We start from the raw sequence: 56714 nt of genomic DNA, 5'->3' as shown, positions 1-56714 counted from the left end.
CCGGCGGCCCCGATCCGGATTCCGGATCGGGGCCGCTGCCGTGCTGGGAGCGGACGTGTCTTGGCGGGCTCGCGGGTCGGTGGGCCTCGCACAGCGGCCCGGTAGGCTCGCGATCATGAACGCACATGATGTGCCCGATGCCCCGAACGTCCAGGTCGAGGTCGTCCGAGTGTTCACCGATCCGGCCGGAAACCTCGGCAACGCGCTCGGCATCGCCCGCGCGGGCGACGTCGTCGCCCTCGACAAGCAGGAACTGGCGGCACGGCTGGGGTTCAGCGAAACCACGGTCGTCTCCGATCCGATCGACGGCATCGCCGACGTCCGCATCTACACCCCGGCCGTCGAGTTGCCCTTCGCCGGGCATCCCACCGTCGGCACCGCGTGGTGGCTCGACGTACAACGCACGCCGGTGCACACCTTGCGGGTGCCCGCGGGGCCCGTGGCCGTCAACCGAACCGACGGTCTGACCTGGATCACCGCGCGCGCCGAGTGGGCACCGAAGTTCGCCTTCCAGCAACTGGATTCGGTGCAGGAGCTGGCAGCCTTGGCCCCCGTCGACTTCACCGACGGCCAGCATTTCTTCTGGGCCTGGACCGACGAGTCACGTGGCGCGCTGCGCGCCAGGATGTTCGCGCCCGCCATGGGCATCGCGGAGGACGAGGCGACCGGGGCGGCGGCGGTCGCGCTCACCGCCCAGTTGCGCCGCGGGCTGATCATCACCCAAGGGCAGGGCTCGCAGCTCTACACCGAGTGGGACTCCGACGGGTGGGTTCGCCTCGGCGGACGGGTCGCCGAAGACCACGTGGTGGTGCTCTAACTCTCCGGTTGACCGCCGAAGCGGCGCAACCAGGGCGGTCTGGCCACCCACTGGCCGCGTCGCTGTGGCGCGGCGCCCAGGTCGGCGAGGATGCGGGTTTCGAGCGCGCGGGGCGGGGTGTGCTGGTCGTCGGCGGCCAGCAGCGCGAGCACTTCGTGCACACCGCGCACGCGGGTGGCGAACTGCGACAGACTGTTCGGGGTGGTGGCGGTGAGCCTGTTCTCGATGTGGTGGTGTTCGAGTTCGGCGACCGCGTCGAGCGCGTAGGCGTCGGCCAGGGACAGGACCGAGCCGGGCGGGCACCACGACTGCCTGGCCGTCCACCGGGGGATCCGCTGTTCGGCGAGCCGTTCGATGCCCTCGCCCAGCAGCCTTGTCACCATCGGTACCCGCAGGCCCAGTTCACGGCCGATGGCGCGGTAGGTGCGGCCGCCGTAGTAGGCGAGGACGAAGATCTCGCAGTGGCTGTCGAGGGGGTCGTCGAACCCGAGTCTGGCCGCGGCCGCCAGCCACGGCATGTCGTCGCCGCCACGGCGGTCCAGACGCGCGCGCTGAACCGCGAGACGATGGATCTGGGCCAGCAGCCAGGATTGGTCGGGGGTGAAGGCCGGGCCGTCGTGGGCGATCCGGGAGGGCGCGCCGAAACGATCCGTCCCGAGACATTCGGTGTCGATGCCGACCGCGCCCGACCGATCGACATCGATGTGGCCGAAGGCGTGGTCGGCGTTCAGATGGTCGGTACCGGTGTTGCCCGGCTCGGTGACCTCGGATGGGTGGTCCGTGTGGGAGCCGGGCAGACCATGGACTGCGTCGTCTGTGCCCTCGTAACGTCGGTCCGGGTGGTCGGTGCCGAGGCGATCCGGGGTCTCGGAGCGAGAGCCTGCCTCGGTGCTCGCGTGGTCGGGCAGGCGGGAACCCTTATGGGAGTAGACGGCGCCGCGACCGAAGGCGACATCCATCGCACCGTAGGTGTGGGGGGCCAGGTCTGATCGTTGTTCGGTCGCGACGAACGCCGAACGCCCCCACGGTGTCCCGAGGTCCGGCCCGGGACGCGACAGCGGAGCTGGCTCGGTGTGGTCGTCCCCGGATTCCGCGGCGGGGAAATCGGGTTCCCGGCCGCCGTCGTCCTCGTCGGCGATCCACTGCGCCGATCTCGCCCGTCGATAGCCTTCGCGGACCACATCTTCGGCGGCACCGCGGCGGTGCAGCACCCGCAGGGCCAGCCCGAACGCGGCGGCGCCGGTGGCGCGGTAGAGCGCGCGCATCTCCTCGCGATCGTCGGCACCGGCCACGATCGGGGGTATCCGCGGACCGGCGCCGCGCGACCCCGGCGGCGGTTGGGGACCGCGCTGCCCACTCATCGTCGAATTCCTGCCCGCACTAAGGCAATTCGCAGCGCGAGCGGTTGTGGATCGGTATTCACCGGCCGATCGCGGCGATCAGCATGAACGCGGTCCCGATGTCCATCACCACATGGGGCACCAGCGCCGAGGTCAGCGGGTGGGAACCGGCGGGATGGACGACGCGGTGCCAGCGTGACCGGTGACCGGCCGTACCGAGGACGAGCAGCGCATCGAGGCCGAACAGCACCGCCAGCCCGACGGCGGGCCAGCGCGCCCCACCGGGGTCGTGCACGGCCCCGTGCCCGGCCATCGCGTACAGCATCGCCGCAGCCGCGAGGGTGTGATAGCCCAGCGCCAACACACCGTCGGGTGCCGAACCGGTGCGCCACTCCATGACACGTTCGGCGAGCAGGATCGCGAACGCCACGGTGAGGGCGGTGAGTATCGCGCGCATCGCGTGCGGGTCGGTCGCGGCGGGGAACACCAGCATGGCCAACATCACCAGGCACATGAGCAGGTGCGCGCTGTCGGAGGCGGTATCGATCCGGTGCGCCGACCGGGTTCGCCCGGTCAGCCGGGTCGCCACGATCAGCGATGCCAGGACGAACGCGGCGACCACCGGCCACCGCACGAACGCATACTGCTGCACGAAATCGGCCACACCCCACCACTTTCGAGTCGACACCCGCGTCACCATGCTCGCACCCGTGCTGGTGCCCCGGGGCGTTTTCCGCGGTCGGGGCGTGCCTCGTCCAGATGCCTCGCGGAAGCGGACACCACCGCGAGGCCCTCGCGCCGTGCCCTCGGCACCGCTCGCTCAGCACGGCGAGCTCACTGCCACCGTGGCCGACCCGGATCGATGGGCCGCGGCATCGATCGGCAAACTGGACCTATGACCGATAACCCGACTGCTGCGGTCGACCAGCTTCGCGTGGTGGCCGATGATCTCACCGGCGCGGAAATCCGGGGCCTGCTGGCCGCCCACCACGCGGAAATGGCGGACACCACCCCCGCCTGCAGCATGCACGCCCTCGACCTCGCCGCCCTGCGCGATCCCGCGGTCACGGTGTGGAGCGCATGGTCCGGCGACGACCTCGTCGGATGCGGCGCGCTGAAGGAACTCGACGCCGAGCACGCCGAGATCAAGTCCATGCGCACCGCCGACGGGCATACCGGCCGCGGTGTCGCCGCCGCCGTGCTCGCCCATCTGGTCGCGGTGAGCCGAGAACGCGGGTACCGGCGGCTGAGCCTGGAAACCGGCGCCGAGGACTTCTTCGCCCCGGCCCGCCGCCTGTATCTGCGCCACGGGTTCGCTGAATGCGGCCCGTTCGGCAGCTACTCCATCGACCCGCTGAGCCGCTTCTTCACCCTGCGGCTCGATCCTCGCTGATCCCGGATCGGCGTCGGCCACGCCACGCTGTCGGCTCAGCGCAGGCGGAAGACCGGGCCCCGGGGGGCGAACGGTAGGCAAGCGCCCGCGGGGACGAGGAACGCATGTTCGCGGCGGATCCGTACCGCGTCGCACTGCCCGTCGGTGATCACCAGAATCGGGCCGTCGACCGGGAAGTCCTCGGCTCGTTCGAGCAGGCGGATGCCGGGCTGCAGGATCGTGCCGCCGCGACCGCGCACCCGCACGCCCGCGGCGATCTCCTCCACCGGCAGGTAGCCCGCGTCGTAGGCGGCCGCATCGCAGTAGACGACTCTGGCTCGCGGCACGTCTCGGGCCAGCGCGTAGGACGCGATCGCGCCGAGCCCTTTGCCGAGCAGGGTTACGTCCATCGAACCCGACGTATCGAGGACTACCCCGAAGGTCGGCAACCGCACGTTCTCCTCGGGGCGCACCCACGCCGGTCGCGGGATGCCGGGTGTCGAGGCCTGTCGGCGCGAGGCGCGAGCATAACTGCGCCGCTTGTCGATGGTGGGAACGTGTTCGTCGAACCACTGGGCCAGCTGCGCATCCCACGGCAGCGGTGGCTGGTCGAGCGCGCGAATCGCCTGTTCCAGCGCGGCCGGGACATATCCGCGGCCACTGCCGGTGTGGTACGCCAACCCCGTCATCAGCGCGCTGCGGTAGTACTCGTCGAGGTCGACGTAACGGCCCGCGCTGCCGGGGTGGGCCAGCGGTTCACCGAGGACATCGCCGAGGCCACGTCCGCGCAGGGTGGCGAGTTTGCGGAGCCTGCGCAGGTCGACGGCGATCCGGTCGTAGATCTCCTCGGCGGAACAGCCTTTCAGCGCCGGGTCGTAGAGCAGACCCTCCGGCATCTGACCGACATTCATCTCGACCAGCCAGCCGTTGACCACATAGTCGCAGGCGATATTGAACAGGTAGTGGTCGCGCCAGTCGGCGCGTTCGCCGTGACGCAGTGCGGCATGCAGCATTTCGTGGGCGAGCACGAACCGCCACTGCTCCTCACCGAATCCGATCAGCGGGTTGACGTAGATCTCGGCGGCTTCGGCATTCACCGCGGCGATCGAAATATTCCAGCTGCGTGCCAGTTCCGCGTCGGCGACGACGGTCATGCCCGCGGCGAGGGCCCCGAGCAACGGAAACGACGATACGAACCAACCGAGCGCGCTGTCCCACGGGGTGCGGTGGCGCAGTACGCCGTCGGCGGTGCGCTCACCGCCCGCGGTGGCCAGCGCCGCACGGGCGGCGGCCGCGATACCCCGCGCGAACCGGGCGGGGTTGTCGACGCGTTTCGCGGTCTCGGCCGAGGTGAGCAGGAAGTCGGCGAACCCGGTGCGCGCGAAGGCATCCGGCACTGCCGTATCGCGCCACCGGGCGGCGGCAGCGTGCTCGTCGGCCAACTCGGGCGTCGGCGGGATGTCGGTGGGGCGGGTGCCGATCTTCATCGTCGTCAGGTAGGTGTCGACGGCGGCACAGCACGCCGCGCGGTAGGCCGGATGCGGTGCGCGCACGTCGCGCCTGCCCTCGGGGTCGCCCGGATCGAGGCCGGTGATGTTGGCGGGCACCGTGTTTCGCGGATCGAGGTGACCGAATCCGGCGTGGAGCAGGCAGTGCGCGAACACCCATGCCCATTCCTGTGCGGTGGCCCGGCGTTTCGGGTGATAGCCCACGTAGCTGCCGCTCAGCCGCGCCCACACCGCACGAGGAGTCCGCTCGTCGAGGCGGTACAGCTGGGTGGCCAGCGGCCGTAACGCCGGGTGGGCGCACGCCGCCTTCCAGCCGTCGTCGACCGCCTGCTGCCACGGATCCGCGACCGTGCGCCGCCTGTGTGCCATGCTCAGCGCCGCGCGGCCAGGCGCGGCAGATCCCGCGACACCTCGATGAGGAACCACGACGGCAGTACCGGCATCCCCTCGGCATCGGAGGCGATCACCAGTTGCGCGCACTCCACCGAGATCTCGGCGAGTTCCACCAGCAGCGACTTGGCGCGCATCACGAAGCGCTGCACCGTCGGCGAGGTGTGCGCGCGGTCGCCGGGGAGATCTTTGATCAACCGGACGCGCATCGTCTCGGACAGGAAATAGAGCAGGTCACGGTCGGCCGGGTCACGCGGCCACCCGGCGTCACCCTTGAGCACCGCGTCCAGGTCGTAGGCGTGGCGGATCGTTTTCACGAAGGCGCGGAAGCCGGAACCGTGGCCGAGGGTGAGCGTGCCCGCGGCGAGGACCTGCAGGGTCGTGTCGTCGATGTCGTCGCCGCAGGAGTGCAGGGCGTCGGAGAGCATGTGCCAGCCGCGCGGCGTGGAGAAAGGTGCCTCGGTTTTGGGCGGCGCCGACCACAGGTGATCGGGGCGCTGGGTGAGGTAGCGGATGATCCAGGGGTGAATGTCGTGGGTGGTGGCCCACTGCAGCCAGTCGTCGACATCGGCGCGCAGGTGCAGGTGCACCATCCGGTTGACCAGTGCCGAGGCCATCGGCCGGGCGAGCGCGTTGTCGGTGGCGCGATTGCCCGCGCCGATCACCACCGAACCGGCGGGCAATTCGTAGGTCCCGATCCGGCGGTCCAGGATCAGCGAGTAGAACGACTTCTGCACTTCCGGTGAGGCGGCGTTGAGTTCGTCGAGGAACAGGCAGTAGGGCTCCGGTCGCGCGATCAGCTCCGGCGGTGCGAAGCGGCTGCGATCATCGACGATCTGCGGGACACCGATCAGGTCTTCGGGGGCGAGCTGGGTGCCGAGGAGCGTGACGCACTCCAGGCCGAGCGAATCGGCGAAGGTCCGCACGAGCGAGCTCTTACCGATTCCCGGCGCACCCCACAGGAACACCGGCCGCACCACCGCGACATGCAGCAGCAATTCCGGTAGTTGGTCCGGTGTCACGGTCACCGATGCTTGCACGCAGGTCCTCCCCTGTTCGATCAGAACAGAGCAGGCTAGCCCGGACGACTCCGGGCCCGCCAGCGAGTTTCGCCGACGGGCCCGGTGTCGATCGACTCCCGAATCAGCCCAGGGCGCGGGCGAATCCGTCGGCGAGCTCGGCGACCTGGGCGTCGGTCATGACGAACGACGGCGAGATCTGCATGGCACCCGCACCGGCGGCCCGGCCCGAGATGCCGTGTTCGCGCAGGGTTTTCACCAGGGCGGGGCCCTCGGACGGGTCGGCGAGCTGCACGGCCGCCACCGCGCCGAGTCCGCTGCGGACCTCAGCGACGCGGGGGTGGTCGGCCAACGGCGCCAACGCGGTGTGGAGGGTGGATTCGAGGCGGGCGGCTTCCTCGAGGAGGCCCTCGCGTTCGACGATGGCGAGGTTGGCCAGGGCCGCGGCGGCCGCGCCGGCGTGGCCACCGTAGGTGTAGCCGTGGCGGAACCAGGTGCCGCCGGCGAAGAAGGGCTCCGCCAGGTGGGGAGCGATGAAGACCGCGCCCATCGGGAGGTAGCCGGAGGTGAGGCCCTTGGCGGTGGTCATCAGATCGGGCTGCAGGTCGAAGCGGGTGGAGGCGAACCAGGAACCGCCGATGCGTCCGAAACCGGTGACGACCTCGTCGGCGACGAACAGGATGTCGTGGTCACGGCAGATCTGGCGGACCTCGGCCAGGTAGCCCTGCGGCGGCGGGTACACCCCGCCCGCGCCGATGATCGGTTCGCAGAAGAACGCGGCGATCCGCTCGGCGCCGACCTCTTCGATCAGGGCGAGCAGGGATTTCGCGTCGTTCCATTCGACGGTGCGGGTGTCGTCCACCAGCACGCCGTAGCCCTCCTTGTTCGGCGCCAGACCGCCGAGCGCGGTGCTCGCGTAATGCATGCCGTGATAGGCCAGACGTCGCCCGACCAGGATTTTCTTGTCGGTGCGGCCCTGCTCGTGCCAGTAGCGGCGGGCCAGTTTCGCCGCGGTCTCCACCGAGTCGGAGCCGCCGGAGGTGAAGAAGATCTTGCTGCCGGGAACAGGGGCGATCGACGAGAGTTTCTCGGCGAGTTCCTGGGTGGGCGCTTCGGTGATGTCGCCGAAGTTGGAGTAGTGCGCGATGGTGCGCAACTGGTCGGCGACGGCGTCGGCGATCTCGCCACGGCCGTGTCCGACGTTGGCGAACCACAGCCCGGCGGTGGCGTCGAGGTACCGCTTGCCCGCGGTGTCGAAGACGTAGGCGCCCTCGCCGCGAGCGATAACGAACGCACCGTCACGATCGACGGCACCCATATCGGCGAATCCATGCCAGAGCGCATTCATGGCACCACATTTACCCCACTGCGCCGACAGGCGCGCACCTGGCCCGCCGCCGGGTCAGCCTGCTGACTTGCGTTCGCGCCACCGAGCGGGCAGATCTCCCAAGCCGGCCATCGCGACCGCGAGCACGACGAACACCACCAGCAACACCACCAACCCGATCGTCAGCGACACGTATCCCTGCGTCCGTGGGTCGATGAACGGGTAGGGGTACCAGTCGACGATCGGGCCGCGGATCAGGCTGTAGACGCCGTAGGCGACCGGGAAGATCAGCCACAGGCCGATCAGTTCGAGGCTGGGGCGCAGGCGTTGCGCCATCGCGACGAACAGCCAGTCCAGCAGCAGGACCAGCGGCACGATGCGATGCAGGACATCGTTGATCCACTTGTCGGTGAGCATCACGTCGACATTGGCCAGCAGAACCGCGTAGACGACCATCGTGATGAGCATGTACAGGGTGACCGCGCCGCGAAATATCTGCCAGCGCGGGCTCTGCGGCGCTGTCAGGCCACCGACGAGCAGCACGATCACAGCCAAGATGTTGGACTCGATGGTGAAGTAGCTCAGATAGTTCGTGAGCGAGAACGTCGCCGAGTCGAGGTTCCGCACCGGGATCCAGACCAGGGCGAGGATTCCGAGCAGCCCGAAACCGAGCCGACAGGCCCTGATCCACCACGCCGTTCGCACCGAATCGCTCATGCTGTGCCCCTTTCGCATGGTCGGGCGGCCCGCCTGGCGACCCGAGGTGCCCGCTGACCGCTCATGCCCGGATCCTCGCATGACGGACCCCCGCTGACCGGGAGTTCGTGTGCGCACGGTCATCGCGTCGCGCGGTGCCGACCGGACGCGCGGACGGTGACGGGCGGGTGCCGTGGTGTGTCGTTGGTCTCCGCGACGGCGCGAGCGGGCGACGCGCGGGAAAACCGGTGGCGGGCTTCGCTAGGCTGGTAGGCGCAATGACCAGGACAGCTAGCACCGGAACCCGCGCGCTGCGCACCCGCCTGGCGGAGGTCTCGCTGCGCGATGAACATCGGCTCCGGCGCAAGCTCGACCGTGCGCGCCCCGACGACCTGCCCGCCGTCGAGGCCGAGATCGCCACCGCCGAGACCCGCGTGGCCAATCGCCGCGCGGCGCTTCCGCAGATCACTTACCCCGAACAACTGCCGGTTTCCGCGCGCCGCGACGACATCGCCGCCGCCATCGCCGCCAACCAGGTCGTGATCGTGGCCGGTGAGACGGGCTCGGGCAAGACCACCCAGATCCCGAAGATCTGCCTCGAACTCGGTCGCGGAATCCGCGGCACCATCGGTCACACCCAGCCGCGCAGGCTCGCCGCGCGCACCGTGGCCGAACGCATCGCCGAGGAACTGGGCACCGAACTCGGCGACGTGGTCGGCTATACCGTCCGCTTCACCGATCAGGCCTCGGATCGCACGCTGGTCAAACTCATGACCGACGGCATCCTGCTCGCCGAGATCCAGCGCGACCGGATGCTGCGCCGCTACGACACGATCATCATCGACGAGGCCCACGAACGCAGCCTCAATATCGACTTCCTGCTCGGGTATCTGAAGCAGCTGCTGCCGCAGCGGCCCGATCTCAAGGTGATCATCACCTCGGCCACGATCGATCCCGAACTGTTCGCCCGCCATTTCGCCGACGCGCACGGCACACCCGCGCCGATCGTGGAAGTGTCGGGCAGGTCGTATCCGGTGGAGTTGCGGTACCGGCCGCTGTCGCTGGAACTGCCCGGCTCCGACGACGACGAGGACACCCGGGTCGTCGACCGCGACCCCACCGACGCCATCGCCGACGGGGTCGTGGAACTGTTCGCCGAGGGCGACGGTGATGTGCTGGTATTCCTGTCGGGCGAACGCGAGATCCGCGACACCGCCGACGCTTTGCGCGACCTGAAACTCCCCCGCACCGAGATCGTGCCGCTGTACGCGCGCCTGTCGGCCGCCGAGCAGCACAAGGTGTTCGCCCCGCACACCGGTCGCCGGGTGGTGCTGGCCACCAATGTCGCCGAGACCTCGCTGACCGTGCCCGGTATCCGCTACGTGATCGACCCCGGTACCGCGCGCATCTCACGCTATTCGATGCGGACGAAGGTGCAGCGCCTGCCGATCGAAGAGGTCTCGCAGGCCTCGGCGCGGCAGCGATCGGGTCGCTGTGGGCGCGTGGCGGACGGCATCTGTATCCGGCTGTATTCCGAGGACGATTTCGAGGCCCGGCCCGCGTTCACCGAGCCGGAGATCCTGCGCACCAACCTCGCCGCGGTCATCCTGCAGATGACGGCGCTGGGGCTGGGCGATATCGAGAGTTTCCCGTTCGTGGAAGCCCCCGACCGCCGGGCCATCCGCGACGGTATCGCCCTGCTCGAAGAACTGGGCGCGCTGGCGCACGGCAGCACGAAATCTGTTGACGGCGAAGCTGATTCGGGTAAGCATCTGGCACTCACGCCGATCGGGCGGGAGATGGCGCAGCTGCCGGTGGATCCGCGGATGGCGCGCATGCTCGTCGAGGCCCAGCGCAACGGGTGCCTCGACGAGGTGCTGATCATCGTCGCGGCGCTGTCGATCCAGGATGTGCGCGAACGACCCGTCGAGCACCAGCAGGCGGCCGACACCCAGCACGCGCGCTTCGTCGTCGAGGGCTCGGACTTCCTGGCCTACCTGCGGCTGTGGGACTACCTCACCGAGCAACGCAAATCGCTGTCGTCCAACCAGTTCCGGCGGATGTGCCGCGACGAGTTCCTGCACTACCTGCGCATCAGGGAGTGGCAGGACCTGCACGGCCAGTTGCGCACCATCGCCCGCGGGATGGGCTGGAACGACGCGGGCACGAGCCGAGGACCGACGGACTCCCGCACCACAGCCGGCGGTGCCGACGGCTCTGGCAATCGCGGACGCCGTGGCCGCGGACGCGGGAACAGCCAACGCGCGGTGGCAGAGCCGAGTGCCGGTGCGGCCGAAACGAACGCCACCGCCGGTCGGGCCGATACCAAGCGCACCGACTCGCGACAGACAGGTGGACGGTCTCGACGCGGCGGTGACACAGCCACGCGTGGGCAGCAATCCGGTGGTGGGTCCTCGGATTCGGCCGACGACGCGATGCCGTGGCCCAGCGCACAGATCCACCAGTCGCTGCTGGCGGGCATGCTCTCGCACATCGGCGTGCGCGAGGCGGAATCGCGCGAGTTCCTCGGGGCCCGCAATGCGAAGTTCATGATCTTCCCCGGGTCGTCGCTGGCCAAGAAGGCGCCGCGCTGGGTGATGGCGGCCGAACTGGTGGAGACCTCGCGGCTGTGGGGGCGGATCGCGGCGAAAGTGGAGCCGGAGTGGGCCGAACGGCTCGCCGGTGATCTGGTGAAACGTACCTACTCCGAACCGCATTGGTCGGCCAAGCGCGGATCGGCGCGTGCCTACGAGCGCGCGACACTGTACGGCGTGCCGTTGGTGACCGGACGTCCCGTCGACTTCGGGCGCATCGACCCGGAACTGTCGCGCGAACTGTTCCTGCGCCATGCCCTGGTGCAGGGCGAATGGCAGACACGGCACGGGTTCTTCGCCCGCAATCGCGCCCTGATCGACGATGTGGCCGACCTCGAACATCGGGCACGGCGCCGCGACCTCCTCGTCGACGACGAAGTGCTGTTCGAGTTCTACGACAAGCGCGTCCCCGCCGATGTCGTGTCGGTGCGCCATTTCGACAGCTGGTGGCGCAAGGCCGAGCGCGATGACCCCGCACTGCTGGACTTCTCGACCGACACCGTGGTCAATGCCGGTGTCGCCACCCTGGACCCGACCGATTTCCCCGACGCCTGGCGCCAGGGTGAACTCAGCTTCCCGCTCACCTACCAGTTCGAGCCGGGCCAGGACGACGACGGCGTCACCGCGCGGATCCCGGTGGAACAGCTCGCGCACGTGCGGGCGGTCGGCTTCGACTGGCTGGTGCCCGGTATGCGTGAGGAGCTGGCTGCCGCGTTCATCAAAACGCTGCCGAAAACGTTGCGGCGCGCGGTCGTTCCCGCGCCGGACTTCGCGTCGGCGGCCCTGCGCGGGCTGACACCGCGCGCCGAACCGCTGCGCACCGGGCTCGCACGGGAACTGTCCCGGCTGGGTGCGGTCACCATCACCACCGACGACCTCTCCCCCACCGCACTGCCCGATCACCTGCGGATGACCTTCGCCGCGGTCGATCTGAGCGGCAAGGTACTGGCCAAGAACAAGAGCCTGCAACAGCTCAAAGCGACACTGGCCGATCAGGTTTCGGCGTCGGTCGCGCGGGCGACCGCCGGTGCCGAGCGTGCGCCCGCGACAGTGTGGACCTCGGAGTCGCTCGGTTCGGTCGCGCCGACCGTGAGCCGCGAAGTCGCCGGCCAGACCGTGACCGGGTACCCGGCACTGGTGCCCGAGGGCGAGGGCGTCGCGGTGCGTGTCCTGAGCTCGCCCGGCGAACAGGCAGCCGCGATGCGAGCGGGCGTACGCACCCTGCTGCTCGCCGCGATCCCCACCTCGACGCGGGCGGTCACCGCCGGACTGCCCGCCCGCGACCGGCTGGCGCTGAGCCAGAACCCCGACGGTTCCCTGGACAAGCTGGTCGAGGACTGCCGGATCGCCGCCGCCGACGAACTGATCGCCAAGGCAGGCGGCCCGGTGCGCTCGCCGGAGGAGTTCGACAAACTGGTGGCCGCCGTCCGTCCGCAACTGTCCACGGCGGTCGTCGCGCTGATCCGTACTGTCGTGCCCGTCCTGGCTGCCGCCCAGCAGGCGCGTGCCGCGCTGGCCGACACCCTCGAAGCCGATATCGCCGGCGACGTGCGTCAGCAGCTCGACGACCTTCTGTTCCCCGGCTTCGTCGCCGAGTGGGGCCGGGTGCGGCTGCGCGAACTCCCGCGCTACCTCCTCGCGGCGGCCCAGCGCCTGGAGTCACTGCCGGGTTCGGCGGTGCGCGACCGGCAGGCGATGGTCGAGGTGGACCGGATGCTCGCCGCCTACGACAAGCTCGTCGCCGCGCTACCCCCGGCGCGCAAGAACGCGCGCGACGTCACCGAGATCTGGTGGATGATCGAGGAACTGCGAGTCAGCCTGTTCGCCCAGAAGCTGGGTACGCCGTATCCGGTGTCGGGCAAACGCATCGAGAAGGCGATCACCTCGATCCGGCGCTGAGACATGCGCTGCCGAGGCGTGGATCAGTCGGTCGCGGCGACCGCGCGCGCAGCACGCATCTCGGTGATCTCGCGTTCGAAATCGGCTGCGCTGGTGAAGGATCGGTACACCGAGGCGAAACGCAGGTAGGCCACCTCGTCGAGGTCGCGCAGGGGGCCGAGGATGGCGAGGCCGACCTCGTGGCTCGGCACTTCGGGAGATCCCTTGGCGCGCACCGCGTCTTCGACCTGCTGAGCGAGCAGGTTCAGGGCGTCGTCGTCGACTTCACGACCCTGGCAGGCCCGGCGCACACCGACGATCACCTTCTCGCGGCTGAACGGCTCGGTCACGCCACTGCGCTTGACCACCGACAGGATCGCGGTCTCGACGGTGGTGAATCGGCGCGCACAGCTCGGGCAGGAACGACGGCGGCGGATCGCGGTGCCCTCCTCGACTTCCCGCGAGTCGACGACGCGCGAGTCGGGGTGTCGGCAATACGGGCAATGCATCCGAGGGTTCCTTCGTCGATGCGCATTTCTATTCCATGGCTCTTGACAGGATACCGGTCAGGATGGCACAACCTGCCACTGCGTGGCCAGGTCCGCGATGATGTCGGGTAGCCGGGCGAGCATCCGGCCCCGGTCGAGCATGACGGTGAACGGTTCGCGATACACCGTCCCCGCGCGTGCCGCGTCGGTCGCGAGGTCGAGATGACGCGGCAGCAGGTCGGCGGCGATGTAGTCCCAGCGGGTCTCCCGGTCGGCCCAGTTGAACGCGGGCAGTGGCGTCCGCAGACCCAGCGGCCGCCCCGCGGCGATCGGCGACCACACCGTGACCGGGGCGTACACGCCGGGGGCGCGGGTGCCGGGGACGGCGGGCTTGCCCGCGACCGTGGTGACGTAGGTGAGCACCCGACCCATCCCGGCACGACCGCGTGCGGTCACATCCCACTGGTCGGCGATGATCTGGTTCTGTTCCCGATCGGCCATCGCGACCAGCGCGTCGCCGCGACCCGCTTCGGTGCCGCCGTCGATCCCGGCCCAGGCCGTCCGCATGCCGTCGTCGAGCAGGCCGGCCGCGGACATCTCCTCGATGCCCGCCATCCCGTCGGCGAGATAGGCCTCGTGCATCGGGACCAGGTCGATGAAGATGTGCTTCTGCATGATCATCAGCCGGGTCTGATACCAGGCCAGGTCGGCGGCGGTCAGCCGAGGGCCGAGGGCCGCCAGACCGCTGATATCGGCCGGGACGCCGGCGAGCAGTTCCGGCGGGGTGGCACGCAACAGGTCGGCGACAGCGTTGCCGAGTTCGTGGATTCCGCCCACGGACACACCGGCGGCGACGTCACCGACGTCGAAGAAGCCGGCGGCGAAGGACGCGCCCGCGATGCCCGCCATGCCCGCCCAGTAGAGATCGGAGCGGGTGGCGGCGAGGCGGAAGTAGTTCACGTACACCTGGCTGAAGGTGGCGGAATTGGCCGCGACGCCACGCTCGGGCGCCCAGGCTTCGAGGTCGATCGCGGCATTGTCGGTGGCGACGACGAGCCAGTACTGGTGCAGCAGCGTCGCGTACCGCGCGGGGTCGATGCCGTCGTCGCGCGCCTGGGTGAGTGCGTCCCGCAGGGGTTGCTGCGCCGAGGGCAGCGCCGGGTGCAGCCCGCCACCGTATTCGCCCACACCGTTGAGCGCGGGGAGATCGAGGTACTCGGTGTAGCCGGGAGCCGCGTGCGCGGCGGGTGCCAGTAGGGCGCCGAGCACCACACCGAGCAGTAGAGCGATCGAGCAGCGGCGCACCGAGACCTCGCATCCGGGTTCGACCGGGGCCCCCGCCCCGATTCAGGATGCTCGTCACCGTAGCAACGTGTTCTAGTTTCAGGGTGTGATTCGTCGATACAGATGATCTCGCACACTGCCGGAACCCGCGCTGAAAATGCTTCCGCGCAGCGATTTTCGACTCATCGCCCCGGCTCGGACCCCGCTCCGGACCCGAACCCGGCCTGCTCCGAAATTCCGGGCGTCGTCGAGTCGACGTGGTCGGCGAAACTACCCGCGCGCACGTGGGCGAGCCCGAGAAAGGCGACGACGATCAGCGCGGTCACCAGCGCCGTCACGGCGAGCGCGGCGAACCCGGCCTTGGCCTGCTCGACTCGATGCAGCGGGTGGACGCCCCGCGCGCGGCCGGTACGCACGGGACCGCGGGCATAGAGCGCGAGATCGCTGTGCGGCGCGCGGTGCCGCGGGCCGCGATCCGCCGCCGGCGGGCGAACGATCTCACGGGAACGGCGCGCCGGTGCGCTGCGGGGCACGGTGGCGAAGGCGAGATCGAGTTCGGCGTCGGTGAGGTCGATCCGCCGGGGGACGCCGACGATGTCGGCGGCTTCGGTCGCGGGCAGGCCGTTCGCGGGTGGGCTCAACTCGCCGGAGCGGACGATACTGCGTGCCACGCTCGCGGACGCGGACGCGACCGGGCGAGGCGAGGCGGGGCTTGCGATGGGCGCGGTCGACGAGGCTTCGACGGCCTGGCGTTCGATGCCCGTCGAGCGTGACATCGCCGATCGAACCACGGCGAAAGGTCGTGGGGTGCGGGCGGACCGGCGGCGGCGGAGCACGGGCTCCGGAGCGGCGGTGGGGTCTGTGGAACGCAGGGCGCTGGTTGCTGTGCTCATCGGAAGAACCTCCGGGGTGGTGTGCTCCGCTGCTGCGAGAAAGTACTGGTGAGGCGGCAATGCCTCCCGCCGTTCGAACACCTGTGCGACGAACTGATGTTCGATTTCTACCAGATCCCCGCGCCGCTGTCAGCACGAAACGCCCGACATGCTCGAACAGATGTTTGATAGTTCGGCGTGGCACGACTAGCCTCGAGATGGCGAATTCGACAACTGGAAGGGCGGGACACGGTGACCCACACAGACGACACGGGTGACGAAAGCGGCACCGGCACCGGCACCGTCACATCGGGATCCGGGACGGATCTCACCGTGCGTCAACGCACGGTCCTCGATGTCATCCGCTCCTCGGTGACCGAACGGGGCTACCCGCCCAGCATCCGTGAGATCGGCGACGCGGTCGGCCTCACCTCTACCTCCTCGGTGGCTCATCAACTGCGCGCCCTCGAACGCAAGGGCTACCTCCGTCGCGACCCGAACCGGCCGCGCGCGGTGAATGTCCGCGGACTCGACGAGGCGGTTCGCTCGGTCACCACGCTGTCCCAGCAGACCGACGAGGTCGACCCGAGCCGCCCGACTCCCACCTTCGTCCCGGTCCTCGGCCGGATCGCCGCCGGTGGCCCGATCCTGGCCGAGCAGGCCGTGGAAGATGTGTTCCCGCTGCCGCGCGAACTCGTCGGCGAGGGATCACTGTTCCTGCTCAAGGTCGTCGGCCAGTCGATGGTCGACGCGGCCATCTGCGACGGTGACTTCGTGGTGGTACGTCAGCAGAATGTCGCCGAGGGTGGCGACATCGTCGCGGCGATGATCGACGGCGAGGCCACGGTGAAGACCTTCAAACGCAGCGGTAAGGACGTGTGGCTGATGCCGCACAACCCGCACTTCGAGCCGATCCCCGGCAACGACGCGCAAATCCTGGGCAAGGTCGTCACCGTCATCCGCAAGGTCTAGCGGCGCGCGGTCGCGGTCATCTCCCAGATCAGCAACTCGGCGGCGGTCACCGCGGTGACGCGGTGGCCGCCGGTCGCTGTCAGGCGGACGGCGTCGCCCTGCTCCAGGGTGCCGTAGCCCTCGTAGTCGGCGGTGCCACGAGCGAGGAAGACGTGACCGTAGGGCGCATCGGGGACGGTGATCGCCTGGCCGGGGTCCAGCCGCGCGACGTGGAAGGCAGCGTGGCGGTTACCGATCCCGATCGCCGCCTCGCCGCGATGGCGCGCCATACCGGACGCCACCGGCACCAGCGCGTTGCGGGCGAGGTCACCCTCGATGTCGAGTTCCTGGTAGCTCGGGGCGACACCCGTCGCGTCCGGCGGGATCCACATCTGCACGACGTGCAGGCGCTCCTTCTCCCGGTAGCCCGCCCCGTTGCGCTCCGAATGCAGGATGCCAGCGCCCGCGCTCATCCGCTGCGCGAGGCCGGGACGGATCACCCCCGAGTGTCCGACCGAATCCTGATGCACCACGGTGCCTTCCAGCACCCAGGTGAGGATCTCGGTGTCGCGGTGCTGATGGGTGTCGAAGCCCTCGCCCGGGTCGACGATGTCCTCGTTGTGCACGAGCAGCAGCCCGTGCGCGGAGTCCTCGAGCACGAAGTTGCCGGTGACCGGGAACGACTGGCGCGAGTCGAGCCATTCGTTGCGCCAGCGCCTGCGGTCGGCGCCGGGCACGACCTGGACCTGTTCCGTCACGATCATCGCCACCCTCTCGTTATCCGGACCCTAGTCCGCATAACTGGGGTAACGATATCGGCGCCGCGGGCATTCCGCACCCGCACGAGCGCGTCTGCCCTGCGGCGCCGATCCAGCCGATCAGGCGGTTGCGGTCACCAGGGCAGCGCGTTGCGCAGGCGGCCGACCAGCGTGCGCCCGCTGTCGCGGTCGCGCTCGTTGAACAGGAACTGCAGTTCTTCCTCGAGGCCCTTGCGCACCACATCACGCAGATCGGCGGACGCACCGTCGATGTCGTCGGCGTCCATCCACGGTGCGGGGTCGATCGGCGCACCCGCCGAGAAGTAGAACCGTTCCGGGCGGGGCAGCGGCGTCGGGCCGACTCCCTTGACCAGCGGCGGGCTCAACTCGGGATTGATCCCGAGCAGGCGGCAGGTCCAGCGCAGCGGCGACATCACCGGGTGCTGACCGTCGACGACGATGTCGTAGGCATCGTCGATGCCGATCATCGCCAGCGGTACGATCGGCACCCCCGCCTGGATCGCCATCCGCGCGAAACCGGTGCGGCCCTCCCACTTCAGCTCGTACTTCTCGCCGCTGCGGCGGATCGCCTCCCGGCCACCGCCGGGGAACACCACCACCGCCTCCCCGCGCTCGAGCAGCGCCAGGCAGTTCGAGCGGGTACCGCGCACCGCACCGAAATGATGCAGGAAATCCCGCACGCCGGGCACCATCAGCACATGCTCGGCCAGACCGCGCACCAGCCTGCCGCGCTGGCGCAGGATCTCCGGCATGATCAGCGGTGCGTCGATCCCGCCGAGCAGATTGTGGTTGGCCACGATCAGCACCGGCCCTTCGGCCGGAATATTGTCCAGACCGTAGAACTTCGGGCTGGTCCACGCCCGCAGCGGCGCGAGCACCGCTTCGAACGCGCGGATGTCCCATTCACTCGGCGCCGGGTTCAGCGGCGCCCCATCCGAGAGAACAGGGTCGCCCACCGCAACCCTGTTCTCCGTCACTTTTTCCGTACCTTGATGGTCGTTCGACATAACACCCTCCTGCTGTCGATATTCGACCATAGCGTTCGAAAATCCCTGTGTCGCATCGACATTTGTCCGCAACCGGCGGGCAAATCAGCGAAAAAGATCAGCTGAGCACCGGTTCCGCGGGACCGGAGTGCGCGTACTCGGACAGGGCGGCGGCCAACGAGTGCGGCACGCGCGCGCGAACCCGGGTACCGCCCTCCTCGTGCTCGGCGGTGACGATCCGGCCGTCCGCGTGGATGCGGGCGAGCAGGTCGCCACGGCTGTAGGGCAGCAGCACACTGATGTCGACATCGAGTCCGCCGAGCACCTCCGAGAGCCGCTCACGCAACTCGTCCACGCCCGCGCCGGTCTGCGCGGAGACGAACGCCGCCTGCGGCAACATGCCGCGCAACCGGGTGAGCTCGTTCGGGTCGGCGGCGTCGATCTTGTTGACCACCAGCAGTTCCGGCGGCGCCGGCGTGCCCTGCTCCCTGATCACATCGGTGATCACCTCGCGGACCGCCTTGATCTGTTCGAGCGGCAGCGGGTCGGCGCCGTCGACGACGTGCAGCAGCAGATCGGCGCCGGTGACCTCTTCCAGGGTCGAGCGGAAGGCCTCGACCAGCTGGGTCGGCAGGTGGCGGACGAAGCCGACGGTGTCGGTGAACACCATCTCGCGGCCGTCGTCGAGCGCGGCCCGGCGGGTGGTCGGGTCCAGGGTGGCGAACAGCGCGTTCTGCACGAGCAGGCCGGCGCCGGTGAGCGCGTTCATCAGGCTGGACTTGCCCGCGTTGGTGTAACCGACGATCGCGATCGAGGGCACTCCGCTCTCGGTGCGGCGCGCGCGCATGGTGTCACGGGCGGTCTTCATCTCCCGGATCTCGCGGCGCAGTTTGGCCATCCGTTCACGGATCCGGCGACGATCGGTTTCGATCTTCGTCTCACCGGGACCGCGGGTGCCGACGCCACCGCCGGCGCCGCCCGCCCGGCCACCGGCCTGACGAGACATCGACTCACCCCAGCCGCGCAGGCGCGGCAGCATGTACTCCATCTGCGCCAGCGCGACCTGCGCCTTACCCTCGCGAGAGGTGGCGTGCTGGGCGAAGATGTCGAGGATCAGCGCGGTCCGGTCGATGACCTTCACCTTGACGACCTTCTCCAGCGCGGTGAGCTGCGCGGGCGTGAGTTCACCGTCGCAGATCACCGTGTCGGCACCGGTGTCGAGAACGACCGTGCGCAGCTCTTCGGCCTTGCCGGAGCCGATGTAGGTGGCCGGGTCGGGCTTGTCGCGGCGCTGGATCAGCGCCTCGAGGACCTCCGAGCCCGCGGTCTCGGCGAGCGCGGCCAGTTCGACCATGCTCCCCTCGGCCTGGGCCGAACTGCCGCTGGTCCAGACACCGACCAGCACCACGCGCTCGAGGCGCAGCTGGCGGTACTCGACCTCGGTGATGTCGGTGAGCTCGGTGGACAACCCGGCGACGCGTCGCAGCGACGAGCGCTCGTCGAGCTGCATCTCGCCGACGGTCGGATCGGCCGCCCAACCGGGCTGTTTCATGCGGGCCGCGTGGCGGGCCAGCGCATCATCGACGTCACCGCGATCGGCGGCGACGTCGGGATCGGCCGCGGTGGTGTGCTCGGCCGATGTGGATTCTGTGGGTTCTACTGGTTTCGTCATACGTTCTCTATGCTGCCACGTCCGGGTGACAGCGTGCACGCGGTTATCGGTGCTACTGCGCGTCCCACCAGGACTGCGACAGCGTTCCCGAGGCCAGCAGGACCGAGGGACCGCGCAACCAGGCACGTCCGTCGGCGATCCCGACACGCACCTGCCCGCCCGGCACACGCACGGTGACCTCGCCGGACTCGGTGCCGATCGACACACCGGCGGCGGTCAGCGCGGCAGCGGCGGCGGCCACGGTGCCGGTGCCACAGGAACGGGTTTCGCCGACGCCGCGTTCGTACACGCGCATGTCGACGCTGTTGTCCGCGTCGAGCGCGGTGAGGATCTCGACGTTCACCCCGTGCGGGAACAGGTCGGGGTCGAAGCCGGGGGAAACGCTCAGGTCGAGTTTGGCGAGCGCGTCGACGGTCAGACTGTCGTCGACGCAGGCCAGATGCGGATTGCCGACATCGATACCGATTCCGGCCAGGGCCCAGCCCGCCAGGGTCGCGGTGGACGGGCCGAGTTCGCGGACGACGCCCATGTCCACCGTCACCTCACCGTCGGTCCGACCGGCGGCGTGCACCACGACCGGACGGGCGCCCGCACGGCTGCCGACGACGTATTCGGTGCGTTGTTCGAGCCCGGTGGCACCGAGGTAGTGCGCGAAGACCCGCACGCCGTTGCCGCACATCTCGGCGATCGACCCGTCACCGTTGCGGTAGTCCATGAACCAGTCCTCGGCGCCGACGCCCTCCGGCAGCGCTTCCAGCACACCGGCGGCGAGCAACGCACCGGCCTTCGCCACGCGCAACACGCCGTCGGCGCCGAGGCCACGCTGCCGGTCGCACAGTGCGGCGACGCGGTCGGCCGTCAGGTCGAGGCGCACCTCGAGGTCGGGCAGCACCACGAAGTCGTTCTGGGTGCCGTGGCCCTTGCTGAATTCGATGTCGGACACGTCGGCCATTCTCCTCTGCGCCGTCGACGGTTTCACTACCGGGCGAAGGTACGCCGCTGCCGGGCGATCTCGTAGAGGCTGATCGCCCCCGCCGACGGCGCGCCGAGCGAACTGGCGGTGCCGCCCATCGGGATGGTGACCAGGTCGTCGCACGCGTCGGCCCAGGCCGAGCTCATGCCGGTGGTCTCGTTGCCGACGACCAGGATCGTCGCCTCGGTGAAGTCGTGGCCGTAGATGGTGCCCGGCGCGTGTTCATCGGTGCCGACGATGCGGGTGGGGATGCCGCGCGCCGCCTGGCGGTCGCGGAATTCGAGCACCTGACCGGGGCCCGCCGCGCGCAGCACCGGCACGGCGAACAGCGAGCCGGTCGAGGCGCGCACGGCCTGCGGGTCGAACTGGTCGGCGCCGTGGCCGGTGACGATCACCCCGGAAGCGCCGAAGGCATCGGCCGAGCGGATCAAGGTGCCGAGGTTGCCGGGCGAGTTCGGGCGATCGAACACGACGACCACCGGGGCGTCCTCCCCTGGCTCACCGGGTGCGTAGTCGGCCAGATCGCGGTGTCGCGACACCGCGACCGCCACGATCTCCGGTGCGCTCGCCGCCTTCTCTCCCAGATCGGCCATGAGCTCGGGCACGAGGCCCACCTGCGGCACGTCGGCGGTGTCGAGGATCTCGCGCGCCCAGCTCGACAGTTCGGGGCCACCGAGCCGGTAGAGCAGGGTTTCCAGCGGCCAGTCATTGGCCAGGGCCTGCGTGATCGGGCGCACGCCTTGCACGAGGAACCGGCCGTCACGATGACGTTTTGTCCGGTTGTTGAGGTATGCCTGCCACACCTGCACCGAGGCGTTGCGGGTACTCACTCGTCGCGTCACTGCGCTGTCCGTCCTATCGGGTCGGTATTCGCTTCGGAGAGCAGGGCCAGCGCGGTCGCGGCGAGCTCGGGATCGGCCCCGTCGACCCAGGAGACCCTGGGGTCACGGCGGAACCACGACCGCTGCCGTCGCACATAGCGGCGGGTGCCGATCAGGGTGCGTTCGCGGGCGTGGCCGAGGTCGTATTCGTCGTCGAGGTAGGCCAGCACCTGGGCGTAGCCGATCGCGCGGCGGGCGGTCTGGCCTTCGCGCAGGCCCCGGTCGATCAGACCGCGGACCTCGTCGACCAGACCGTGTTCGAACATCAGGGCGGTGCGGGTCTCGATGCGGGCATCGAGGGCGACGGTCTCCCGGTCGACGCCGAGAATCGCGGTGTTCCAGCGCGGGGCGCCGATGGTCGGGGCCGAGGCGGCGAACGGGCGACCGGTCAGCTCGACCACCTCGAGCGCGCGCACCATGCGCCGCCCGTCGGTGGGCAGAATGGTCGCCGCGGCGACCGGGTCGGCCTCGCGCAGCGCCGCGTGCAGCGCCTGCACCCCGCCCTCCTCCAGGAGCGCTTCCCAGCGGGCGCGGACCTCGGGATCGGTGGCCGGGAAATCCCACTCGTCGAGCAGCGCCTGCACGTACATCATCGAACCGCCGACGATGACCGGGGTCTTCGCGCGCGCCATGATGTCCTCGACGACGGCGCGGGCCGCGCTCTGGTAGGCGGCGACGGTCGCGGTCTCGGTGACATCGAGCACGTCGAGCAGGTGGTGCGGGATACCGCGTCGCTGGTCGGGCGGCAGTTTCGCGGTGCCGACATCCATCCCGCGATAGAGCTGCATCGCGTCGATGTTGACGATCTCGCCGCCGAGTTCGGTGGCGAGATCGAGGGCGAGGTCGGATTTCCCGGTGGCGGTGGGACCGACGACCGCGATCGGTCTGCTCGTCACTCGTCGATCCCTTCCCGTCCACCCGGTTGCCACACGCTCACGTCGTAGCCGACGCCATAGGGTGCGCCCTGGTACAGGGTACGGACCCGCGGATCGGCCGAATCGGCGGCGAACAGACCGCCGAGTACCTGGTAGGCGGCGCGTCCGTCGACGAGCAGCGCCGCGCACAGGTCCGGCTCGAGCGCGGCCAAGCCTGCCCGCGAACCCGTGCGCAGCGCCGCGTCGAGGTCGTGCTGAACAGCGGTGGCCCGCTCGTCGAGATAGCCGGGCGACTTGACCGTCAACGTCGCGGCACCGTCCGCGACGACGAGCACCGCGCACGGGTCCTGCTCGCTGTCCAGTTCGGCGCGCAGCGCGGCGCCCGCCGCGGCGCAATCGATGGCAGGCGTGCCCGCGGCGAACAGCCGGGCCCGCACCGAGATCCGGGGCGCGGCCTGCTCCCGCAACCATCCGGCGACCAGTACCGGAAGGGGAAGCTGAGCGTCTGCTGGACCGGGGTCCTCGCCCGCCGGGCCGAGCCCGACGACGACGTCGGCGCCGAACCCACGGAAGGTCCCCCGGGTCGCCGAACCGTAGGTCAGGTCATGGCTACCGACTCCGACGACGACCCACCGGTCGGCGGCCTCGGCGAGGGCCGCGGCGGCGTCGAGGGCGGCCGCGCGCAGCACCACGGTCGGATCGTCGGGATCGCTGCCGGACACCGGGACTCGCCCACACAGTTCGGGCACCAGCATCGGCGGCGACGGGACCAGGGCCGCTATCGAGAACACGCGGTAACCGTAGCCGCAGCGCGCACCGGGGCCCACATCCGGCGCGGCGCGGGCGCGCGGCGGTCTGCGAGTGTCCAGCGTAGGGATGCCCGCCGAGATTGCTAGTGTTTTCAGGTGCGACTACCCACGTCGTCCGGGACGAAATCCCAGGAAATCCGCTATTCGATCCTCCGGATCGATGGTTTCCGCGGCTCGAACCGGGTTCAATGGGATGTGCTAGGGCGTAACCAGGCAGCCGTGACGCGCGGCAGGGACGGAGAGCAATGACCGACAGCAACGGAACCGCGAAGCCCACCCCAGGTCCGGCCCCGCGACCGTCCGGTACCCCCAAGCCCGGCGGGAATGCTCCGCGTCCGCCGAAACCCCATGCCGTGAAACCGGCGCCGGGCCCCGATCAACCGCATCCGCACGCCGTGATCGTGCCCAGTGCCACCGACCCGGGCAAGTGGGGTCGCGTCGACGAAGACGGCACCGCCTGGGTGCGGACCGCGGATGGCGAACGGATCGTCGGCTCCTGGCAGGCGGGCGACGTCGCCGAGGGCTTGGCGCACTTCGGCCGCCGCTTCGACGATCTGGCGACCGAGGTCGCGCTGCTCGAGGCCAGGCTGGCCGCGGGGGCCGATGCCCGCAAGACCAAGGCCGCCGCGCTGGCACTGGCCGAGACGCTGCCGACGGCGGCCGTCATCGGCGATATCGACGGCCTCGCCGCTCGGCTACAGGTCATTACCGAACACTCCGAGGAAGCCGCCGCGCACGCCAAGGAGGAGAAGGACCGCGCCCGCCACGAGCACACCGAGCGCAAGGAAGCCCTCGCCGCCGAGGCCGAGCAGATCGCCGCCGAATCCACCCAGTGGAAGGCCGCGGGCGACCGGCTGCGCGAGATCCTCGACGAGTGGAAGTCGATCCGCGGGGTCGACCGCAAGGTCGACGACGCGCTGTGGAAGCGCTATTCCAAGGCCCGTGAGGCGTTCAACCGCCGGCGCGGCGCCCACTTCGCCGACCTCGACCGCGAACGCGCCACCGCCAAGACGCGCAAGGAAGAGCTGTGCGTGCGCGCCGAGGAGCTGGCCGACTCCACCGACTGGACCGGCACCGCCGCGGTGTTCCGCGACCTGCTCACCGAGTGGAAGGCCGCGGGCCGGGCACCGCGCGAGGCCGACGAGTCGCTGTGGCGACGGTTCAAGAGCGCCCAGGATGTGTTCTTCGCCGCCCGCAACGCGGCGGTCAGCGAACGCGACGCCGAGTTCGATCACAACGCCGCCGCCAAGCTGGAACTGCTGGCCGCCTACGAGCACATCGACCCGGCCAACGGCGTGGACGCCGCCCGCAACGCGCTGCGCGAGCTGCAGGACAAGTGGGACGCCATCGGCAAGGTCCCCCGCGAGCGCATGCAGGAACTCGAAGCCAAGCTGCGCGCCATCGAGAAGCGGGTTCGCGACGCGGCCGATCAGCAGTGGCGTCGTTCCGATCCCGAGGCCGTAGCGCGAGCCGCGCAGTTCCGTGAGCGGGTCGCCCAGTTCGAGGAGCAGGCCGCCAAGGCCACCGCGGCGGGCAAGAAGCGCGATGCGGAGAAGGCGCTCGAGCAGGCACAGCAGTGGCGCGAATGGGCCGAAGCCGCAGAGGGCGCAGTCAGCAATCTGTGAGCGCGACAGAAAGAAACCCCCGGCCGATTCGGTCGGGGGTTTTCTTGTCTCGCAGGACTATTCGCCGCTGAGTCGCTTGCGGTCGCGATCCTCGGCTTCGCGGGCCGCGGTGCGACGCTGTTCCTCCGCGGCCAGTTGCACGGCGGTGCGGCTCCACACCACCCGAACCCAGTGGAAGGTGAGCACCATGATCGCGAGGGTGCCCAGGATGAGGCCGATCCCCGGACCCGCGCCCTGGTAGTTGCCCAGGCCCGGGGTCTGGCGGTGCCAGATCGAGAGCACACCGAACACCGAGCCCACGGCCGACCCCGCGCACGCGATCCAGGCCAGAACCCAGCGACGGGTGGTCAGCGCCAGCAGCGAAAAGCCGACACCGAAGACGATGACCAGCCACACGAAGATCCGCGACGGCAGGCCGATGTGTTCGACCCCCGCCGCATCGGTGGCGAGCAGTACGTCGAAGCCGCGCGCCGTACCGGCGGTCGGCAGGACCAGCGAGATCAGCAGCGCGAAGACCGCGCCCGCCACCACCAGCGCTCGCGCGCCGGGGTCGATCTCACCGGCGATGCGGCGCTCGACCGCGTCGAGTTCACCGCGGAATTGTTCGAAATCCTCGTCGTTGCGCGCCGGGTTCACCGCGTGTCCGCTCCTGTCCACAGGCTGGTCGTTGGCGGGTCCCACTGTGCCATCATCGGACGCGCCGTTCGCATCCGACCCACTACGACCGGTAGTAGATTCGTCGTCGCTCACGACGAGCACCCCGTCGAACAGCCGCTCTCGACCGTCTCGATGATCGGCGCGCCGATCCGGGGCAACCCGAGACCGACACCGATCGGCGCCGTTTTGGGCGTGATGCCGCGTTCGTGCGCGTCACCGGCGGCGGTACGTCGATGCGATTTCACCGCGCTGTCGGCTATGAGATGGTGCGGCGCCGCCTCGGTGATGTCGACGGTGACGATGTCGCCCGGCCGGATGCCGGTCACGTCGCCGGGCCGGAAGTGCACCAGTCTGCCGTCGCGCGCACGACCGCTCATCCGCGCGGTCACCGCGTTCTTCTTGCCCGCGCCCTCGGCGACGAGCAGTTCCACCTCGGTGCCGATGAGCGCCTGGTTGTTCTCCCAGGAGACCTGGTCCTGCAAGGCGATCAGGCGTTCGAAGCGTTCCTGCACGACCTGCTTGGGCAGCTGATCGGGCAGGTCGGCGGCCGGAGTTCCGGGACGCTTGGAGTACTGGAAGGTGTAGGCGCTGGTGAAGCGGGCGCGCCGGACCACGTCGAGGGTCTCGAGGAAATCCTCCTCGGTCTCGCCGGGGAAGCCCACGATGATGTCGGTGGTGATCGACGCGTGCGGCATCGCGGCGCGCACCTTGTCGATGATGCCGAGGAAACGCTCCTTGCGGTAAGAACGGCGCATCGCTTTCAGCACCCGATCCGAACCCGATTGCAGCGGCATGTGCAGCTGCGGGCAGACGTTCGGGGTGGCCGCCATCGCCTCGATCACATCGTCGGTGAACTCCGCGGGATGCGGGGAGGTGAACCGCACGCGTTCGAGGCCCTCGATCTGTCCGGTCGCGCGCAGCAGCTGCGCGAACGCGCCACGGTCGCGCGGCTGCTCGGGATCGACGAAGTTCACGCCGTAGGAGTTGACGTTCTGTCCGAGCAGGGTCACTTCGAGCACGCCCTGGTCGACGAGCGCCTGCACCTCGGCGAGCACGTCTCCGGGACGACGATCCACTTCCTTGCCACGCAGTGCGGGCACGATGCAGAACGTGCAGGTGTTGTTGCAGCCCACCGAGATCGACACCCAGCCCGCGTACGCCGACTCCCGCTTGGCGGGCAGCGTCGACGGGAAAGCCTCGAGCGATTCGAGGATCTCCACCTGCGCCTGCTCGTTGTGACGGGCCCGCTCGAGCAGCACCGGCAGCGAACCGATGTTGTGGGTGCCGAACACCACGTCGACCCACGGCGCCTTGCGCACCACGGTCTCGCGATCCTTCTGCGCCAGGCAGCCGCCGACGGCGATCTGCATGCCGGGGCGCCCCTGCTTGACCGGGACCAGCTGACCGAGCGTGCCGTAGAGCTTGTTGTCGGCGTTCTCGCGCACCGCGCAGGTGTTGAACACCATCAGATCGGGCGTCTCTCCGGTGGCGGCCTTGACATAGCCCGCGTCCTCGAGCAGCCCGGACAGGCGTTCGGAGTCGTGCACGTTCATCTGGCAGCCGAATGTGCGAACCTCATAGCTGCGCTGCGCCACAGAGCTGTGCTGCGTCGCGCCCTCAGTCGCGTCCTGAACCGTCGAATCCACCTGTCCAGGGTACGGGCAGCCCTGAGTGTGATGCGCGTCACGGTTGCGTTCGCGCGATAATACGCAAAGGTAACGGGCAGCCGCCGGGTTACCAGCAGGTGTCGTTTCGGCGTGCCGTCACGGCATGTCTTCGAAAGCCGGGCAATTCTCCAGAATGGACATAAGGTTTCTGACCATGACCGACGACGCCGCACCCGCGAACGGGAACGCCGACGCCGCAGCCACCACCGCTGCTCCGCCGATGATCTCGATGCGCAACGTGGACAAACACTTCGGTGAGCTCCATGTCCTGCGCGATATCCACCTCGAAGTGCCCCGTGGGCAGGTCGTGATCGTCCTGGGCCCGTCGGGTTCGGGGAAATCCACCCTGTGCCGCACGATCAATCGCCTCGAACCGATCGACTCCGGTGACATCGCCATCGACGGCGTCGCACTGCCCGACGAGGGCAAGGCTCTCGCCGCGCTGCGCGCCGAGGTGGGCATGGTGTTCCAGTCGTTCAACCTGTTCGCGCACAAGACCATCCTCGAGAACGTGATGCTGGCGCCGACGAAGGTCCGCGGGAAGAAGAAGGACGAGGCGCGCAAGCACGCCCTCGCCCTGCTCGAGCGGGTCGGCATCGCCAACCAGGCCGACAAGTACCCGGCCCAGCTCTCGGGCGGCCAGCAGCAGCGCGTGGCGATCGCCCGCTCACTGGCCATGGATCCCAAAGTCATGCTGTTCGACGAGCCGACCTCGGCGCTCGACCCCGAGATGGTCAACGAGGTGCTCGACGTGATGGTGGCGCTGGCCAAGGAAGGCATGACCATGCTCGTGGTCACCCACGAGATGGGCTTCGCCCGCCGTGCGGGCGACCGCGTGCTGTTCATGGCCGACGGCGAGATCGTCGAAGACGCCGCGCCCGAAACGTTCTTCACCGCACCGAAATCCGAACGCGCCAGGGACTTCCTCGGCAAAATTCTCAGTCACTGACTCGCAGCACCATTGTCACAAGGAGAAGGAAACCCATGAGGATCAATCGTGCGATGCGCGTCGGAATCGGCGCAGCGGCACTGGTATTGGCAGCCACCGTCACCGCGGCCTGTGGTGGCGGTGACAACAAGTCGGCGCTGGACAACGCCAAGGACGGCAAGCTCACCATCGGCATCAAGTTCGACCAGCCGGGTCTGGGCCTGCGCAATACCGACGGCACCTACAGCGGCTTCGACGTCGACGTCGCCAAGTACGTCGCCGACAAGCTCGGCGTGAAGCCGGAGAACCTCACCTTCAAGGAATCGCCGTCGGCGCAGCGCGAGACGCTGATCGAGAACGGTCAGGTCGACCTCGTCGTGGCCACCTACTCGATCAACGACAAGCGCAAGGAGAAGGTCGATTTCGGCGGCCCCTACTACATCGCGGGCCAGGACCTGCTCGTCCCGGCCGCCAACACCGACATCACCGGCCCCGATTCCCTCTCGGGCAAGAAGGTCTGCTCGGTGAAGGGCTCCACCCCGGCCCAGAACATCGAGAAGAACTACCCGCAGGCGCAGCTGCAGACCTACGACACCTACTCGCTGTGCATCGAGGCGATGCGTAGCGGCGCGATCGACGCGGTCACCACCGACAACGTCATCCTGGCCGGTTACGCCGCGCAGTCGCCGGGCACCTTCAAGCTGGTGAACAAGCCCTTCACCACCGAGAAGTACGGCATCGGCCTGAAGAAGGGCGATTCGGAGCTGCGCGGCAAGGTCAACGACGCCATCCAGGCAATGATCGATGACGGTTCGTGGAAGGCCTCGCAGGAGAAGAACTTCGCGGGTACCGGTATCGCGGTGCCGGCACCGCCGACCGTCGACCGCTACTGATCAACCACTGACCATCGGTGGCCCGGGGTTTCCCGGGTCACCGATGCGGTGTTGTCCTGCTGGCTTTCACACCGATCGGAGGACGCGCGTCCGTGTTCGACCTGATCTCGAGGTATGACAACCAAATCCTCGATGCGTTCTGGGTAACCATCAAACTCACCTTCTTCTCGGCGATCGGTGCGCTCGTCATCGGTACCGTCGTCGCCGGCATGCGCGTATCCCCGATTCCGGTCGCGCGCTGGGTCGGCGCGGCGTATGTAGCGGTCTTCCGCAACACTCCGCTCACCCTGATCCTGGTATTCACCTCGCTTGGCCTGTACAGCACCCTCGGGTGGAAACTCGGCAGTGACGAGATCAAGGTCATCAACTATCGCTGGGCGATCATCGGCCTGAGCGTCTACACCGCCGCCTTCGTCTGCGAATCGCTGCGTTCGGGCATCAATACCGTCGCGCTCGGCCAGTCCGAAGCGGGCCGGTCGCTGGGCTTCGGATTCGCCCAGAACCTGCGATTGATCGTGCTGCCCCAAGCCTTCCGGGCCGTGATCGCGCCCCTGGGCAGTGTGCTGATCGCGCTGACCAAGAATTCGACGGTCGCCTCCGTCATCGGCGTCGCCGAAGCCGCGTACCTGATGGGCGCGATGATCGAGAACGAAGCCGCCATTCTCACCATCGGTGCGATCTTCGCGCTCGGCTTCGTCGTCCTCACCCTGCCGACCGGGCTGTTGTTCGGCTGGCTGGCCAAGCGATACGAGGTGGCACGATGAGCGGCGCTTCGGTTCTGTTCGACGCTCCGGGGCCCCGCGCGCGGCTGCGTCACAACCTGTACTCGGTTCTGGTCGTCGTCGTGCTGGTCGGCGCGGGCTGGTGGCTCTACGACGCGTTCGCCGACAAGGGCCAGTTCACCGCGGCCAAGTGGAAGCCGTTCCTCGAGTCCGAGATCTGGGAAACCTATCTCCTGCCCGGTCTGGAAGGCACCCTCACCGCCGCCGTGATCTCGATCATCGGCTCGGTGTTCTTCGGCATGATCTTCGGGATCCTGCGCCTGTCGGACCACGCGTGGGTGCGCTGGGTCGCGGGCACGATCGTCGAGTTCGCCAGGGCGATCCCGGTGCTGATCCTGATGATCTTCCTGTTCGCGGTGTTCGGCGACTACGACCTGTTCCCGTCCGATCAGCTCGCGCTGGCCGCGGTGGTCATCGCGCTGATCATCTACAACTCCGCGGTTATCGCCGAGATCGTGCGCGCGGGCATCAAGTCGCTGCCCAAGGGACAGACCGAAGCCGCCGTGGCGCTGGGGCTGCGCAAGAACCAGCTCATGCGCTTGATCCTGCTGCCGCAGGCCATCACGGCCATGCTGCCCGCACTGGTCTCGCAGATGGTCGTTGTCCTCAAGGACACCGCGCTGGGCTACCAAATCACCTACGTGGAGCTGGTGCGGTCGGGTCAGCAAGAAGGCGCGTCGTTGCAGAACACGATCCCCGCGCTGATCGTCATCGCGCTGATCATGATCTCGCTCAACATGGCGCTGAGCTTCCTGGCCACCACACTGGAAAAGCGGTTGCGGTCGCGGAAGAAGAGCGGTGGCGCGGTGCTGGCCGCCGACTCGATCCTCGCCGACGCCGCGCCCGGCGTGGACATCACCAAGAAGTAGTCCCACCCACGACAATCGGGGCCCGATCCGTCCGGATCGGGCCCCGATTGTCGTTTCCTAGTCCTCGCCGATGAGGCCGAATTCGCGCAGCAGCGGCCCGATCTCGGTGTCGTCGAGCTTCTTCAGCAGTCGATTGCGGACGAACTCAGGTCCGGGCAGGCTCATCTCCTCGCCGTCGCGCAACTTGCTGGTCGCCGCGAGCAGCGACCGGATGTCGTAGGTGGAGCCGAAGACCTCCGGCACTCCCCGCTCGACACCGAGCAGCGTGTAGGCCGCTTCCATACCGGTGCGCACCGAGTACTCGGTGGTGAAGATGCAGTCGCGGGTGGTCTCCGCGAACTGGCCGATGAAGGCGAAGTTCACCGCGCCCGCGGGCACCACGTCGGGGCGGTCACCGGCCTGGCGCGGCATGAAGAACGCGGTGACATACGGCATCATCACCGGGACGCACGTCGCGGCGTCCGCGGCCATCTCCGGGATCTCGGCTTCGGGAACACCCAGGTGGTACAGCCATTCCTGGGTGATCTCCGCACCCGTGCAGTCCTGCATCGACTTCTTCACGAAATCGCCGGGCCGATCGACGAACAGCGCGTACACCCACACCACGATCTGATCGGCGGGCTGCTGCTTGAAGTGCGGCTGCCGGTTCACCGTCCAGCTCATCAGCCAGGACGAGTCCTTCGCCGTCACGATGCCGCCGGTGACCACTTTGCCGCTGAACGGGTCTCGCTTGCAGATCTTCTGGATGTAGCGGGGAATGCGCTCGTCGAGGGTGGTGACCGTGGCCGACTCCCATTTGGTCTCCGGGATGTGGCCGCCGAAGACCTCCGGATGGCCGAACGCGGGGTCCTTGGCGGCGATGCGCCGCCACAGATCCCAGGCCGGGGCAGGTCCCTCGTCGAGCCGGGCGGGAGTGTGCTGATCGCCCTCGTTCGAGTTCTCGGTGAGCGAGCCGATGGTGACGAACAGCAGGTCGTCCGCGGTCAGGTCGACCCCGCCCTCGACGCCCTCGGACACCCAGTGCAGCCGGGTGGCCTGCTTGCGCGGCCCGCTGATGTCGAAGTCGACGTCGGTGACCTCGGTGTCGAAGCGGAATCGCACACCCTGGTCGAGCAGCCACCGGTACAGCGGCAGCACCAGCGACTCGTACTGGTTGTATTTGGTGAACTTCAACGCGGAGAAGTCGGGCAGGCCGCCGATGTGGTGGATGAACCGGTGCAGGTACAGCTTCATCTCCAGCGCGCTGTGCCATTCCTCGAACGCGAACATGGTGCGCCAGTACAGCCAGAAGTTGCTGGCCAGGAAGTCCGGGCCGAACACCTCGTCGATGCGCTTGTTCTCCATCTGCTCGCGGGTGGCGAGGAACACCTTCACGATGTCCTTCTGCGCGCGATCGGTGAGCGTGAACAGGCCGTCGGTGTGCGCGTCCTGGCCCCGTTTCACGGTGGCCCGCTGCAGGGAGAAGTTCGGGTCGTCCTTGTTGAGCCAGTAGAACTCGTCGAGCACGCTGGCGCCCTCGATCTCCATCGACGGCACCGAACGATAGAGGTCCCACAGGCATTCGAAGTGGTTCTCCATCTCGCGCCCGCCGCGAATGACGAACCCCTTCTTCGGTTCCCTGATGCCGTCGAGCGCGCCGCCGGGCAGAGCCAGCCGCTCCAGCACGGTGATCTTGTCGGCCGCCAGCTGCCCGTCCCTGATGAGGAACGCCGCGCCGGAGAGCGAGGCCAGCCCGGCACCGACGAACCAGGCCGATTTGGCTTCCACCCCTTCGGGTTTGCGCGGCCGGGCGAACGCTTCGTAATTGCCACTGCTGTAGTACATCCGTCTCCTCTGTCCGTTCCGGAAAGTCGAGCGGGACTATGCGCTGTAGCGGTAGAACCCCTCTCCGGTGGCGGCACCGAGCTTGCCCTTGTCGATGTAGTTCTCCTTGAGCCAGGCCGCGAGCTTCTTGTGGGCGTCGCTGCCGTTGATCAGGATGTTGTACGGAGTGGTCAGGCCGACGATGTCGAGGATCTGGAACGGGCCCATGGGTGCGCCGGTGGCGATGCGCCAGGTCTCGTCGACCGCGGCGGGCTCGGCGTATCCGCCCGCGGCGAGCTCGATTCCGGAATTCAGGAACGGCACCAGCAGCGAGTTGAGGACGTAACCCGCCTTCTCCTTGTGCAATTCGATCGGCACCATGCCGATCGCTTTCGCGAACTCCACCACGGCCGCGAACACCGCCGGATCGGTCTGCTCGGTGCCCATCACCTCGGCGGTGTTGAACTTCCAGACGTGGTTGGCGAAGTGCAGCGCCAGGAACCGATCGGGGCGCCCGGTGTAGTCGACGATGTCGCTGGGCAGCAGGGTCGAGGAATTCGTCGCGAACACGGTGCGTTCGGGCGCGAGCGCACCGAGCTTGCCGTACAGGTCGCGCTTGATCTCGAGTACCTCCGGCACCGCCTCGATGATGAGGTCCGCCTCGGCCGCCGCGGTGGCCAGATCGGTGGTCAGGGTGATGCGCGCCGCGGTCGCCGCGGTGTTGCTCGCATCGGCGCCTGCCACGTCCTGCTGATACACCGCGGCGAGTCCATCGAATCGGGTGCGTGCGGCGGTGAGCGCCGCGTCGTCGATGTCGTAGGCGGTGACGTCGAACCCGTGGAAGGCGGTCTGGAAGGCGATCTGGGATCCGAGCACCCCCGTCCCGAGGACTGTCACCTTGCGGAATTCGATGGTCATGCGTCAGCCTCCCAGTCTGGACGCGGGCACCCCCACCGCTGCGCGTCCTGGTTTCCGGTGTCTCTACCGCCGTCCATCATGGACCGAGAAGCTGAGGCGTTGGTGTGAGCGACCCACGCGTTCCGGACATCTCGGGCAGATACTGGTAACAGTTCGGCAAACCGGCACAGTGGGTCAGCCGGCGGTGACGAGGCCCTCGGCGACCATCCAGTCACGGGCGACATCGGCGGGTTCGCGACCGTCGATGTCGACCTGACGGTTGAGTTCGGTGATCACCTCGTTGGTGAGGCGGGCGGAGATCGGCGCCATCACCTGCACGGCCTCGGGGTGCGCGTCGGCGAAATCGCGGTGCATGACCAGCGACGCGTTGTACTTCGGGAAGAACGCCTTGTCGTCTTCGAGGAGCACCAGTTCGAGCGCGGGGATGCGGCCGTCGGTGGCGGCGACCGAGCCGAAGCGGCACTGCTTCGCGTCGGCGGTGGCCTGGTAGACGAGCGCGTCCTGGACGATCTGGCGCTGGGCCTTGCCCGGGTCGATCCCGTAGGCGGCAGCCAGACCGGGATAGCCGTCCGGGCGGACGTTGAACTCGGTGCCGACGCAGGTGGCCGCCGCAGCGGGATCTTTCGCGAGGAGTTTCGCGTAGTCCGACAGCGTGCGCACGCCGGTTTCCTCGGCGGTGCCCTTGCTCGTGACCAGGGCGTAGGTGTTGTTCATCGGCGCCATCGCCGCCCAGACCATGTTGTGTTCGGCCAGGTCGGCGTCGCGGACCGCGTCGAACTGCGCCGCCTCGGTGGGGATCGGCTTCTCCTTGCCGAGGTAGTTGATCCAGCCGGTGCCGGTGTAGTCGTAGGCGATGTCGATCTGGCCGTTCAGTTGCGCGTCGCGCAGGCTGTTGGAGCCTTGGATATTGGTCAGGTCACGCACATTCGCGCCCGCGGCCGTCAAGGCGAATTCGATCATGTAGCCGAGGATGTTGGCCTCGGTGAAGTCCTTGGAGCCCACCGTGACCGCGACACCGTCGAGTTCCGGCACCGGCTCGATACTGCCCGGTCCCACGGGCAGCGGCACCGAACCGCCCGACTGCAGACCGCAACTCGCGAGGACCACGACGCTCAGCACCGGGACCAGTCCGCGCAACAATCCGGTGAATCTCACCGCAACCCCCTCGGACCGAGAAACTGTTCGGCCAGCGCGCCCAGCCAGTCGACGAACAGCGCCAGCGCGACGGCGAGCACCGCGCCGAGCGTCAGAGTCACGGTGTCGCGCAGTTTGTAACCGGTGTCGATGAGAATGCCGAGTCCACCCGCACTCACCATGAACGACAGGGTGGCGGTGCCGACGGCCAGCACCAACGAAGTCCGCAGGCCGGCCAGGATGTAGGGCACCGCGAGTGGGAACTCGATGCGGCGCAACACGAGTCCCGCCGACATGCCCTGTCCCCGGCCCGCGTCTATCAGGGCGGGGTCGACCTCCTGGTAGCCCAGGATCGTATTGCGCAGCACCGGCAGCAGCGAGCAGAACGCGATCGGCGCGACACCCACCCAGAACCCGGTGGTGCGGGTGACCAGGTAGCACAGCACGATCAGGCCGATCGCCGGCGCCGATGCCCCGATATTGGCGATGCCGACGAAAATCGGGGCCAGACGGCGGAATCGGTGCCTGGTGAGCAGTGTCCCGAGCGGCACGGCCAGCACCACGACGATGAGCACGACCGCCGCCGTGATCAAGATGTGCTGCCAGGTCACCTGGGCGACATTGCGCACGCTGATGCTGGCCTGCTGGGTGACGGTGAGATCGCGCCGGAACGCCCAGACCAGCACCCCGACGGTGAGGATCAGCACGATCACCGGCTGAGCCAGCAGGCGGAGGTATTCCGCGCGACGCTGGGTGGCGGGGGCAGCGGTCGCGGCGGGGACGTCGACGATCGAACGCGAAGAGGTGGCAACAGAATTCGTCACGATATCGATCTCCTCACCCGGTCCGATTCGACCAGTGACCGTAGCGCTGACCACTGTGCTCCGACACCACGGACACCCGGGATCTGGTTGGTTCGGCTCGCCGACACCGAGCCGGCGAGAACCAGGCACACCCTGTGTGGACCACGATCATGCGCGGCACAGCCTGCGGGCACCGCAGGTTCGTAGGAGGCCGGCCATCGATGCGATTCGGTCGTCATGCCGGCGCCGATTCGGTGGCGGCGAGGTGGTTGATGAGGGTGTCGACGGTGACTGTTCCGGCGTAGGTCCCGGTGTTGTCGACGACGACGGCGGAAGCGGTGCGTTCGGTGAGCAGCGCGGCCAGCGCGTCTTGCAGCGTGGCGTCGGCGGGGAGGGTGGCGCCGATCGGGGTGCCGAGGTCGCGCGGCGAATCCGCGTGGGCGAGTTCGTCGGTCGTCACTCGCCGGAGCGGGCGGCGCTGGGCGTCGAGGACGATGCCCCAGGCGCGGTCCGCGTCCCGCAGGGCGGCGGTGAAGGCCGCGGGGGTGGTGTCGTCGGTGGCGGTGATGCCCTGGTCCAGGTCGAGGTCGGCGAGGACGGTGAGGCCGAGGCGGTCGATGGTGGCGGTCGCGCCGACGAACCCGGCGACCGTCTCGTCGGCGGGGGCCGCCAGGATCGCGGCGGGGGTGTCGTATTGCAGGATGCGGGAGCGGTCGCCGAGGACGGCGATACGATCGCCCAGCTTCACCGCTTCCCCGAAGTCGTGGGTGACGAAGACGATGGTCTTGCCGAGTTCGCTTTGCAGCCGGAGCAATTCGTCCTGCAACAGCCCACGGGTGATCGGGTCGACGGCGCCGAACGGCTCGTCCATCAGCAGGACCGGCGGGTCGGCCGCCAGTGCCCTGGCCACACCGACGCGCTGCTGCTGTCCACCGGAGAGCTGGCGGGGGTAGCGGTTGCGGTAGGTGCCGGGGTCGAGGCCGACGAGGGTGAGCATCTCGTCGGTGCGCTCGGCGGTGCGGCGGCGGTCCCAGCCGAGCAGGCCGGGCACCGTGGCGATGTTCTTGGCGACGGTCATGTGCGGGAACAGCCCGGCCTGCTGGATCGAATAGCCGATGCCGCGGCGCAATTCGTCGGCGTCGATCGCGCCCGCGTCGCGGCCACCGATGGTGACGGTGCCCGAGGTGGGTTCGATCAGCCGGTTGATCATCCGCATGGTGGTGGTCTTGCCGCAGCCGGACGGGCCGACCAGCACCACGATCTCCCCGGCCGGGATGGTCATGGAGACCTCCTCGACCGCGGGTTCGGGCTGCTCGGGATAGCGTTTGGTGACCCGGTCGAGGACGATCTCGACCCCGGAGACCGCGGAAGCGCGTGCCGCGTTGGTGGTTTCGATGTCAGTCACGAATTCCCCTCGGAATAGTGAGCCGTCCGAGCAGAACCAGGACGCCGTCGAGTGCGAGTGCGAGCACGACGATGAGGACGGTGCCGGTGAGTGCCTGCGGCACCGCGTTCGGGCTGCCGAGGCGGGAGAGTCCGGAGAAGATCACGTTGCCGAGGCCGGGCCCCTTCGCGTAGGCCGCCAGTGCCAGGATGCCCATGATCATCTGGGTGCTGACCCGCATTCCGGTGAGAATGGACGGCCATGCCAGCGGCAGTTCGATCTTGGTCAGCAGGCGCAACCGGTTCATCCCGACACCGCGCGCGGCATCGGTCACCGCCGGATCCACCGACGACAACCCGAGCACCGTGTTCCGCAGGATCGGCAACAGCGCGTAGAGCACCAGGGCCACGATCGTGGGCCCGACGCCGAGCCCGAGAAACGGAATCAGCAACCCGAGCAACGCGAACGAGGGCACCGTCAGAATCGCCCCCGCCATCGCGGTAGCGGCAGCTGACCCGAGCGGACTTCGATACACGAGTATCCCGAGTGCCACCGCGATCACGGTCGCCAGCACCAGCGACTGCACCACCGCCGACACATGCAGATAGGAATCGACCAGCAATTGCTCACGCCGGTTCACCACGAACGACCACAACGCGTCCAGGGTCCACCTCCCCGTCGTTCGGCGGCCGCCTACGGCCCTGCTCCCCGGATTTCCCACCCCGAACCGGGTGAAACATCCCTTCCCCACATCCGCATCGTCACCGACGCGGCGAATCAGCCTGCGCTGAAACAGGTTTCGCCGAGCGTGATCATCTTACGCGCCGCGTACCGCCCTCGCGGCAGTTCGGCGCTTGTCTCCGCGGACCTCACCGATCCGCCTGCGACAGTTCCGCTTTCACCACCGCGAAGGCCGTTGACGAGCTGTAGCCGCGGCGGGCGAGCATGTCGACCAGGCGTCGTGTCGCCTTGGTGCGGTCCAGATCGGCGGGCATGGAACGGAGTTTGCGCCGAACCAGGTCGATCGCGGCCTGTTCGTCGCCGGGAGCCGGGCGCGAGGGGCGGGCGCTATCCGCTTCGTCCGTCTCACCGGCGGTTTCGTCGGCGTCCGAAAAACCAGCACTGCGCGACAGCGAACGGCGTGTCCGCCACGAGCCACCTGCCGCGTCGGTAGGTGGCGCCTGCTCCCCCTCGCCGGCAGCACGAGGGGGGCGGGGCGCGGTGCGTTCGAACCCCGCTTCGTCCAACTCTGCGGTGACGACGGCGAAGGCGGTGGATTGGTCGTAGCCGCGGCGGGCCAGCATGCCGACGAGTCGGCGGACTGCCTTGTCGCGTTCTATCTCCCGGGGAAGGGTGCGTAGTTTTCGGCGGACCAGGTCGGCGGCGCGAGCGTTTTCGGCGTCGTCGGTGACCATCGACAACGCCTCTTCCGCGTCGCTCGGGGCGACGCCCTTCTCGCGCAATTCACGGTGGAGAGCCTTCTTGCCCCGGCCGGAGTAGGTGTGTCGTTCGTGGACCCACTGTTCAGCGAACGAGGCGTCGTTGATCAAGCCGATCTCGGTGAACCGCTCGAGAGCGGCCTCGGTCACCTCGATACGGAAGCCCTTCTCGCCGAGTCGTTTCTCCAATTCCGCGCGGCTGCGAGCACGTACCGAGAGCAATCGCAGGCACACGTCCTTGGCCTGTTCCAAGGTCGCATCGGGACGGTCGCCCGGGGCGAGCCGGCGTGCGCCGGCCCGCCTGTCGGGCTCTCCCGGCTGGGATCCGGCCGCCACCGGATCCGCCTGCCGTCCGTCGTCACCACCGACGACGGTCGACAGGGAGACTTCGTCGCGCCGCGCGGACTTGCGTTCGCGTCGTGCGCCGCGGGGTCGTCGCCGACCCTCGCTCCCCCACTCTTCATGATCATCACCAACCCGCGCAGCGAAACGCGGTGGTTTGTCACCATCGGTGAATCCGGTCGGGTGCGCGCGCTGCGGATCGCCCGCACCCGACCGAATCCTCTCCGCGTCCGGGTCGGCTCGTGTGTCACGAGCCGACCGGACGAGTTCATCGGCCGTGCCCCTGCCGCGCCCTACCGCGGGCGGTATGACCGGCTCCGGCTCGACCTCGATACCGAGGCGAGCCAGCTGCCTGCGCATCTGTTCGACCGGGTCGGCCGAATCGCGGTGGCCGCCGGGGCTCGGCGTGGTCATCGGCTCAGAAGTCGGCGGGCGCGTCGGCCTCGGCGGTCAGGACGGCGCCGATGCCCAGCTTCTCCTTGATCTTCTTCTCGACCTCGTCGCGCACGTCGGTGTTCTCCAGCAGGAACTTGCGGGCGTTCTCCTTGCCCTGGCCCAGCTGGTCGCCCTCGTAGGTGTACCAGGAGCCGGACTTGCGGATGAAGCCGTGCTCGACACCCATGTCGATGAGCGAGCCCTCCTTGGAGATGCCCTGGCCGTAGAGGATGTCGAACTCGGCCTGCTTGAACGGCGGGGCGACCTTGTTCTTGACCACCTTCACGCGGGTGCGGTTGCCGACCGCGTCGCTGCCGTCCTTGAGGGTCTCGATGCGGCGCACGTCCAGGCGGACCGAGGCGTAGAACTTCAGCGCTTTACCACCGGTGGTGGTCTCCGGGGAGCCGAACATGACGCCGATCTTCTCGCGCAGCTGGTTGATGAAGATGGCGGTGGTGCCGGAGTTGCTGAGCGCACCGGTCATCTTGCGCAGCGCCTGGCTCATGAGGCGGGCCTGCAGGCCGACGTGGCTGTCGCCCATCTCGCCTTCGATTTCCGCGCGCGGCACCAGGGCGGCGACGGAGTCGATGACGAGGATGTCGATGGCGCCGGAGCGCACCAGCATGTCGGCGATCTCCAGGGCCTGCTCACCGGTATCGGGCTGGGAGACCAGCAGCGCGTCGGTGTCGACGCCCAGCTTGCGGGCGTAGTCGGGGTCGAGGGCGTGCTCGGCGTCGATGAAGGCGGCGACACCGCCCGCGGCCTGGGCGTTGGCGACGGCGTGCAGCGCGACGGTGGTCTTACCCGAGGATTCCGGGCCGTAGATCTCCACGACGCGACCGCGCGGCAACCCACCGATACCGAGCGCGACGTCGAGCGCGATGGAGCCGGTCGGGATGACCGCGATCGGCTGGCGGGTCTCCTCGCCCAGACGCATGACCGCGCCCTTACCGAAGCTCTTCTCCACCTGCGCCAGTGCCAGTTCCAGCGCTTTGTCGCGATCGTAGGCCTGCGGTGCCATGATGTGTGCCCCTTCTCGAGGTGAGTGTCTCTCTGGTTGGCGCCCACAGTAGAGGCCGGCACCGACAAGTTCTGGCGCCCAGGTTAGTCGAACACCCATTCGAGTCAAGCGACGCGCCCGGCAACACGCGAAGCAGCCGCTCCGACCAGCAATCCGGGAGCGATACCGGTCGTCAGCGCTGCGGCAGCACCGAGTCGTCGCCCTCGGCGCGTGGCCCGAAGATCCGCCGCTGCGACTGTTCGATGCGCACGTCGTTGATGCTGGCCTCGCGCCGTGCCATCCGCCCGTCCGCCGCGAACTCCCACTGCTCGTTGCCGTAGCTGCGCCACCACTGCCCCGATTCGTCGTGCCATTCGTACTGGAAGCGCACGGCGATGCGGTTGTCGTGGAAAGCCCACAGATCCTTGCGCAGCGCGTAGCCGTTCTCGGCCGACCATTTACGGGTGAGGAAGTCGACGATCGCGGCATGGCCGGTGAAGAACTCGTCGCGGTTGCGCCAGACCGAATCCTCGGTGTACGCGGCGGCGACGCGTTCGGGATCCCTGGTGTTCCAGGCATTTTCGGCGGCGAGCACCTTCGCGCGCGCGGAGTCGAGATCAAAGGGTGGCAATGGCGGACGCATGGAAGACCTTTCGATGTGATCAGGGGTTGTTCGGGGAGAGCTCGGGCGGCCCCCAGCGCACAGCGAGCGCACCGGGCCGTTCGATCGCCTCCTCGACGGTGAAGTCGACAGCACACTGCGCGCCGGTAGTGAATGCCGCGCTGTCCCAGACTAATTCGGCGCGGCCGGTGAGCTGCAGCAGCGCGCCGGTCGACCAGTCGGCGACGAGCAACCCACAGCGCGGTTGCACGGCGAGGTTGCCCAGCGTCATGAACATCGAGTTGCCGCGATAGTCCGGCCAGCGCAACCGGGTCGGCGACAGCACCTGCAGAAAACCGGGATTGCCACCGCGGTGTGAGGCGTCGGCGTGCCCGTCACTGTCGGCGGTGGCGACGAAGAAGGTGTCGGCGGCCCCCACCATCTCGACCGCGGTGGGCGTGAGCGCCGTGCCACGCCACACCGGGCCGGGCTCCCCGGCGGCGGACACCTCCCGAATCTGCCTGCGCGAGATGTACTTCGGGCAGTTCGCGTAGACCTGCTCGGTGGTGATCCGCAGTCCACCGTCGCGCACCACCGATGTGCCGTTGACGCGCATCCGCCTGCGGCGCTGCGGCTGCAGGGCGATCAGCCCGACGTCGACGTCACCCGCCATCGCCGCCGAGAGCGGATCCGACGTCTCGGGCAGCGTGTCGATGTCGATGGTCGCGTCATCGATCGCGTGCACGAACCCGGCGGGACCGGTGAGCGGGCTCGCCCACAGCCGCCCCGCCGGATCGGCGGCACCGAGCACCACCATCGGCTGCTCGGCCAGGAAGGACGCGGCGACCGCCGGAATCCCGGTTCGGATCGAACGGCCGACGCGAGCAGCCGCGTCGGCCTGCCCCAGGCGTTGCTGCACAGCCAGTTCTCCGGAGTGAAACATCCTCACCCTCCCTGTTTACGACGTGAATTGCCCGTGGGTCAGAAGAATCCGCACGTCGGGGCGGGTCCGGCCGGCGCGGGAGCGGTATCGGCGCCCAGCGGCGCGAACACCTCGAGGCGAATGCCATCGGGATCGGCGAAGAAGATGCCACCGGAGGACGCGCCCTCACCGTGGGCGACCACCCCGTCGTGGAAGAACTCGGCATCGACCGCGCGCAGCGCCGACTCGACGGCCCGCACCGTGTCGACGTCGTCGACCTGGAACGACAGGTGATGCAGGCCCGGCGTGCTGGTGGAGAACTCGCCGCTGCTCTGCTGCCACAGCGTGAGCACCAGCGCACCGCCCCGGCCGAGGAATGCCCAGCGCCGTTCGCCGTCGGCGCCGGTACCGAGCTGTTCGAAGCCGAGGCCACGGCGGTAGAAGTCGACGGAACGGTCGAGGTCGGCGACGTTGAGTCCGATATGACCGGTGGTGAGCACAGGTGCGGCGACGGTGGTCATGGTTTCCTCCCGGAATGTGTAACTGTCTATCGGTTGTTGAACAGTTAGAACATAGAATGAGCCCACCCGCTTCGTCAACCCTTGAAATACTTTTAGACAGTTAGGAGGGGTGTGTTGATAACCTCGGGCATGCGCGATCCCCGTCCGCACACCGGCGAACCCCCTGCTCTCGACCTGCTCAACACCCGGTGGGCGGGCGCCGAACCCGGCGACCTGCTCGCCGATCTCGACGGGCTGCGCACCTGGCTGGAGCTGCTCGGGCTCGCCGATCGCGTACCCGCCGACAACCACGCCCTCACCGCGCTGCACACCGCGCGCGCAGCCGTGCACGACGCCGTCACTCGCGCCGACCACACCGCACTGAACAAGGTCCTCGACCACGGGCGAATCCGGCGCGAGCTCACCGACGAGGGGCCACAGGACATCCCCGAGGTCGACGACCCGGCGTGGCTACCCGGCTGGCTCGCCGCCGACAATCTGCTGCACCTGATCGCGCAGGCACCGCAGCGGATCCGCCAATGCGCGCATCCCGACTGCGTGTTGTTCTTCTACGACACGTCCAAGAACGGCACCCGCCGCTGGCATTCGATGGCGACCTGCGGCAACCGCACCAAGGCCGCGCGCCACTACGCCAAGACCAGCTGAGCAGCGCCTCGTCAGAACAGTTCGTCGAGCAGCCGGTAGTAGTCGAGCTTGACGCGGTCGGGTTCGGTCAGGCCGTAGGCGGTGTAGAAGGCCGCGACCGCCTCGGTGCCGAAGTCCCCGGCCAGGTCGCGCTCGGCCAGCGCCAGATCGCGATAGCGGTCGCCGGTGCCCAGCGTCGCGACATCGATGAGCAAGCCGCCGGTGAGCACATTGCCCGGCGTGAAATCGCCGTGCGTGACGACCAGATCCTCGGTGGCCGGGCGCCGCTCCCGCAGGCGCTCGAGTATCGCGGCAGGTGAGAGGTCGCGATGATCGTCGTCGAAATCCGTGGGGTCGACGAAGCCCTCGACCACATGGCGGTGGGCGCGGGCGAGGCTGAGATCCAGACCACCCGCGAAGGGGCAACTCGGCACCGGGAGATCGTGCAACGACCGCAGGGCGCGGCCCATCTGGGCACCGACTTCGGCCGGATCGGTCTGTCCGGCGAGCGATCCACCGGCATCCGCGAGAACGAGAACATCCTCGGCGAACGCGACCACGTCCGGCACCGCGATCCCGTTGTCGCGCAACCACGTCAGCCGGGCGTGCTCGGCCACCGCCCGCGGACCACGCTTGATCCAGTACTCACCCGACCGCACCAGGTTCCCGTCACAGCCCTCGTGATCGTCGGACCACTCCGGCACCGGCCCGAGGAGCTCCTCGATCACCGGCGGCAGCGGCACGGCCAGCTCGTCGAGATGGTCGAGGGCCGCGCGGGTGGACTCGATGAGTTCGGAATCGCCGTCGGCCACCCGCAGCCGCATGGCCTCGTTGAGCAGCTCGCGCGCCTCCAGCGGACGGTGCTGTTCGGCCAGTGACTTGCCCAGGTGGTGGGCGGCGAAGGAGACGAGCTCGGGGTCGAGCGCGCGGCTGGCGTGCAGCGCCCGGCGGTAGAGGATCTCGGCGTGCCCCGGCTCGCCGTGATAGCGGTAGACATCGGCCAGGTTGATCCAGACGGTGATCCGGCGCCGCTCGGTGTCGGCCAGTTCCAGGGCCTGATCGAGCCGGTCGAGGGCCTCGTCGTAGCGCCCCAGCAGCATCAGCGCGATGCCGAGCCTGCGCAGGCCGGGAAAATCGTGCGGGTCGGCGAGGGCGACCCTGGCCGCGAGGGTTTCGGCGTCGACCGGGATCATCCGCAGCCGCTCGTCGAACCGATACGGTCGCGTGTCCGGGTTCTGCGCTGTCACGGCCATTTCCTGGTCACCACCGGTTCGGAGGTACGTCGAAGTCGGCACACAGCGCCCGCCAGACGTCGCGTGGGTCGACACCATTGTCGATCGCCACCGCCCCCGTGCGCCCCAGCTGGGGTATCACGTGATCGGTCAGCATGGCGTCGGCGCGCGCCACGCCGAACTCGGTGTGCATCAGCTCCTGGAATTCGGTCAATCGCACGTTGCCCAAGATACTCGCGCCGGACCAGAGCCGACAGTGCCCCGCTCAGCGCACCTCCGTCGCGACACCCAGGATCGTCCGCGCGCACCCTGCTCAGGGCCACTCTCCGACTCGTCTGAGCGAACGCCCAGAGACGCACGACGGACGGGATCCGGCGGCAAACTACCGCTTTCGCAGCGTCGTGACAGACCGGGACCAGGCCCTCGAACTCGGCCGGACCGGGGTCGAACTACCGCTTCGCGGCGTCGTGACAGATCTGGACCGGGTCTTCGACTTCCGCCAGACCGGCGGCGGCGTGCCGAGCCGCTTCGGCATAGGCGGGGTCGTCGAGTACCTGACGCACCGCGGCACCGACCGCCTCGGGCGTGAGCGGTCGCACGAGCACCGAACTGCCCTGTCGCACCGCCCGATTGGCGAGTTCCCACTGGTCACCGCCGCCGGGGACGGTCACCACCGGGACGCCCGCGGACAGGGATTTGGCGAGCAGGCCGTGGCCACCGCCGCCGACGACGACCGCGGCGTGCGTGAGCAGTTCGTCCTGGCGGCCCAGGCCGGCGGTGGCCCAGTCGGGAAGATCGGCGGGCGGCGTATCGAGGGTCGAGATGGCCGCGCGCACACCGAGTCCGGCCAGGCCGGACAGGACGATATCGGCCATATCGGCGACGCCGGTGTGCGCGGTCGACGGCGCCACCATCACCAACGGCGCATCGCCGGGGGGCAGCGCAAGCACGGCATCGGTCGGTTCCCACAGCAGCGGCCCGACGACGTGGGTGTCGGCAGGCCAGTCCGGGCGGTCCATCTCCAGCGCGGGCAGGGTGGCGACCAGGCGCGCGGCGGGACCGGGGTCCTCGGCGGGCAGGCCGATGGTTTCGCGGGCCGCCGAACGCTGACGATGTCCGTTGCGGACCGCGCGCGCGGTCATCGTGCGCAGGACACCGTCGCGCATCCGGCCACGCATACCCTCCCCCGGCGCCAGGCCACTACCGATGGGCGGCAAGGCTTTCGACGGCAGGTAGAGCGGGTGCGGTGACAACTCGACCCACGGCAGGCCCAGCCGTTCGGCCGCCATCCCGCCGCCCGCGGTGAGGACGTCGGAGACGATCAGGTCGGGCAGCATCGCGCTGAGTTCGGGCAGGTTCTCGGTAGCGATGTGGGCGGCGCGCTCGTGGATCCGGGCCCCCGCGTCGGCGTCGTCGTCGGTGGGGCGCGGCGCGAGACCCTTGAGCTTGCGCACGCTGAGCCCCGCCGAGCGCGCCTGATCCAGCCATCTCGGCCCGGTGAACAACACGGGTTCGTCGCCCGCGGCCAGCAATCGCAGGCACAGCGCGATCGCGGGAAACGCATGCCCTGGATCGGGCCCGGCCACCACAGCTATTCGCATCCGCCCACCCTGCCATACCGCCAGACCCCGCCCACCTCGGACGACCGATCCACGATTTCTGCGCTACCTTGACCGCCGCGAGACCGATCCGTCCGAGCGACACCATCAGGAGCGAGCACGTGCGACACCCCGGAATCGACACCGTCGACGACCTGTTCGCGCTGCTCGAGCGGTGCGCCGGCGCCTGGGACACCGCGGACCGCACCGGCGACCCGGTCGACATCCTCGATCACGATCGCCAGTGCGCGCAGTTGCTCCGCCGCGACTTCCCCGATGACGAAGAACTCCAGGTCGCGGGTCTGCTGCACGACATCGGCCATGTACTTTTCCCCGGTGACGACGCGGGCCACGGCAGGCACGGCGCCGAGGCGGTGCGTGCGCTGCTCGGCCCCCGGGTAGCGCGCCTGATCGAACTCCACGTGACCGCGAAACGCTTTCTGGTGGCAACGGATCCAGCACACGCGGCCGGGTTGTCGGCCTCGAGTCACCGCACGCTCGTCGCACAGGGCGGCCCGATGACGCCCACCGAGACCGATTCGTTCCGCGCGGACCCCGACTTCGCCGCGGCCCTGGCGCTGCGAAGGGCCGATGACGCGGGCAAGGTGGTCGGCCTACGGGTCGCGCCGCTTCAGGAGTGGCGGCCACTTGTCGAGCGCGTCGCGGCCCGACGGCTCTGATGGCGACGACACCCAGTGCCCTTGCACCGCAACATCATCGATGCACGAGTCGCTGATCAGCCGCCGAAGGTGAACAGTTCGAACCCGACGGCGTGTTCGGCGGGGAACCCTTCCTTGGGACCCGTGGCGAAGCTGACGATCTCGCGCACCTGCTCCTCCACCGGCACCGGGCTCAGCACCTGCAGATAACGCCGATGCGCCGACAACGACGCGCGCGCCTGCTCCAGCTGAGCGCTCACGTCGACAGCATGGGTGGCCACGGGACCGACCACGGCGGCCCACCGCGCCGACCACAATGGCAGATCAGCGATTTCGGGGAAGATCCACTCGTTGCCCGCGTCGGAGATCGCGTCCATCGCCGATCGGCCGACGGCCCGGTGATCGGCACTGTTGACCACGCCGGGCGCCCAGGTGTCGCCGAAGTTGAACAGCACCACCATCTCCGGGCGATGTCTGCGCAGCGCGGCGGCGAGTTCCCTTCGCAGGGTGAGACCTTCCTCGATGCGGCCGTCGGAATGGTCGAGGAATTCGACGGTGTGCACGCCGACCTCACGGGCGCCCGAGATCTCCTCGATCTCCCGCAACGGCCCGGCCTGCGCGGGCGGCATCCCGGCGATCCCCGCCTCGCCGCGCGTGACGAGCAGGTAGCGAATGTCCTTGCCCTGCCCCGTCCATCGCGCGACCGCCGCCGCGGCGCCGTATTCGATGTCGTCGGGGTGCGCGACGATCACCAGTCCGCGCTGCCAGTCCTCGGGTACCTGTTCCACCCCGCCATGCTAACCACAGACGACTAACTGATCGGGGTCTTGTCGCTCCCCGACACCGCCTTGTACAGCAGGTACACGCCGGTGCCGATCGCCCCGATCACCAGGATGGGCATCAGCGCCTCGATCAGCGCGCCGAGAATCCAGAACGCGATCACCGCGACCACGACGATGCCGATGACTTTCAAGACCATGACGACTCCTTCACCTCTGCGACCGCCGTCCAGCGATCCGACTCCTCCGATCCTCCCACCCGGCGAGCAATAGATCACCAGGTCAGCACCGATATCCGGGTGTAGATCAGGGTTCACCCCGAGATCTCGGGCGCAGCGGTACGACGTTTCGGATCACGGTGAATCCGGTGGCGTATCCGTCCTCTCGCGCGCCCGCCATCGGCCGGTTCCCGGGTGCGCAGGTGGCGTAGCACGCCGGACCTGTTCGCGGACACCTCGGCGTAATACCGCCGCTCTATAACATTCCTGACGCAGGAAAGGTGGGACAGCCCGTGACAACGGAAACCCTCGAAATACCCGCCCCGGGGATATCAACGGCGGAATCACCGCGGCGCCACGCACTCACCGTGATTTCCGTTCCCGTGGCTCGGACAATCACCGCGGGAATCGGCATTCTCGCCGTGGCGCTGATCTGGACCGCGATCGAAAGGTGGGGAATTTTCCCGGCGGTATTGTTTCCCGGCCTCGACGAGATCGCCTCGGCCGGCGCCGCGATGTGGCGCGACGGAACCCTGCGCGCGGATTCACTGGCCAGCCTCGACCGGGTGGTCCGGGGTTTCGCGGCGGGTGTGCTGGTCGCGATCCCGGTGGGCGCGCTCACCGCCACCACCAGGGTGGGCCGTCTGGTCGTGCAGCCGGTACTGCGATTGTTCGCGCCGGTGCCGACGGTCGCGCTGGTCCCCCTGGCCATTCTGTGGTTCGGGCTCGGCGAAGGCAGTAAACAGTTCGTGATCGCGCTCGGTGTGTTCGTCCCGGTATGGATCAATACCCATTCCGGACTTTCGGCGACACCCGCCGATTTCCTGAAAGTCGCGCGCTGCGCGGGCGCTTCCCGTTGGCGCACGCTGATTCGGGTGGTGCTCCCCGAGGCATTTCCCGATATCGTCACCGGATTGCGGGTCGGTACCGCCACCGCATTCGTGTTGATCGTGGTCGCGGAAATGGCGGGTACCACCGAGGGACTGGGCTATCGCATCGCCCAGGCGCAACTGTTCTCGCAAGTCGATCGCATGCTGTTCTGCCTGCTCGTACTGGGAGTTCTCGGGGTGCTGTGCGATCAGGTGGTGGCGCGGGCCGCGGCCCCGTTCATCGGCTGGGACAAGGAAGAACGATGAGCCTCACCTTGACCGCGAGCGGCGTCACCGTCGGATTCGCCCGCCGCGACACCCCCGTCCTCGACGATCTCTCGCTCACCGTCGCGGCCGGCTCGTGCACCGTGCTCGTCGGGCCGTCCGGCTGCGGCAAATCGACCCTGCTCGACTGCTTCGCCGGCCTGCGCCGACCCGACTCCGGTGTGGTCACCGAGAACGGGGTACGGATCACCGGACCGGCGCCACGACGCGGTGTCGTGTTCCAGCGTGACGTGCTGTTCCCCTGGAGCAGTGTGCGCGCCAACCTGGACTTCGTCCTCGGCGCCGCCGGTATGCCGCGGCGGGCACGGCCCGCACGGATCGCGGAACTGCTCGCCGCGGTGCACCTGCCCGCCGACGTCGCCACCCGCCGACCGCACGAACTGTCGGGCGGTATGCGCCAGCGAGTCGGTGTCGCCCGGATGCTCGCCGGTGACCCGGAGGTGATGCTGATGGACGAACCCTTCGCCGCACTGGACGCCCAAACCCGTTTGCACATGCAGGATCTGGTGACCGAGCTATGGGCGAATTCGGGCCGCACGGTGCTGTTCGTGACGCACGACGTGGACGAGGCGATCCGGTTGGCCGACCATTTCGTCATCCTCGGCGCGGGCACCATCCGGGCCCGGTTCGACAACCCGCTGCCCCGTCCGCGTCCCGCCGACCGACTCGCCGAGTTGCCGGGATACAGCGCACTCCGTCGCCGTCTGCACGCCGAATTGTGGGTCGAAGCAGACGATCTCCTGTCGCACTGAACCACTTCTGTTCGTACCGAACCACTCTCGGAGGTCACTCATGTCCGGATCACTGCGCAGAGCCTGCGCCGCCCTGCTCGTCGCCGCCACCACCGCCCTGTCACTGGCCGGGTGCGCGGGTGATGCCACCACCGGAACCGACACGCTCACCGTCGGTTTCGTCGTCGACCCGTCGTGGGCGCAGATCCCGGTCGCTCAGCAGGGCGGCATCTTCACCCGGCACGGGGTCACCGTGCGAGTGGTGAACTTCTCGACCGGTGTGCAGGCCCTGCAGGCATTGCAGGGCGGACAGGTCGACATCACCACCGCCGCCGATGTCCCGACCGCGAGCGCGCTGGCCAAGTCCGGCGATCTGCGGGTGGTGGCCGACGGGTCACGCTGGATGGGGTCGCGGATCGTCGCCCGGCGCGGCATCGAGAGCCTGAACCAGTTGGCGGGCAAGAAGATCGGCACACCGCTGGGCACCAGTGCTGCCTATTTCGCGGCGAAAGCGCTGGCAGGCGCCGGAGTCGAGGCCGAACTGGTCCAGGTGGCGCCCGCGACGATCACCACCGCGATCAGCAAGGGCGATGTGGACGCCGTCTCGATCTTCCAGCCCTACCAGACCCAGGCCATCGAAGTGCTCGGCGGCGACGCGGTGGAGCTGGACGTGACCGCCGACCCGTACCGCCAGCACAGCCTGTACCTGGCGCAGGCGGGCGTCGCCCAGCAGAAGGCCGCGACGTTCCGCAAGTTCTTCGACGCCATCGCCGAGGCGGGCACCGCGCTCGCCGAGCACGACGCGGCCGCCGTCGCGGCGGTCGCCGACGCGACGAAACTCGCGTCCGCCCTGGTCGAGAAGGTGTTGCGCGAGTTCGATTTCACGCTGCAACTGCGCCCCGAGCTGGCAGGCAATCTCGATGCGCTCGCCCTGTGGGCCCGCTCGAAGAACTATCTCGATCCGGCAGTTCCCACTGCCGACTACCCGCGCCTGCTCGACGCGAGCGCCCTGCCGCAGTCATGAGTACCCCCACGCTGTTCACTCTCGGCGGGACCATCAGCATGCGACTGGTCGACGGTCTCGCCGTCCCCACCCTCGATGCCGTCGGCGTCGCGCGACTCCTCGGCGGCGATCCTGTCCTCGACGCCGTAGAGGTGGCTCGGGTCGGCGGCTCCGAAGTCGACTTCGATCACCTGCGTGACCTGCACGCCGCCATGGCGGCCGCGCAGCACCGTGGCAGCACCGGGCTGATCGTCACCACCGGCACCGATTCCATCGAGGAGGTGGCCGCCTGGCTCACCTACACCGGGCCGTGGACCGTGCCCGTGGTGGTGACCGGCTCGATGGAACCCGGCGGCGAACCCGGTTCCGATGCCGTCGCGAATCTGCGGACCGCCCTCGCTGCCGTCGACACACCGGTGTCGAGCGAACCGGTGGTCGCGTTCGCCGGGGCGATCTGGCTCGGACGCGGCGTCCAGAAGGTGGCAGGCATCGGCCTCGACGCGTTCGCCACCCCTGGCCGACCAGCCCTCGGTCAGGTGAAAGGCCCCGCCGCGCGGTCGGCGTCGGCCACGAAGGAGGGTGCCGTCGTCACGGCCGAGCACCCGGCGCCCGCGCCGGCGACGGTGCTGGGACCGCCAGGCGCTCGCATCGCCCGGGTCCCGCTGGTCGGGGCGGCGCTGAGCGCCGACGACCTCGCGCTCCGGGCGGTCGCGGTGGACGCCGACGCGGTGGTGATCGCGGGCAACGGGGCTGGGAATCTGCCGCCCGCACTCGCCTCCACAGCGATCGAACTGGCCGCCGCGGGCACCCTCGTCGTGGTCGCCACCCGTGCCGCCGACAGCCGCACCGCCGCGGTCTACGGCTATCGCGGCGGCGGTGGACGACTCGTCGAGGCGGGCATCGTGCTCGCCGATCACATCACCCCGCACCAGGTGCGGGTCTTCCTCACCGTCGCCGTGTCCCGTGGACTGACCGCGAACGCGGTGCGGTCCGCCCTCATCCACCATCTGGAGTCGCTGACGTGACCATCGTGCACACCCCCCGCCTGGCCGCCCTGAGCCTTACCGAACTCGTCGAACTGCTGGTCCCCGCCGGACAGCCCTGGTGCGAGAACAGTCTCGACGGGCCTGCCCGACCACCCGAGGAGACCAGGGCCGCGCAGGAGATCGCGCCGCTGCTCACCGAACTGGGCTTCGAGACCCGGCTCGTGGGACGAACCCCGACGCGCGCCAATCTGCTCGCCACCAAGGTATTCGGACCGGGGCCCACCCTGCTGCTCAACGATCACCTCGACACCTACCCCTCCGGCCCACCGAGCCGGTGGACCAAGTGCGACAACCCCTTCCGCGCGGTGGTCGCGGACGGCCGGGTGTACGCGCGCGGTACCTCCGACACCCGGGGCAACCTCGCCACCTTGCTCAGCGCGGTCGCCCGGGTCTGCGCCGAACCGCCCGAGACGGGCACCCTGGTGGTGGCGCTGACCGTCGACGAGGAACGCAACGGCGTCGAAGGCGCGTTGTACCTGCTCGAGCAACACGGGCTGCGCGCGGACGCGAGCATCACCGTGGAGCCCACCGCTTGGACCGATGAGTCGGAGGCCGGCGTCGCGATCGCCACCCAGCACACCGGGCACGCGCTGATCGACATCGAGGTGCGCGGCCGCTCCAGCCACATCTGGCGACCCGATACCGGAATCAACGCCGCCCACGCCCTGCTCACGGTGCTCGGCGGCCTGAGCGCACTCCCCGAGGGCTGGGGACACAGTGTGGTCGGGCTCGACGCGGGCGAGGCCGGAATGGCGCAGTTCACCCCGCTCACCGCGTCGGCCCGGATCGCCGTCGTCGGGCTCGGGCCCGAGGTGAACCGCGCCGAGCTGCTGCAACGGATCGCCGACATCGCCCGCGACCATCCGACGGCGGGCACCGATGTCCACGTCACCTACGCGCCGGGACCGACCTTCGTCCCCGGCACCGAGCCCCTCGATGTCGACGAACCGATCGTCGCCGCGCTCAGGGCCGGCTATCACGACGCAGGCGGTGGACCAGCCCGCACCTACACCAAACCCGCCTACTGCGACACCATCCGATTCCGGCACGCGGGCATCCCCGCGGTGACCTTCGGACCGGGCGACGACGGCTGGGCGGTCTACGACGAGAGCATCGGCATCACCACGATGGAGTTCGCCGCCGAAGCGCTCGCCGCCGCCGTCGGCCGGTATCTGCGGCGGCCGGGATGACGCTGGTTATGCTCGGCGCGTGACACACCGGTCCGACCCGATCCGCGCGCACCCCGGGCGGCGATCGCGTTCGGATCGGGCCAGGCAGGTCGCCGACGTGCTGCGTCAGCAGATCGCCCAGGGTGCCGTCGCGGCCAAACTGCCCGCCGAGGCCGTCCTGCAGCGCGAATTCAGTGTGTCGCGCAACAGTATTCGCGAGGCGCTGGAGATCCTGCGGCGCGAAGGACTGGTCGACCGGTTGCCCGGCGTCGGCACGGTGGTGCGGCGGCCCAAGCTCGAACACACCATCGCCGCCACCCGGGGTCTGGCCGCCTCGCTGCGCGGGCACGGGACCGTCGTCAACCAGGTCCGCACCGCCGGTCAGGTGCGTCCGCCGACCGCGGTCGCGACCGCGCTGGGACTCGAGCCGGGCGCGCACGTCTGCTACATCGAACGCCTGCGACGGGTCGACGGGGAACCGATCTCCCTGGATCTGACCTACCTGCCACTCGACATCGGCACCGCGCTCCTGCAGGCCGATCTGGAAACCGAAGACCTCTTCGCACTGATCGAGCGCGCGGCCGACGACCGCCTCACCACAGTCTCGATCAACCTCGACGCGGTCAACGCCGACGAACACTGCGCGGCGCTTCTCGGCGTGACGCCGGGCAGCGCGCTTCTCGTTCTGCAGCGCACGACACGGCTCAGCGACGGTTCGCCGGCCTGCCTGGAATTCGTCCGGATGCGCGGTGACCGGATCACCCTGCGCATGTCCGCGCCCGCGACCTGACGGCGAACGTCACATCCGAAGGCCCCATGGTGCCGGGCCCGCCTCGTCTCGCGGTAGAGCCGACCGGCAGCGTGTCGAGTGCCGGGCTACCGTGATCGGCATGGACTACTTGGCGTTGCTCTGTGCGAAGCTCACCGCCTTCGGTGAGCTCATCACCCCCGACACCGATCTGGCCGCGCCGGTGCCGTCCTGCGGCGACTGGGTGTTCTACGACCTAGTCGACCATGTCGGGCGCGGCAATCTGTGGGTGGTCACCGCGGTGGCCGAGCTGCGCGGCGATTTCGAGGGCGAGCCCGCGCCGAGAGATCCCGCCGCCCTGCGCGAGTGGTACGAGTCGACCGCCGACGCCATGGTGACCTCGCTGTCCGCGGACGAGAACCAGGAGGCCTGGACCTTCACCCGGTCCATGCCGCGCACCGTCGGTTTCTGGCGGCGGCGCCGCGCCCACGAGACGCTCATGCACCTGTGGGACGGTCAGAACGCGCTCGGCAAGGCCGACCCGTTCGACTCCGATCTCGCTGTCGACGGCATCGATGAGGTCTTCGAACTGTTCGCGCCGCGGATGATCCACCGCGGCCTGGCGGTCGAACCCGAGGTGGCGCTGCGGCTGCGGGCCACCGATACCGGCGGCACCTGGACCTACGGTCCGGGCGAGTCGGTAGCCGAGCTGGCGGGTACCGCGTCGGACCTGCTCCTGGCCCTGTGGGGACGCAAATCCGGCGACGACCCGGAGTTCACCTGGGACGGCGACCGCGCGGCGGGCGAGCGAGTACTCGCCGGACCGCTCGTTCCGTAGGCAAACGACTGACGGCGAACCGGACAAGCGCCCATAATCGGGGCTCACCGCGCGTAGGAGGACTTGTCATGGAACCCATCGTCACGACCACGAGCGGCGCGATCCGCGGCCACACCGAGGCCGGGATCACCCGTTTTCTCGGGGTGCCGTACGCGGCGGCGCCGGTCGGGCCGAAACGTTTCCAGCTGCCCGAGGCCGCGCCCGCCTGGGACGGCGTGCGAGACGCGACCGAAATGGGCGCCACCTGCGCACAGACGCCGTATCCCGCGCCGATCCACGCCCTCATCGGCAGTGACGGTATCCCTGGCGACGAGTACCTCAACGCGAACGTGTGGACGCCCGACTCCGCCGCTTCGGGTCTACCGGTGCTGGTGTGGATTCACGGTGGCGCGTTCGTCCGCGGGTCCAACGCGCGGGCAATCTACGATGGCTCGGCGTTCGCGCGCGACGGCGTGGTGATGGTGGGGATCAACTACCGGCTCGGGGTGTCGGGCTTCGCCGAGCTCGAGGGCGCACCGTCCAATCGCGGTCTGCACGACCAGATCTTCGCCTTGCGCTGGGTGCGCGAGAACATCGCTGCCTTCGGTGGCGACCCCGACAAGGTGACGATCTTCGGTGAGTCCGCCGGCGCGATGAGTGTGGCGGCGCTGATCGCCGCACCACAGACGGCCGGGCTGTTCCGCCGGGCGATCATGCAGAGCGGCAACGGTGCGGTCGCCGCCGATCCCGAGGACGCGCGCAAGGTGTCGGCCGCGCTGGCCGCCGAGCTCGGAATCTCGCCTACCGCGCAGGATTTCGGGAAACTGGGTCCGGACGAGTTGCGCACCGCGCAGAACGCCGTCGCGCTGGCCGTGATGACCGACCCCGATCCGCAGCGGTGGGGCGACTCGGTGATCCAGCTGGGCGGCGGCATCATGAGCCTGTTCCCGGTGATCGACGACGACATCGTCGCGGGCCCGCCGACGGAGGTGCTGCGCGCCCATCCGGATCGCGCGGTCCCCCTCATCGCGGGCACCACCGCCGACGAGTTCCGCTTCTTCACCGTCCCGGCAGGGCTCGCCGCCGCCATCACCACCGACACCCTGCCGTTCGTCCTCACCCGCTACGGCATCGATCCCGCTGTCGCCCAGGTCTATTCGACAGAGCGCCCGGATGCCACCCCCGCCGAGATCTTCAACGCCGTCCTCACCGACATGAGCTTCCGCTCCGGCACCTACGATTTCGCCGAAGCCTGCGCCGCCACCGTCCCCACCCATGTGTACGAATTCGCGTGGCCCACCGGACTTCCCGGCCTCGGCGCCTGCCACGTCCTGGAGGTCCCGTTCGTCTTCGACACCATCGACGACGCCCATACCCTGACCGGACCCACCCCACCTCAGGCGCTGGCCGACGAAATCCACGCCGCCTGGGTCGCTTTCGCCACCGACGGCACCACCGGCTGGGCCCCGTTCACGACCGACGAGAAGAACGTCCGGATCTTCGACAACCCCGAGTCCGCCACCGTCACCGATCCCCGCGCCACCGAACTCGCGGCCCTGCGCAAGGCCATCGCCCCAGCCTGACCCTTCGGGCGGCACGCCGCGTCCCGAACCGGCGTGCCGACCGGAAGTCGCGATGGTCCGAGAGGGGCTAGCGGACGGAATCCGTTCCGCCGGCGAACAAGTCGGGGCCCTGGTCGGCCATCTCGGTGAGCGCTTGGGCCCAGCCGTCGAGGCGGTCGGCGGCTTCACGAAGATCGGCGACGATGCCGTTGAACTGGTACGCCAGGACCGAGTCCTCGGGAACCGCGAGGATGCGGGCCGCGGCGGCGACGAGCTGTTCGTACTCGACCACACCGGTCTCCAGGCGCGTGAGCACGCCGGCGACAGTGGTTTTCAGCGCCGCGACGGTGTCGGGATTGGCGCGGCCGACGGTGTCGGCGGCCTGTTCCATGGCGACGACGTCGGTGGCGAGCGCGTGCAGGGCGGCCGCGCCGGAGCGGGCCGTCTCGAGCAGGTCGCGCAGTTCGTCTTCGGGGAGGCGGCGGGTGCGCGCGATCTGGGCACCGAGGTCGTAGAGCGCCCGTTCGGCACGGATCAGGCGCTGGATAGGGGCGCGCGCGGCCGATCGCAGGCCGGGCGACTTGTGGGCGACGAAAGCCGCCTGGGGTAAGGGCTTGTTGCGCAACTCCAGGTAGCGGCGGGCGCTGAGAGCGGTACCGGTGACGAAGGCGATGGCGCCACCACCGATCACCACGACCGCCCAGGCGGGCGCCGAGATCACGGCAAGACCGACCGCGCCGACCGTGGTGATACCGGAGGCGGTGCCGAGCTGAAAACTGCGCCTGCGGACCCGGCGCCGACGGCGCAGCTCCCGTTCGCGCGGGTCGGCCCAACGCCGCACCGCGACCAGCGCCTGCTCACCGACCCCCCGCAGCGTCGCGGGCACCGAGCCCGCCACCGCGACCTGCGCGATCGCCGCCGGATCCACGATCTCGGCACGCGCGCGCCGCCTGTTGCCGTTCATCCCCTCATCCTTCCGCTGCTCGAGCACCCGCTGCTGCCGCAGGTACCGACGCCGGCCTTCCCAACCCCGTACGACCCGACCTCGAGGAGGGTCCGCCGCGAAGCGGCGGTTCGCGGCCGTCCCGTCGATCAGGTGCCGTTGCGTAGGCGACGAAGGAGCAAGCAACGGTGCCTGAT

Annotated in this window: 53 protein-coding genes and 2 pseudogenes; 19 read left to right on the top strand and 36 right to left on the bottom strand. The window is 69.0% G+C overall.

Annotation, left to right across the window (positions count from 1 at the left end):
* Positions 1 to 115: 115 nt before the first annotated feature.
* Entirely contained in the window at positions 116 to 817 is a 702-nt protein-coding gene (locus tag ACFQ9R_RS03250; RefSeq protein WP_378988578.1) for a PhzF family phenazine biosynthesis protein, read from the top strand.
* Here ACFQ9R_RS03250 and ACFQ9R_RS03245 read toward each other — a convergent pair.
* Entirely contained in the window at positions 814 to 2178 is a 1365-nt protein-coding gene (locus tag ACFQ9R_RS03245; protein ID WP_378988576.1) for a hypothetical protein, read from the bottom strand. The two genes, ACFQ9R_RS03250 and ACFQ9R_RS03245, sit on opposite strands and share 4 nt — an antisense overlap.
* Positions 2179 to 2236: 58 nt before the next feature.
* Positions 2237 to 2845: a DUF5134 domain-containing protein gene (locus ACFQ9R_RS03240; protein WP_378988574.1), complete on the bottom strand. Its 609-nt coding sequence runs from the start codon at positions 2843 to 2845 to the stop codon at positions 2237 to 2239.
* 207 nt (positions 2846 to 3052) lie between these two features.
* On the opposite strand from ACFQ9R_RS03240, the gene ACFQ9R_RS03235 reads away from it, so the two are divergent.
* Positions 3053 to 3550 carry a GNAT family N-acetyltransferase gene (locus tag ACFQ9R_RS03235; RefSeq protein WP_378988572.1) on the top strand — a complete coding sequence of 166 codons (498 nt, stop codon included), beginning with the start codon at positions 3053 to 3055 and terminating at the stop codon, positions 3548 to 3550.
* Positions 3551 to 3585: 35 nt separating this feature from the next.
* On the opposite strand, the gene ACFQ9R_RS03230 is transcribed toward ACFQ9R_RS03235, so the two are convergent.
* From ACFQ9R_RS03230 to ACFQ9R_RS03215, 4 genes are all read right to left on the bottom strand, one after another.
* Positions 3586 to 5406, bottom strand: coding sequence for a hypothetical protein (locus ACFQ9R_RS03230; protein ID WP_378988570.1), 1821 nt, complete (start codon positions 5404 to 5406; stop codon positions 3586 to 3588).
* A gap of 2 nt (positions 5407 to 5408) precedes the next feature.
* Positions 5409 to 6467, bottom strand: coding sequence for an AAA family ATPase (locus ACFQ9R_RS03225; RefSeq protein WP_378988568.1), 1059 nt, complete (start codon positions 6465 to 6467; stop codon positions 5409 to 5411).
* 103 nt (positions 6468 to 6570) lie between these two features.
* On the bottom strand, positions 6571 to 7794 hold the full coding sequence (locus ACFQ9R_RS03220) for an aspartate aminotransferase family protein (RefSeq protein WP_378988566.1): 1224 nt from the start codon (positions 7792 to 7794) through the stop codon (positions 6571 to 6573).
* A gap of 54 nt (positions 7795 to 7848) precedes the next feature.
* Positions 7849 to 8490, bottom strand: coding sequence for a Pr6Pr family membrane protein (locus ACFQ9R_RS03215; RefSeq protein ID WP_378988564.1), 642 nt, complete (start codon positions 8488 to 8490; stop codon positions 7849 to 7851).
* A gap of 257 nt (positions 8491 to 8747) precedes the next feature.
* Between ACFQ9R_RS03215 and hrpA the strand changes: the two genes are divergently transcribed.
* Complete coding sequence (gene hrpA / locus ACFQ9R_RS03210) at positions 8748 to 12962, top strand: ATP-dependent RNA helicase HrpA (RefSeq protein ID WP_378988562.1); 4215 nt, start codon at positions 8748 to 8750, stop codon at positions 12960 to 12962.
* A 23-nt stretch (positions 12963 to 12985) separates the two neighbouring features.
* Here hrpA and nrdR read toward each other — a convergent pair whose 3' ends face one another.
* The 3 genes from nrdR to ACFQ9R_RS03195 all read right to left on the bottom strand — a co-directional run bounded on the left by nrdR (position 12986) and on the right by ACFQ9R_RS03195 (position 15606).
* Positions 12986 to 13450: a transcriptional regulator NrdR gene (nrdR, locus tag ACFQ9R_RS03205; RefSeq protein WP_378626625.1), complete on the bottom strand. Its 465-nt coding sequence runs from the start codon at positions 13448 to 13450 to the stop codon at positions 12986 to 12988.
* A gap of 57 nt (positions 13451 to 13507) precedes the next feature.
* Positions 13508 to 14734 (bottom strand): hypothetical protein, encoded by a 1227-nt coding sequence (locus ACFQ9R_RS03200; protein WP_378988560.1) that lies wholly within the window; start codon positions 14732 to 14734, stop codon positions 13508 to 13510.
* A gap of 161 nt (positions 14735 to 14895) precedes the next feature.
* Positions 14896 to 15606 carry a hypothetical protein gene (locus ACFQ9R_RS03195; RefSeq protein ID WP_378988558.1) on the bottom strand — a complete coding sequence of 237 codons (711 nt, stop codon included), beginning with the start codon at positions 15604 to 15606 and terminating at the stop codon, positions 14896 to 14898.
* Between the two features lie 231 nt (positions 15607 to 15837).
* On the opposite strand from ACFQ9R_RS03195, the gene lexA reads away from it, so the two are divergent.
* Positions 15838 to 16557, top strand: a complete 720-nt coding sequence (gene lexA, locus ACFQ9R_RS03190; protein WP_378988556.1) for a transcriptional repressor LexA — start codon at positions 15838 to 15840, stop codon at positions 16555 to 16557.
* Here lexA and ACFQ9R_RS03185 read toward each other — a convergent pair.
* The 7 genes from ACFQ9R_RS03185 to ACFQ9R_RS03155 all read right to left on the bottom strand — a co-directional run bounded on the left by ACFQ9R_RS03185 (position 16554) and on the right by ACFQ9R_RS03155 (position 23493).
* Positions 16554 to 17300 (bottom strand): pirin family protein, encoded by a 747-nt coding sequence (locus tag ACFQ9R_RS03185; protein ID WP_378988554.1) that lies wholly within the window; start codon positions 17298 to 17300, stop codon positions 16554 to 16556. The genes lexA and ACFQ9R_RS03185 overlap by 4 nt on opposite strands.
* 128 nt (positions 17301 to 17428) lie before the next feature.
* The gene (locus ACFQ9R_RS03180; protein ID WP_378988552.1) at positions 17429 to 18292 is read right to left on the bottom strand and encodes a lysophospholipid acyltransferase family protein; all 864 of its coding nucleotides are present in this window, start codon (positions 18290 to 18292) and stop codon (positions 17429 to 17431) included.
* Between the two features lie 127 nt (positions 18293 to 18419).
* Positions 18420 to 19853, bottom strand: coding sequence for a GTPase HflX (hflX, locus tag ACFQ9R_RS03175; RefSeq protein WP_378989119.1), 1434 nt, complete (start codon positions 19851 to 19853; stop codon positions 18420 to 18422).
* 172 nt (positions 19854 to 20025) lie between these two features.
* On the bottom strand, positions 20026 to 20907 hold the full coding sequence (gene dapF / locus ACFQ9R_RS03170; RefSeq protein ID WP_378989118.1) for a diaminopimelate epimerase: 882 nt from the start codon (positions 20905 to 20907) through the stop codon (positions 20026 to 20028).
* 44 nt (positions 20908 to 20951) lie between these two features.
* Complete coding sequence (locus ACFQ9R_RS03165; protein WP_378988550.1) at positions 20952 to 21788, bottom strand: TrmH family RNA methyltransferase; 837 nt, start codon at positions 21786 to 21788, stop codon at positions 20952 to 20954.
* Positions 21785 to 22723 carry a tRNA (adenosine(37)-N6)-dimethylallyltransferase MiaA gene (miaA, locus tag ACFQ9R_RS03160; RefSeq protein ID WP_378988548.1) on the bottom strand — a complete coding sequence of 313 codons (939 nt, stop codon included), beginning with the start codon at positions 22721 to 22723 and terminating at the stop codon, positions 21785 to 21787. Before miaA ends, ACFQ9R_RS03165 begins: the two co-directional genes overlap by 4 nt.
* Positions 22720 to 23493 carry a hypothetical protein gene (locus tag ACFQ9R_RS03155; protein ID WP_378988546.1) on the bottom strand — a complete coding sequence of 258 codons (774 nt, stop codon included), beginning with the start codon at positions 23491 to 23493 and terminating at the stop codon, positions 22720 to 22722. Before ACFQ9R_RS03155 ends, miaA begins: the two co-directional genes overlap by 4 nt.
* A 263-nt stretch (positions 23494 to 23756) precedes the next feature.
* Here ACFQ9R_RS03155 and ACFQ9R_RS03150 point away from each other — a divergent pair, with 263 nt between their 5' ends.
* On the top strand, positions 23757 to 25136 hold the full coding sequence (locus ACFQ9R_RS03150; RefSeq protein ID WP_378988544.1) for a DUF349 domain-containing protein: 1380 nt from the start codon (positions 23757 to 23759) through the stop codon (positions 25134 to 25136).
* A gap of 57 nt (positions 25137 to 25193) precedes the next feature.
* Here the strand turns inward: ACFQ9R_RS03150 and ACFQ9R_RS03145 are convergent, their stop codons facing one another.
* Positions 25194 to 25793 carry a hypothetical protein gene (locus ACFQ9R_RS03145; protein ID WP_378988542.1) on the bottom strand — a complete coding sequence of 200 codons (600 nt, stop codon included), beginning with the start codon at positions 25791 to 25793 and terminating at the stop codon, positions 25194 to 25196.
* Positions 25794 to 25882: 89 nt separating this feature from the next.
* Entirely contained in the window at positions 25883 to 27439 is a 1557-nt protein-coding gene (gene miaB, locus ACFQ9R_RS03140) for a tRNA (N6-isopentenyl adenosine(37)-C2)-methylthiotransferase MiaB (protein ID WP_378988540.1), read from the bottom strand.
* 241 nt (positions 27440 to 27680) lie between these two features.
* Between miaB and ACFQ9R_RS03135 the strand changes: the two genes are divergently transcribed.
* The 4 genes from ACFQ9R_RS03135 to ACFQ9R_RS03120 all read left to right on the top strand — a co-directional run bounded on the left by ACFQ9R_RS03135 (position 27681) and on the right by ACFQ9R_RS03120 (position 30932).
* Positions 27681 to 28409, top strand: a complete 729-nt coding sequence (locus ACFQ9R_RS03135) for an amino acid ABC transporter ATP-binding protein (protein WP_378655486.1) — start codon at positions 27681 to 27683, stop codon at positions 28407 to 28409.
* A gap of 35 nt (positions 28410 to 28444) precedes the next feature.
* Complete coding sequence (locus tag ACFQ9R_RS03130; protein WP_378988538.1) at positions 28445 to 29281, top strand: glutamate ABC transporter substrate-binding protein; 837 nt, start codon at positions 28445 to 28447, stop codon at positions 29279 to 29281.
* 92 nt (positions 29282 to 29373) lie between these two features.
* Positions 29374 to 30045, top strand: coding sequence for an amino acid ABC transporter permease (locus ACFQ9R_RS03125; RefSeq protein ID WP_378626608.1), 672 nt, complete (start codon positions 29374 to 29376; stop codon positions 30043 to 30045).
* Complete coding sequence (locus ACFQ9R_RS03120) at positions 30042 to 30932, top strand: amino acid ABC transporter permease (RefSeq protein ID WP_378988536.1); 891 nt, start codon at positions 30042 to 30044, stop codon at positions 30930 to 30932. Before ACFQ9R_RS03125 ends, ACFQ9R_RS03120 begins: the two co-directional genes overlap by 4 nt.
* A 57-nt stretch (positions 30933 to 30989) precedes the next feature.
* On the opposite strand, the gene ACFQ9R_RS03115 is transcribed toward ACFQ9R_RS03120, so the two are convergent.
* The 12 genes and pseudogenes from ACFQ9R_RS03115 to ACFQ9R_RS03060 all read right to left on the bottom strand — a co-directional run bounded on the left by ACFQ9R_RS03115 (position 30990) and on the right by ACFQ9R_RS03060 (position 42234).
* Positions 30990 to 32756, bottom strand: coding sequence for an oleate hydratase (locus ACFQ9R_RS03115; protein ID WP_378988534.1), 1767 nt, complete (start codon positions 32754 to 32756; stop codon positions 30990 to 30992).
* A 36-nt stretch (positions 32757 to 32792) separates the two neighbouring features.
* Positions 32793 to 33653, bottom strand: coding sequence for a 3-hydroxyacyl-CoA dehydrogenase (locus tag ACFQ9R_RS03110; protein WP_378988532.1), 861 nt, complete (start codon positions 33651 to 33653; stop codon positions 32793 to 32795).
* Positions 33654 to 33827: 174 nt separating this feature from the next.
* Complete coding sequence (locus ACFQ9R_RS03105; protein WP_378988530.1) at positions 33828 to 34808, bottom strand: glycine betaine ABC transporter substrate-binding protein; 981 nt, start codon at positions 34806 to 34808, stop codon at positions 33828 to 33830.
* On the bottom strand, positions 34805 to 35578 hold the full coding sequence (locus tag ACFQ9R_RS03100; protein ID WP_378989117.1) for an ABC transporter permease: 774 nt from the start codon (positions 35576 to 35578) through the stop codon (positions 34805 to 34807). The genes ACFQ9R_RS03105 and ACFQ9R_RS03100 overlap by 4 nt, the downstream gene beginning before the upstream one ends.
* A 247-nt stretch (positions 35579 to 35825) precedes the next feature.
* Positions 35826 to 36995, bottom strand: a complete 1170-nt coding sequence (locus ACFQ9R_RS03095) for an ABC transporter ATP-binding protein (RefSeq protein WP_378988528.1) — start codon at positions 36993 to 36995, stop codon at positions 35826 to 35828.
* Complete coding sequence (locus ACFQ9R_RS03090; protein WP_378628265.1) at positions 36988 to 37638, bottom strand: ABC transporter permease; 651 nt, start codon at positions 37636 to 37638, stop codon at positions 36988 to 36990. Before ACFQ9R_RS03090 ends, ACFQ9R_RS03095 begins: the two co-directional genes overlap by 8 nt.
* A 205-nt stretch (positions 37639 to 37843) precedes the next feature.
* Positions 37844 to 38002 (bottom strand): annotated as a pseudogene (locus tag ACFQ9R_RS03085) (recombination regulator RecX); the annotation flags it as partial.
* Between the two features lie 216 nt (positions 38003 to 38218).
* Positions 38219 to 38665: pseudogene (locus tag ACFQ9R_RS03080) on the bottom strand (regulatory protein RecX); the annotation flags it as partial.
* A gap of 508 nt (positions 38666 to 39173) precedes the next feature.
* A complete protein-coding gene (gene recA, locus ACFQ9R_RS03075) occupies positions 39174 to 40211 on the bottom strand; it encodes a recombinase RecA (RefSeq protein WP_067460620.1) in 1038 nt (345 codons plus the stop codon).
* A 172-nt stretch (positions 40212 to 40383) separates the two neighbouring features.
* Complete coding sequence (locus tag ACFQ9R_RS03070) at positions 40384 to 40833, bottom strand: nuclear transport factor 2 family protein (protein ID WP_378988526.1); 450 nt, start codon at positions 40831 to 40833, stop codon at positions 40384 to 40386.
* 19 nt (positions 40834 to 40852) lie between these two features.
* On the bottom strand, positions 40853 to 41734 hold the full coding sequence (locus ACFQ9R_RS03065) for a pyridoxamine 5'-phosphate oxidase family protein (RefSeq protein WP_378988523.1): 882 nt from the start codon (positions 41732 to 41734) through the stop codon (positions 40853 to 40855).
* Between the two features lie 38 nt (positions 41735 to 41772).
* Positions 41773 to 42234 carry a VOC family protein gene (locus tag ACFQ9R_RS03060; RefSeq protein ID WP_378988521.1) on the bottom strand — a complete coding sequence of 154 codons (462 nt, stop codon included), beginning with the start codon at positions 42232 to 42234 and terminating at the stop codon, positions 41773 to 41775.
* 129 nt (positions 42235 to 42363) lie between these two features.
* On the opposite strand from ACFQ9R_RS03060, the gene ACFQ9R_RS03055 reads away from it, so the two are divergent.
* A complete protein-coding gene (locus ACFQ9R_RS03055; protein ID WP_378988519.1) occupies positions 42364 to 42879 on the top strand; it encodes a CGNR zinc finger domain-containing protein in 516 nt (171 codons plus the stop codon).
* 11 nt (positions 42880 to 42890) lie between these two features.
* Here ACFQ9R_RS03055 and ACFQ9R_RS03050 read toward each other — a convergent pair whose 3' ends face one another.
* The 3 genes from ACFQ9R_RS03050 to ACFQ9R_RS03040 form a co-directional block, all read right to left on the bottom strand.
* A complete protein-coding gene (locus ACFQ9R_RS03050; RefSeq protein WP_378988517.1) occupies positions 42891 to 44111 on the bottom strand; it encodes a phosphotransferase in 1221 nt (406 codons plus the stop codon).
* Positions 44112 to 44118: 7 nt separating this feature from the next.
* Positions 44119 to 44310, bottom strand: a complete 192-nt coding sequence (locus tag ACFQ9R_RS03045; RefSeq protein WP_062988054.1) for a DUF3046 domain-containing protein — start codon at positions 44308 to 44310, stop codon at positions 44119 to 44121.
* A gap of 229 nt (positions 44311 to 44539) precedes the next feature.
* Positions 44540 to 45691, bottom strand: a complete 1152-nt coding sequence (locus tag ACFQ9R_RS03040; protein WP_378988515.1) for a glycosyltransferase — start codon at positions 45689 to 45691, stop codon at positions 44540 to 44542.
* A gap of 119 nt (positions 45692 to 45810) precedes the next feature.
* On the opposite strand from ACFQ9R_RS03040, the gene ACFQ9R_RS03035 reads away from it, so the two are divergent.
* A complete protein-coding gene (locus ACFQ9R_RS03035) occupies positions 45811 to 46368 on the top strand; it encodes an HD domain-containing protein (protein WP_378988513.1) in 558 nt (185 codons plus the stop codon).
* Positions 46369 to 46424: 56 nt separating this feature from the next.
* Here ACFQ9R_RS03035 and ACFQ9R_RS03030 read toward each other — a convergent pair whose 3' ends face one another.
* A complete protein-coding gene (locus tag ACFQ9R_RS03030) occupies positions 46425 to 47135 on the bottom strand; it encodes a PIG-L deacetylase family protein (protein ID WP_378988511.1) in 711 nt (236 codons plus the stop codon).
* 23 nt (positions 47136 to 47158) lie between these two features.
* Positions 47159 to 47326: a hypothetical protein gene (locus tag ACFQ9R_RS03025; RefSeq protein WP_358072878.1), complete on the bottom strand. Its 168-nt coding sequence runs from the start codon at positions 47324 to 47326 to the stop codon at positions 47159 to 47161.
* 401 nt (positions 47327 to 47727) lie between these two features.
* Between ACFQ9R_RS03025 and ACFQ9R_RS03020 the strand changes: the two genes are divergently transcribed.
* From ACFQ9R_RS03020 to ACFQ9R_RS02985, 8 genes are all read left to right on the top strand, one after another.
* Complete coding sequence (locus tag ACFQ9R_RS03020) at positions 47728 to 48480, top strand: ABC transporter permease (protein ID WP_378988509.1); 753 nt, start codon at positions 47728 to 47730, stop codon at positions 48478 to 48480.
* Positions 48477 to 49250, top strand: a complete 774-nt coding sequence (locus ACFQ9R_RS03015; protein ID WP_378988506.1) for an ABC transporter ATP-binding protein — start codon at positions 48477 to 48479, stop codon at positions 49248 to 49250. Before ACFQ9R_RS03020 ends, ACFQ9R_RS03015 begins: the two co-directional genes overlap by 4 nt.
* A gap of 40 nt (positions 49251 to 49290) precedes the next feature.
* Positions 49291 to 50253, top strand: coding sequence for an ABC transporter substrate-binding protein (locus ACFQ9R_RS03010; protein WP_378988504.1), 963 nt, complete (start codon positions 49291 to 49293; stop codon positions 50251 to 50253).
* Positions 50250 to 51257 (top strand): asparaginase, encoded by a 1008-nt coding sequence (locus tag ACFQ9R_RS03005; protein ID WP_378988502.1) that lies wholly within the window; start codon positions 50250 to 50252, stop codon positions 51255 to 51257. The genes ACFQ9R_RS03010 and ACFQ9R_RS03005 overlap by 4 nt, the downstream gene beginning before the upstream one ends.
* The gene (locus ACFQ9R_RS03000; RefSeq protein ID WP_378988500.1) at positions 51254 to 52468 is read left to right on the top strand and encodes a M20 family metallopeptidase; all 1215 of its coding nucleotides are present in this window, start codon (positions 51254 to 51256) and stop codon (positions 52466 to 52468) included. The genes ACFQ9R_RS03005 and ACFQ9R_RS03000 overlap by 4 nt, the downstream gene beginning before the upstream one ends.
* Positions 52469 to 52487: 19 nt before the next feature.
* Positions 52488 to 53237, top strand: coding sequence for a GntR family transcriptional regulator (locus ACFQ9R_RS02995; protein WP_378988498.1), 750 nt, complete (start codon positions 52488 to 52490; stop codon positions 53235 to 53237).
* Between the two features lie 100 nt (positions 53238 to 53337).
* A complete protein-coding gene (locus tag ACFQ9R_RS02990; RefSeq protein WP_378988496.1) occupies positions 53338 to 54033 on the top strand; it encodes a maleylpyruvate isomerase family mycothiol-dependent enzyme in 696 nt (231 codons plus the stop codon).
* 68 nt (positions 54034 to 54101) lie between these two features.
* The gene (locus ACFQ9R_RS02985) at positions 54102 to 55595 is read left to right on the top strand and encodes a carboxylesterase/lipase family protein (RefSeq protein ID WP_378988494.1); all 1494 of its coding nucleotides are present in this window, start codon (positions 54102 to 54104) and stop codon (positions 55593 to 55595) included.
* 67 nt (positions 55596 to 55662) lie between these two features.
* Here the strand turns inward: ACFQ9R_RS02985 and ACFQ9R_RS02980 are convergent, their stop codons facing one another.
* The gene (locus ACFQ9R_RS02980; RefSeq protein WP_378988492.1) at positions 55663 to 56538 is read right to left on the bottom strand and encodes a hypothetical protein; all 876 of its coding nucleotides are present in this window, start codon (positions 56536 to 56538) and stop codon (positions 55663 to 55665) included.
* Positions 56539 to 56714 lie beyond the last annotated feature (176 nt).

The organism is Nocardia sp. NPDC056541, from assembly GCF_042794235.1.
GTDB lineage: Bacteria > Actinomycetota > Actinomycetes > Mycobacteriales > Mycobacteriaceae > Nocardia.
This window is presented reverse-complemented; position numbering and strand designations above follow the sequence as displayed.

Coding starts and splice junctions, on each gene's coding strand:
- ACFQ9R_RS03250 (WP_378988578.1), top strand. CDS start 116: ATGAACGCACATGATGTGCCCGATGCCCCGAACGTCCAGGTCGAGGTC.
- ACFQ9R_RS03245 (WP_378988576.1), bottom strand. CDS start 2,178: ATGAGTGGGCAGCGCGGTCCCCAACCGCCGCCGGGGTCGCGCGGCGCC.
- ACFQ9R_RS03235 (WP_378988572.1), top strand. CDS start 3,053: ATGACCGATAACCCGACTGCTGCGGTCGACCAGCTTCGCGTGGTGGCC.
- ACFQ9R_RS03230 (WP_378988570.1), bottom strand. CDS start 5,406: ATGGCACACAGGCGGCGCACGGTCGCGGATCCGTGGCAGCAGGCGGTC.
- ACFQ9R_RS03220 (WP_378988566.1), bottom strand. CDS start 7,794: ATGAATGCGCTCTGGCATGGATTCGCCGATATGGGTGCCGTCGATCGT.
- ACFQ9R_RS03215 (WP_378988564.1), bottom strand. CDS start 8,490: ATGAGCGATTCGGTGCGAACGGCGTGGTGGATCAGGGCCTGTCGGCTC.
- hrpA (WP_378988562.1), top strand. CDS start 8,748: ATGACCAGGACAGCTAGCACCGGAACCCGCGCGCTGCGCACCCGCCTG.
- nrdR (WP_378626625.1), bottom strand. CDS start 13,450: ATGCATTGCCCGTATTGCCGACACCCCGACTCGCGCGTCGTCGACTCG.
- ACFQ9R_RS03195 (WP_378988558.1), bottom strand. CDS start 15,606: ATGAGCACAGCAACCAGCGCCCTGCGTTCCACAGACCCCACCGCCGCT.
- ACFQ9R_RS03185 (WP_378988554.1), bottom strand. CDS start 17,300: ATGATCGTGACGGAACAGGTCCAGGTCGTGCCCGGCGCCGACCGCAGG.
- hflX (WP_378989119.1), bottom strand. CDS start 19,853: ATGAAACAGCCCGGTTGGGCGGCCGATCCGACCGTCGGCGAGATGCAG.
- ACFQ9R_RS03150 (WP_378988544.1), top strand. CDS start 23,757: ATGACCGACAGCAACGGAACCGCGAAGCCCACCCCAGGTCCGGCCCCG.
- ACFQ9R_RS03135 (WP_378655486.1), top strand. CDS start 27,681: ATGATCTCGATGCGCAACGTGGACAAACACTTCGGTGAGCTCCATGTC.
- ACFQ9R_RS03130 (WP_378988538.1), top strand. CDS start 28,445: ATGAGGATCAATCGTGCGATGCGCGTCGGAATCGGCGCAGCGGCACTG.
- ACFQ9R_RS03120 (WP_378988536.1), top strand. CDS start 30,042: ATGAGCGGCGCTTCGGTTCTGTTCGACGCTCCGGGGCCCCGCGCGCGG.
- ACFQ9R_RS03115 (WP_378988534.1), bottom strand. CDS start 32,756: ATGTACTACAGCAGTGGCAATTACGAAGCGTTCGCCCGGCCGCGCAAA.
- ACFQ9R_RS03110 (WP_378988532.1), bottom strand. CDS start 33,653: ATGACCATCGAATTCCGCAAGGTGACAGTCCTCGGGACGGGGGTGCTC.
- recA (WP_067460620.1), bottom strand. CDS start 40,211: ATGGCACCGCAGGCCTACGATCGCGACAAAGCGCTGGAACTGGCACTG.
- ACFQ9R_RS03070 (WP_378988526.1), bottom strand. CDS start 40,833: ATGCGTCCGCCATTGCCACCCTTTGATCTCGACTCCGCGCGCGCGAAG.
- ACFQ9R_RS03065 (WP_378988523.1), bottom strand. CDS start 41,734: ATGTTTCACTCCGGAGAACTGGCTGTGCAGCAACGCCTGGGGCAGGCC.
- ACFQ9R_RS03060 (WP_378988521.1), bottom strand. CDS start 42,234: ATGACCACCGTCGCCGCACCTGTGCTCACCACCGGTCATATCGGACTC.
- ACFQ9R_RS03055 (WP_378988519.1), top strand. CDS start 42,364: ATGCGCGATCCCCGTCCGCACACCGGCGAACCCCCTGCTCTCGACCTG.
- ACFQ9R_RS03050 (WP_378988517.1), bottom strand. CDS start 44,111: ATGGCCGTGACAGCGCAGAACCCGGACACGCGACCGTATCGGTTCGAC.
- ACFQ9R_RS03040 (WP_378988515.1), bottom strand. CDS start 45,691: ATGCGAATAGCTGTGGTGGCCGGGCCCGATCCAGGGCATGCGTTTCCC.
- ACFQ9R_RS03025 (WP_358072878.1), bottom strand. CDS start 47,326: ATGGTCTTGAAAGTCATCGGCATCGTCGTGGTCGCGGTGATCGCGTTC.
- ACFQ9R_RS03015 (WP_378988506.1), top strand. CDS start 48,477: ATGAGCCTCACCTTGACCGCGAGCGGCGTCACCGTCGGATTCGCCCGC.
- ACFQ9R_RS03010 (WP_378988504.1), top strand. CDS start 49,291: ATGTCCGGATCACTGCGCAGAGCCTGCGCCGCCCTGCTCGTCGCCGCC.
- ACFQ9R_RS03005 (WP_378988502.1), top strand. CDS start 50,250: ATGAGTACCCCCACGCTGTTCACTCTCGGCGGGACCATCAGCATGCGA.
- ACFQ9R_RS02990 (WP_378988496.1), top strand. CDS start 53,338: ATGGACTACTTGGCGTTGCTCTGTGCGAAGCTCACCGCCTTCGGTGAG.
- ACFQ9R_RS02985 (WP_378988494.1), top strand. CDS start 54,102: ATGGAACCCATCGTCACGACCACGAGCGGCGCGATCCGCGGCCACACC.
- ACFQ9R_RS02980 (WP_378988492.1), bottom strand. CDS start 56,538: ATGAACGGCAACAGGCGGCGCGCGCGTGCCGAGATCGTGGATCCGGCG.